45 protein-coding genes and 1 pseudogene (1 of these 46 running past the window's edge) are annotated in these 57,671 nt (G+C 70.4%); 26 read left to right on the top strand and 20 right to left on the bottom strand.

Annotated features, from left to right (window positions below):
- Positions 1–220: 220 nt before the first annotated feature.
- On the bottom strand, positions 221–367 hold the full coding sequence (locus WMF27_RS11475; protein ID WP_437768824.1) for a hypothetical protein: 147 nt from the start codon (positions 365–367) through the stop codon (positions 221–223).
- A gap of 153 nt (positions 368–520) precedes the next feature.
- Here WMF27_RS11475 and WMF27_RS11470 point away from each other — a divergent pair, with 153 nt between their 5' ends.
- Complete coding sequence (locus tag WMF27_RS11470; protein ID WP_437944145.1) at positions 521–1,693, top strand: amidohydrolase family protein; 1,173 nt, start codon at positions 521–523, stop codon at positions 1,691–1,693.
- Positions 1,694–1,786: 93 nt separating this feature from the next.
- On the opposite strand, the gene WMF27_RS11465 is transcribed toward WMF27_RS11470, so the two are convergent.
- Both WMF27_RS11465 and WMF27_RS11460 read right to left on the bottom strand, forming a co-directional pair.
- Positions 1,787–2,278 (bottom strand): DUF6691 family protein, encoded by a 492-nt coding sequence (locus tag WMF27_RS11465; RefSeq protein WP_437768826.1) that lies wholly within the window; start codon positions 2,276–2,278, stop codon positions 1,787–1,789.
- Positions 2,275–2,709 (bottom strand): YeeE/YedE family protein, encoded by a 435-nt coding sequence (locus tag WMF27_RS11460; protein ID WP_437768827.1) that lies wholly within the window; start codon positions 2,707–2,709, stop codon positions 2,275–2,277. The genes WMF27_RS11465 and WMF27_RS11460 overlap by 4 nt, the downstream gene beginning before the upstream one ends.
- Before the next feature lie 310 nt (positions 2,710–3,019).
- Between WMF27_RS11460 and WMF27_RS11455 the strand changes: the two genes are divergently transcribed.
- The gene (locus WMF27_RS11455) at positions 3,020–4,756 is read left to right on the top strand and encodes a protein kinase domain-containing protein (protein ID WP_437768828.1); all 1,737 of its coding nucleotides are present in this window, start codon (positions 3,020–3,022) and stop codon (positions 4,754–4,756) included.
- 55 nt (positions 4,757–4,811) lie between these two features.
- The gene (locus WMF27_RS11450; protein ID WP_437768829.1) at positions 4,812–7,670 is read left to right on the top strand and encodes a TonB-dependent receptor domain-containing protein; all 2,859 of its coding nucleotides are present in this window, start codon (positions 4,812–4,814) and stop codon (positions 7,668–7,670) included.
- A 114-nt stretch (positions 7,671–7,784) separates the two neighbouring features.
- On the opposite strand, the gene WMF27_RS11445 is transcribed toward WMF27_RS11450, so the two are convergent.
- The 8 genes from WMF27_RS11445 to WMF27_RS11410 all read right to left on the bottom strand — a co-directional run bounded on the left by WMF27_RS11445 (position 7,785) and on the right by WMF27_RS11410 (position 17,521).
- Positions 7,785–10,244: an SGNH/GDSL hydrolase family protein gene (locus WMF27_RS11445; protein WP_437768830.1), complete on the bottom strand. Its 2,460-nt coding sequence runs from the start codon at positions 10,242–10,244 to the stop codon at positions 7,785–7,787.
- Entirely contained in the window at positions 10,241–10,474 is a 234-nt protein-coding gene (locus WMF27_RS11440; RefSeq protein WP_437768831.1) for a hypothetical protein, read from the bottom strand. The genes WMF27_RS11445 and WMF27_RS11440 overlap by 4 nt, the downstream gene beginning before the upstream one ends.
- 521 nt (positions 10,475–10,995) lie before the next feature.
- Complete coding sequence (locus WMF27_RS11435) at positions 10,996–11,421, bottom strand: bleomycin resistance protein (protein WP_437768832.1); 426 nt, start codon at positions 11,419–11,421, stop codon at positions 10,996–10,998.
- 60 nt (positions 11,422–11,481) lie between these two features.
- A complete protein-coding gene (ribB, locus tag WMF27_RS11430; protein ID WP_437768833.1) occupies positions 11,482–12,648 on the bottom strand; it encodes a 3,4-dihydroxy-2-butanone-4-phosphate synthase in 1,167 nt (388 codons plus the stop codon).
- 195 nt (positions 12,649–12,843) lie between these two features.
- Positions 12,844–13,872: an ABC transporter substrate-binding protein gene (locus tag WMF27_RS11425; RefSeq protein WP_437768834.1), complete on the bottom strand. Its 1,029-nt coding sequence runs from the start codon at positions 13,870–13,872 to the stop codon at positions 12,844–12,846.
- Between the two features lie 169 nt (positions 13,873–14,041).
- Entirely contained in the window at positions 14,042–15,283 is a 1,242-nt protein-coding gene (locus WMF27_RS11420; protein ID WP_437768835.1) for a methyltransferase, read from the bottom strand.
- Between the two features lie 319 nt (positions 15,284–15,602).
- Positions 15,603–16,112, bottom strand: a complete 510-nt coding sequence (locus tag WMF27_RS11415) for a hypothetical protein (protein ID WP_437768836.1) — start codon at positions 16,110–16,112, stop codon at positions 15,603–15,605.
- Between the two features lie 23 nt (positions 16,113–16,135).
- Complete coding sequence (locus tag WMF27_RS11410) at positions 16,136–17,521, bottom strand: hypothetical protein (protein ID WP_437768837.1); 1,386 nt, start codon at positions 17,519–17,521, stop codon at positions 16,136–16,138.
- Positions 17,522–17,865: 344 nt separating this feature from the next.
- On the opposite strand from WMF27_RS11410, the gene WMF27_RS11405 reads away from it, so the two are divergent.
- The 7 genes from WMF27_RS11405 to WMF27_RS11375 all read left to right on the top strand — a co-directional run bounded on the left by WMF27_RS11405 (position 17,866) and on the right by WMF27_RS11375 (position 27,072).
- Entirely contained in the window at positions 17,866–18,117 is a 252-nt protein-coding gene (locus WMF27_RS11405) for a hypothetical protein (protein ID WP_437768838.1), read from the top strand.
- A 452-nt stretch (positions 18,118–18,569) separates the two neighbouring features.
- Positions 18,570–18,971 (top strand): hypothetical protein, encoded by a 402-nt coding sequence (locus WMF27_RS11400; protein WP_231864794.1) that lies wholly within the window; start codon positions 18,570–18,572, stop codon positions 18,969–18,971.
- Between the two features lie 1,045 nt (positions 18,972–20,016).
- Entirely contained in the window at positions 20,017–21,690 is a 1,674-nt protein-coding gene (locus WMF27_RS11395; RefSeq protein WP_437768839.1) for a DUF1592 domain-containing protein, read from the top strand.
- 9 nt (positions 21,691–21,699) lie between these two features.
- Complete coding sequence (locus tag WMF27_RS11390) at positions 21,700–23,004, top strand: DUF1552 domain-containing protein (RefSeq protein ID WP_437768840.1); 1,305 nt, start codon at positions 21,700–21,702, stop codon at positions 23,002–23,004.
- The gene (locus tag WMF27_RS11385; protein ID WP_437768841.1) at positions 22,980–23,474 is read left to right on the top strand and encodes a pyridoxamine 5'-phosphate oxidase family protein; all 495 of its coding nucleotides are present in this window, start codon (positions 22,980–22,982) and stop codon (positions 23,472–23,474) included. Before WMF27_RS11390 ends, WMF27_RS11385 begins: the two co-directional genes overlap by 25 nt.
- Positions 23,475–23,868: 394 nt before the next feature.
- Entirely contained in the window at positions 23,869–25,548 is a 1,680-nt protein-coding gene (locus tag WMF27_RS11380; protein WP_437768842.1) for a DUF2169 domain-containing protein, read from the top strand.
- Between the two features lie 78 nt (positions 25,549–25,626).
- Positions 25,627–27,072 (top strand): type VI secretion system Vgr family protein, encoded by a 1,446-nt coding sequence (locus tag WMF27_RS11375; RefSeq protein WP_437768843.1) that lies wholly within the window; start codon positions 25,627–25,629, stop codon positions 27,070–27,072.
- A 72-nt stretch (positions 27,073–27,144) separates the two neighbouring features.
- Here the strand turns inward: WMF27_RS11375 and WMF27_RS11370 are convergent, their stop codons facing one another.
- Positions 27,145–29,097: a choice-of-anchor D domain-containing protein gene (locus WMF27_RS11370; RefSeq protein WP_437768844.1), complete on the bottom strand. Its 1,953-nt coding sequence runs from the start codon at positions 29,095–29,097 to the stop codon at positions 27,145–27,147.
- A 74-nt stretch (positions 29,098–29,171) separates the two neighbouring features.
- On the opposite strand from WMF27_RS11370, the gene WMF27_RS11365 reads away from it, so the two are divergent.
- The 5 genes from WMF27_RS11365 to WMF27_RS11345 all read left to right on the top strand — a co-directional run bounded on the left by WMF27_RS11365 (position 29,172) and on the right by WMF27_RS11345 (position 34,049).
- Entirely contained in the window at positions 29,172–29,630 is a 459-nt protein-coding gene (locus WMF27_RS11365; protein WP_437768845.1) for a hypothetical protein, read from the top strand.
- Between the two features lie 84 nt (positions 29,631–29,714).
- Positions 29,715–30,791, top strand: a complete 1,077-nt coding sequence (locus WMF27_RS11360; protein ID WP_437768846.1) for a pentapeptide repeat-containing protein — start codon at positions 29,715–29,717, stop codon at positions 30,789–30,791.
- 40 nt (positions 30,792–30,831) lie between these two features.
- On the top strand, positions 30,832–31,530 hold the full coding sequence (locus WMF27_RS11355) for a DUF3540 domain-containing protein (protein ID WP_437768847.1): 699 nt from the start codon (positions 30,832–30,834) through the stop codon (positions 31,528–31,530).
- Between the two features lie 26 nt (positions 31,531–31,556).
- Positions 31,557–31,964, top strand: a complete 408-nt coding sequence (locus tag WMF27_RS11350) for a PAAR-like domain-containing protein (RefSeq protein ID WP_437768848.1) — start codon at positions 31,557–31,559, stop codon at positions 31,962–31,964.
- A gap of 3 nt (positions 31,965–31,967) precedes the next feature.
- The gene (locus WMF27_RS11345; RefSeq protein ID WP_437768849.1) at positions 31,968–34,049 is read left to right on the top strand and encodes a DUF2169 family type VI secretion system accessory protein; all 2,082 of its coding nucleotides are present in this window, start codon (positions 31,968–31,970) and stop codon (positions 34,047–34,049) included.
- 51 nt (positions 34,050–34,100) lie between these two features.
- On the opposite strand, the gene WMF27_RS11340 is transcribed toward WMF27_RS11345, so the two are convergent.
- The 3 genes from WMF27_RS11340 to WMF27_RS11330 form a co-directional block, all read right to left on the bottom strand.
- Positions 34,101–35,054 (bottom strand): MBL fold metallo-hydrolase, encoded by a 954-nt coding sequence (locus WMF27_RS11340; protein ID WP_437768850.1) that lies wholly within the window; start codon positions 35,052–35,054, stop codon positions 34,101–34,103.
- Positions 35,055–35,093: 39 nt separating this feature from the next.
- A complete protein-coding gene (locus WMF27_RS11335; protein ID WP_437768851.1) occupies positions 35,094–35,747 on the bottom strand; it encodes an MEDS domain-containing protein in 654 nt (217 codons plus the stop codon).
- A 239-nt stretch (positions 35,748–35,986) separates the two neighbouring features.
- Positions 35,987–36,625, bottom strand: coding sequence for a DUF4386 family protein (locus tag WMF27_RS11330; RefSeq protein ID WP_437768852.1), 639 nt, complete (start codon positions 36,623–36,625; stop codon positions 35,987–35,989).
- Positions 36,626–36,998: 373 nt separating this feature from the next.
- On the opposite strand from WMF27_RS11330, the gene WMF27_RS11325 reads away from it, so the two are divergent.
- From WMF27_RS11325 to WMF27_RS11310, 4 genes are all read left to right on the top strand, one after another.
- On the top strand, positions 36,999–37,349 hold the full coding sequence (locus tag WMF27_RS11325) for an amidase family protein (RefSeq protein ID WP_437768853.1): 351 nt from the start codon (positions 36,999–37,001) through the stop codon (positions 37,347–37,349).
- 156 nt (positions 37,350–37,505) lie between these two features.
- Positions 37,506–37,808, top strand: coding sequence for a hypothetical protein (locus WMF27_RS11320; RefSeq protein ID WP_437768854.1), 303 nt, complete (start codon positions 37,506–37,508; stop codon positions 37,806–37,808).
- A gap of 36 nt (positions 37,809–37,844) precedes the next feature.
- The gene (locus WMF27_RS11315; protein ID WP_437763081.1) at positions 37,845–39,233 is read left to right on the top strand and encodes an IS1380 family transposase; all 1,389 of its coding nucleotides are present in this window, start codon (positions 37,845–37,847) and stop codon (positions 39,231–39,233) included.
- 616 nt (positions 39,234–39,849) lie between these two features.
- Complete coding sequence (locus WMF27_RS11310; protein WP_437768855.1) at positions 39,850–41,058, top strand: pyridoxal phosphate-dependent aminotransferase; 1,209 nt, start codon at positions 39,850–39,852, stop codon at positions 41,056–41,058.
- Between the two features lie 37 nt (positions 41,059–41,095).
- On the opposite strand, the gene WMF27_RS11305 is transcribed toward WMF27_RS11310, so the two are convergent.
- A complete protein-coding gene (locus WMF27_RS11305; RefSeq protein ID WP_437768856.1) occupies positions 41,096–45,082 on the bottom strand; it encodes a serine/threonine-protein kinase in 3,987 nt (1,328 codons plus the stop codon).
- Between the two features lie 286 nt (positions 45,083–45,368).
- Here WMF27_RS11305 and WMF27_RS11300 point away from each other — a divergent pair, with 286 nt between their 5' ends.
- Positions 45,369–46,517 (top strand): ATP-binding protein, encoded by a 1,149-nt coding sequence (locus WMF27_RS11300; RefSeq protein ID WP_437768857.1) that lies wholly within the window; start codon positions 45,369–45,371, stop codon positions 46,515–46,517.
- Positions 46,518–46,558: 41 nt separating this feature from the next.
- Here WMF27_RS11300 and WMF27_RS11295 read toward each other — a convergent pair whose 3' ends face one another.
- Both WMF27_RS11295 and WMF27_RS11290 read right to left on the bottom strand, forming a co-directional pair.
- Positions 46,559–48,127 carry an FAD-dependent oxidoreductase gene (locus WMF27_RS11295; protein ID WP_437944528.1) on the bottom strand — a complete coding sequence of 523 codons (1,569 nt, stop codon included), beginning with the start codon at positions 48,125–48,127 and terminating at the stop codon, positions 46,559–46,561.
- 5 nt (positions 48,128–48,132) lie between these two features.
- Positions 48,133–49,281, bottom strand: coding sequence for a polysaccharide pyruvyl transferase family protein (locus WMF27_RS11290; protein WP_437768858.1), 1,149 nt, complete (start codon positions 49,279–49,281; stop codon positions 48,133–48,135).
- A 536-nt stretch (positions 49,282–49,817) separates the two neighbouring features.
- Here WMF27_RS11290 and WMF27_RS11285 point away from each other — a divergent pair.
- From WMF27_RS11285 to WMF27_RS11260, 6 genes and pseudogenes are all read left to right on the top strand, one after another.
- Positions 49,818–50,654: a hypothetical protein gene (locus WMF27_RS11285; protein ID WP_437768859.1), complete on the top strand. Its 837-nt coding sequence runs from the start codon at positions 49,818–49,820 to the stop codon at positions 50,652–50,654.
- Positions 50,644–50,784, top strand: a pseudogene (locus tag WMF27_RS11280) (LysR family transcriptional regulator); the annotation flags it as partial. The gene WMF27_RS11285 and the pseudogene WMF27_RS11280, both read left to right, overlap by 11 nt.
- Positions 50,785–50,836: 52 nt before the next feature.
- Positions 50,837–51,289 carry a hypothetical protein gene (locus tag WMF27_RS11275; RefSeq protein WP_437768860.1) on the top strand — a complete coding sequence of 151 codons (453 nt, stop codon included), beginning with the start codon at positions 50,837–50,839 and terminating at the stop codon, positions 51,287–51,289.
- Between the two features lie 309 nt (positions 51,290–51,598).
- On the top strand, positions 51,599–53,104 hold the full coding sequence (locus WMF27_RS11270) for a hypothetical protein (RefSeq protein ID WP_437768861.1): 1,506 nt from the start codon (positions 51,599–51,601) through the stop codon (positions 53,102–53,104).
- Positions 53,105–53,112: 8 nt separating this feature from the next.
- Positions 53,113–54,531, top strand: a complete 1,419-nt coding sequence (locus tag WMF27_RS11265; protein WP_437768862.1) for a hypothetical protein — start codon at positions 53,113–53,115, stop codon at positions 54,529–54,531.
- Positions 54,524–55,357 (top strand): class II glutamine amidotransferase, encoded by an 834-nt coding sequence (locus WMF27_RS11260; protein ID WP_437768863.1) that lies wholly within the window; start codon positions 54,524–54,526, stop codon positions 55,355–55,357. The genes WMF27_RS11265 and WMF27_RS11260 overlap by 8 nt, the downstream gene beginning before the upstream one ends.
- Before the next feature lie 97 nt (positions 55,358–55,454).
- Here WMF27_RS11260 and WMF27_RS11255 read toward each other — a convergent pair whose 3' ends face one another.
- Both WMF27_RS11255 and WMF27_RS11250 read right to left on the bottom strand, forming a co-directional pair.
- Positions 55,455–55,829, bottom strand: a complete 375-nt coding sequence (locus WMF27_RS11255; protein ID WP_080598842.1) for a zf-TFIIB domain-containing protein — start codon at positions 55,827–55,829, stop codon at positions 55,455–55,457.
- Positions 55,830–55,994: 165 nt separating this feature from the next.
- On the bottom strand, positions 55,995–57,671 hold the 3' portion of the coding sequence (locus tag WMF27_RS11250) for a hypothetical protein (RefSeq protein WP_437768864.1). 126 nt of this gene lie beyond the right edge of the window; the window shows 1,677 of its 1,803 coding nt (coding positions 127–1,803); the start codon falls outside the window, past its right edge; the stop codon is at positions 55,995–55,997.

Genomic DNA, 57,671 nt, shown 5'->3' with positions numbered 1-57,671 from the left:
CCCCTCGAATTCGCCGAGGATTTTTGATCACGGCATCGTAACCGTCATCGGCGGCCACCGCGCAGGCGTCCGTCCGCAGCGCCGTGTCAATTTTCAACAGCACGTCCCGCCGTCCCTATTGTGATGATGCCCCCCGATGTCCTAAATCAGAAGAGCTCGGTCGCTGTCAACCACTTCATTGTATCCGCCGTGCAGGACCGGCGCGATTGGAGCGGTCGAATCATCGACACGTGCAGTCGACCGACAGGGTGTAGCTGCCTTCGGCCCCGGCGTAGCCGTCCACCACCAGGTAGGATGTCTGGCCTGGCGCGCTCGTCCAGCTCACGGTCTCGACGGTCTGTAGATCCAGCGGGGTCGAGGAAGCCATCTCGTTCGACTGGATGGGGTCGCAAGAGCCAAGTGAAGTCGAAGCACGTTGCCTCCTTCCGTTCCGCCTGCGCCCCGCAGCATATCACACCGATTCGGTGATCTGCCGAGGCGCTCATCGCCGAGCGCGGCCTCCTGCGCGCTATGCTCGGTCATGCTCGCGTCCAGAGGTCGCCTCGTGTCCAGCGCGGACATCGCAGCGCTCATGCTCGTTCTCCTCCTCCCAGCCGCGTGCGCTCACGACCCGGCCGCGCCACGCGCGGCGCCGTCGCGGCCCGCCGACATCGCGGCGCTGCGGCTCGCGGACTGGCAGCCCATACCGCTTCTGGCGCTCGAGCGCACCACGATCACCCACCTGGCCGTGCCCGCCGTCGATGTCCACACGCACCTGCACCGGGTCGTCGACGTGGCGGCCGAGGTCGCGCGCATGGACGCGCTCCACGTCGAGACCCTGGTCAACCTCGACGGCTCCTCGGGCAAGCGCCTGGTGCGCGAGCTCGAGCGCTTCGACCGCGCCTATCCAGGGCGCTTCCTGACCTATGCCAACCTCGACCTCACGCTCGTGGGCGCGCCGGGCTGGGGCGAGCGCGTGGCCGCGCAGCTCGCGACCGACTTCGAGGCCGGGGCCCAGGGGCTCAAGATCTTCAAGGAGCTCGGGCTCACGGTGCGCACGCCCGAGGGCCGGCGCGTCGCGCTCGACAGCCCGGAGCTCGAGCCGGTCTGGCGCACGTGCGCGCGCTACCGCCGGCCCGTGCTCTGGCACGTGGCCGACCCGGCGGCGTTCTTCGCCCCGCTGGACGCGAAGAACGAGCGCTGGCACGAGCTGCACGAGTTCCCGAGCTGGTCATTCGCGGACAGGACGCGCTTTCCAACGCGCGCGCGGCTCTTCGAGGAGCGCAACCGCGTGCTCGAGCGCCACCCCGACATCACCTTCGTGGGCGCGCACATGGCCAGCTCGTCCGAAGACCTGAAGCAGCTCGCGGGCTGGCTCGATCGCTTCCCCAATCTGCAGGTCGACATGTCGGCAAGCGTCAGCGAGCTGGGCCGGCAGCCGCGCGCGGCGCTCCGCTTCTTCGTGCGCTACCAGGACCGCGTGCTCTTCGGCACCGACCTCAAGAGCGCCAGGACCGCGGGCTACGAGGTCTATGCGCGCTTCCTGGAGACCGAGGACGACTACTTCGACACCGAGGCCGCGAACGGACGCCAGGGGTTCTGGAGGATCTACGGTATACACCTGCCCGCACCCGTGCTGCAGAAGATCTACCGCGACAACGCGCGCCGCCTGCTCTGGCCTGCAGATCCCGATCGGCTCGCGGCGCCCCCGTGACGCTCGGCGCCCGGCGCGACACACGATGTTCCGTCCGGCGCGACACGCGTTATGCGCCGTTCCGCCGGTCACAAGCGTTGTTTCACTTGCCGTTCATTTCGTCGCCTGCTCGCTCGTCTCCGCCCTCCCCCTGGCCGAGGTGAAACGCTCGACCGCCATGCCGACGGCCATCGCCGCGACGAACGCGAGCACGGCGCTCGATCCGGTCGCCAGCGAGACGAGCGCCGGCCCCGGGCAGTACCCGGCGAGACCCCAGCCGACGCCGAACAGCGCGGCGCCAGCGACGAGGCGCGCGTCGATGTCGACGCGGGTCGGGACGTCCGCGCGATCGGCCAGGAGGGGAAACCGCGGCGCACGGGCGGAGCCGGCCGCATCGACGCCGCCCCCGCGCCGCCGCCAGCGAAGGGCGCGGTAGGCCAGGAAGTGCACGGATACCGCGCCGGCCATCACGAACGCGAGGCTCGGGTCCCAGCCGCCGGCCACGTCGAGGAAGCCGATGACCCTGGACGGCTGGGTCATGCCGGAGACGCCGAGCCCCACGGCGAACAGCAGGCCGGCGAGGAACGCGACCGCGCCCTGCCTCATCGCGCCCCCCCGAGCAGGTGCCGGCTGACGTACACCGTGATGGCCGCGGTCGCGATGAACGTCAGCGTGGCGACGAGCGACCGGACCGACAGACGGCTGAAGCCGCAGACTCCATGGCCGCTCGTGCACCCGTTGCCGAGCCGCGTGCCCCAGCCGACGAGCAACCCGGCGACGATCACGAGGCCGAGCGACCCGCCGCCCCCCGCGGAGGGAAAGGCGAGCGGGTGCGCGGCGACGAGCGCGAGGCCGCCGAGGAGGAGGCCCGCGACGAACGCCGCGCGCCAGGCGGTATCGCCAGGCTTCCGGAAGAGGAGCCCTCCGACGATGCCGCTGATGCCAGCGACCTTCCCGTTGAAGAGCAGGAGGAGAGACGCGCCCAGGCCGATGAGGGCGCCACCGAGGAGGGGGCCCATCACGGTGAATTCATTCACGATGTGACCTCGCTGAAAAACCGGTGGCCAGCATAGCAATGCGCGTCATCCACGGAAGACGAACCACCACGCGGTGCGCAATCCCGGAGCCCGCTCGGCGGTTGTCGGCCGGCCCGCCGGCTCGCGCGCCCCCTGCCCCGTCCGCCACCGCTCGCCGCGCAACCGCTGCTGCGAGCGCGCGGCGCCACACCCCGCCTGGATCGCCGCCCGACAGAGCGGGTGGGGCTGGGAGCGGGCGTATCGCACACGGCGCCGGCGGACAGCCGAGATTGTGCCGGGTCCCAGAGGTGCTGGTGTATACTGACGGCCGATGGCCCACGCAGGCTCGGACGCGGCGGAACCGGCTTCATGGCGCAGGATTCCGCGCGTCGGGGATGTCGTCGGCGGCAAGTACCGCATCGAGCGGGTGCTCGGCCGCGGCGGCATGGGGATCGTCGTCGCGGCGCACCACCTCTCGCTGCGCCACCGCGTCGCGCTGAAGTTCCTGCTGCCCGAGGGGCGCACCACGCCCGGCGCCACGGAGCGCTTCTTCCGGGAGGCGCAGGCCGCGGCGGCGATCGCCAGCGAGCACATCGCGCGCGTCATCGATGTGGGGCAGACCGACGACGATCTGCCCTATTTCGTGATGGAGTACCTGAATGGCATCGATCTGGAGGCGCTGCTCGAATCGCGGGGCCCGCTGCCCGTGGAGCAGGCGGTCAGCTACGTGATCGAGGCCTGCGAGGCGCTCGCCGAGGCGCACTCGCTCGGGATCGTCCATCGCGACCTCAAGCCGGGCAACCTCTTCCTCGCGAGCCGCAAGGACGGCTCGACCCTGATCAAGGTGCTCGACTTCGGCATCTCGAAGGCGTCCGAGGAGGGCGTGCTCGGCCTGAACGCGCAGCTGACCGCATCGGCCGTGGTGCTCGGCTCCCCCCGCTACATGTCGCCGGAGCACATCCGCAGCACGCGGACGGTGGACGCCCGCAGCGACATCTGGGCGCTCGGCATGACGCTCTATCAGCTCCTGACAGGGCGGCTGCCGTTCGAGACCGAGTCCGTCTCGGCGCTGTTCGTCAGCATCGTGACCGACGTGCCCGTGCCCCCGCGCAGCCACCGGCCAGAGATCCCGCTCCCGCTCGAGTGGGTCATCCTGATGTGCCTCGAGAAGGATCCGGCGCGCCGTCCCCAGACGATCGCCGAGCTGGCCACGCTGCTCGAGCCGCTCGGGTCGGAGTCCGCGCGCCAGACGGTGGCGCGCATCCTGCGCAGGGCGATGGGGAACGAGGTCGTCGACGCGCCGCCGGCGCCGGACCGCCCGCGGGCCATCGACGAGGAAGCCGAGACCCTGACCGGGCCGATCGGCCCCACGCGTGGGTCCCGGCACAGCTTGAGCGAGCAGGCGAAGGAGCGCGCCTCCTCGATGCCACCCACGCAGGCGTCCGTCGCTCCGCCCGCCCTCGCGACGGCGGCCTCGCCATCGATGCCGCCCGCGCGGGTGTCCGCCGTTCCTCTCACGCTCACCGCGGCGGCCTCGCCCTCGGTGCCGCCCGCGCAGACGTCGGCCGCCGGACCTCCCTCCGTGCACGCGTTGCCCCTGGACGAGTCGCTGGCGCCGACGGCGGCGCCGTCCGGACGGGGCGAGCGCGTCGCCGCAGCGGATCCACAGGGGCGGCGCCGGCGAAGCATGGTCGCGCCCCTCGCGGCGGCGGCGCTCGTCGCGCTCCTCGGGGGCATGGCGGCGACCGCGTGGCTCGGGCGCGGCGCGGCGCCGGCCCCGGGCGCGCCGCCTGACGGCGAGGCGGTCGCGCCGGCGCAGGGCGAGCTTTCCGCGCCCTCGCGCGAGGATCCCGGGCCTTCGTCCCTCCCGCCGTCGGAGGTCGCCTCGCCGCCCGCGGCCGCGGCGGCCGCCGCGGCGAGCGGGTTCGCCACGGCCGGCGCCGCGCTCGCGCCGCTCGGCTCGGCGAGGGCGGGCCGCCCGCGCGCGGTGCTCGCGCCGTCGTCGCCGTACCCGGCCAGCAGCGAGCCGGCGCCGACGAAGGCGACGCGCCTGCGCGAGCACCGCTAGCGGCATGCGTCGAGCGCCCTCGAGCACGCGCGCTCGCCTATGGAGGCTCGCCGCGGTGCCTCTCCTCGCAGGCGCCCTGCTCCAGGCCCCCGCCGCCCGCGCCGACGGCGAGGGCCAGGCCGACGAGGCCGACCTCCACTTCGAGCTGGGCCGCGACCTCTACAAGCAGGGGCAGTTCCAGACCGCCCTCGAGCACTTCCTCGCGTCGAACCGGCTCGTGCCGAACCGCAACGTCGTCTTCAACATCGCGCTCACCTACGAGGAGCTGGGCCGCTTCGCGGACGCGCACCGGTACTACGACGACGCGCTCGAGGGCGAGGCCGACCCGGAGGTCGTCGCCGAGGTCCAGGCCGCGCTCCAGCGGATCGCGCCGCGCGTGGCCGTGCTCCAGATCGTCACGTCGCCGCCGGGGGCCAGGATCTACGTCGATCGCAAGGACCTCGGCGCGCGCGGCACGGCGCCGCGCCGGCTCGCCATGGCCGAGGGGCGCTACCGGATCCTCGTCGAGCTCGCGGGCTACGAGCCCGTGGCCGTGGACGACGTCCCCGTGAAGCTGGGGCAGAGCAAGGAGGTCCTCATCGTGCTCCGCCGCATCGTGGGCACCGTGCGGGTGGACGTGCGCGGCGCGAGCGAGGCCACCGTGCACGTCGACCACGACGGCGCGCCGCCCGCGTGCACCGCCCCGTGCGATCTCGACCTGCCGCCGGGCCGCCACGTGCTCCATTTCTCGCGCCCGGGCTTCGAGGCGGCGCCGCAGCCGCTGACCGTCGCCGCGCACGAGACCGTGCCGATCACGGCGACGCTCAGCCCGCTCACCGGCTCGATCCTCGTGCGCGCCGACGAGCCCGACGCCCTCGTCGAGATCGACGGCCGCCCCATGGGCTTCACGCCGTCGGTGATCCAGGGCGTCCCCGTGGGCCGGCGCCGCGTCCGCGTCAGCCTGCGCGGCTTCGCGCCCGTCGAGCGGACGATCGAGGTGACGGCCGGCCAGCAGGCGGAGCTGCGCGACGTCACGCTGGCGCCGCTCCGGGAGGTGTCGTCGGCCTCGCGCGTCCTCGAGCGCCTGGAGGACGCGCCCGCGTCCATCAGCGTCATCGAGCAGCACGAGCTGCGCGCCTTCGGGTACCCGACCATCGCCGAGGCGCTGCGCGGCACGCGCGGCATCTACCTCTCGAACGATCACGTCGTCTACTCGGCCGGGATCCGCGGGCTCGGCGAGCCGCTCGACTACGGCAACCGGCTCCTCGTCCTCTCCGACGGCCACTCGACGAACGACAACGTGCTGAACGCCGCGTTCGTGGGCTCCGACGCGCGCGACGACCTCCACGACGTGGATCACATCGAGGTCGTCCGCGGCCCTGGCTCGCTGCTCTACGGCACGGGCGCGCTCTCGGGCATCGTCAACCTCGTCCCGCGCGGGCGCGACGAGCCCACGAGCGCGCACGTGGCGGCCGGCACCTACTACGACGGCGTGGGCCACGCGCGCGCCGGGTTCCACTACAACGCCCGCAGGGACGCGGGCGTGCAGGCGAGCGTCTCCGGGGCGCGCTCCGACGGGTTCGACGTCCCGGTGGCGCTGCGGGACCCGGGCGAGGGGCCGCGCGTGCAGATCGCCGAGCGCGCCGAGACCTTCCGGGCCGGCGGCACGTCCGGGCGCGCCTGGTACGGGCCGTTCACGGCGCAGTGGATGTACCATACGCGCGAGCAGCTCGTCCCGATCGGCTACGTGGGCACGCGGCTCAACGACCTCGGGACGAGCTACGAGGACGCGCACATGATGGCCGAGGTGCGCTTCGAGCCGCGGCTCACGCACGACCTTCAGCTCATGGCGCGCGCCCACGTGAACCGCTTCGTCTGGCGCGGCGCCTACGCGTTCGACGAGGGGACGGTCTTCGAGCAGCAGCACGGCACCTGGCTGGGCGGCGAGCTCAGGGCGGCGTGGACGCCGCTCCCCTGGCTGAGGGTCACCGGCGGCGGCGAGGTGCAGGAGCACGCCGAGGCGACGCTGAGCAGCGTGCTCGCGGACGGCCGCGCGCACACGAAGCCCGTGCCGTACCGCTTCGGCGCCGGCTACCTCATCTTCGACAGCTCGCCCGCCCCCTGGGTCCGCCTCTCGTGGGGCGCGCGCCTCGACGTCTACAGCACGTTCGCGCCGATCGTCGTGCCGCGCGCCGCGGTCATCCTCCGGCCTGCGCCGGGAGGGGTCCTGAAGATCATGGGCGGGCGCGCCTTCCGCGCCCCGAGCATCTCCGAGCAGTTCTACACCGACGGCAAGACGCAGGTGCCCGCCGTCGACCCCGCGCGGGGCCTCGTGCTCAAGCCGGAGTCCATCGCTTCCGCCGAGATCGAGTACTCGCAGCGCCTCGGCGACGACTGGACCGCGCTCGGCGCCGCCCACGCGAGCAAGCTGTCGGACCGGATCACCTCCGCCGAGGACCGCCCCGGCGTGCCCGGCGTGGTGCGCTACGTGAACAGCCGTCGAGACGCGTTCGTGGCGGGGTGTGACGTCGAGCTCCGCCGCGAGTGGCGCCAGGGCTGGATGCTCGCGGCGACGTACGGCTACCAGCGCGGCGAGCTCAGGCGCGGCGAGCGGCTGATCAACGCGCCGGAGCACCTCGCGTCGTTTCGCGGCGTCGTCCCGGTGGTGGAGCGGCTCGCCGCCGCGGGGCTCCGGATCAACCTGGAGGCGCCCCGGCGCATCGGCCGCAGCTCGGCCGACGAGACAGCGGGCGCGATCGTCGCGGATCTCACGGTGTCCGGGGAGCTCCAGCGCTTCCACAGCCGCTATGTGATCGGCATCTACAACGCGATGGACGCGCGGTACGACTACCCGGCCGCGGAGAGCTACCTCTCGGCCACGAGCCGGCAGAACGGCAGGACCTTCCTCGCCGAGATCACCGTCAGCTATCCCTAGTTCCGCGCGTCCAATGTGCTGCTGCGCGCGGGTCTGCAGCGGCCCGGAGATGCTGACCACGCGGACACGCACGAGCCACGCGGAAAAGAGCGAACGGCCTGCCAGGCGCCGCCGTTACGGGGTGCTGTACTCGTGCCGGAAGCGGCGGAACAGGTTCCTGACCGCGCTCGCCGAGGGGACGCCGGAGACCGCGAGCGCCTCCAGGATGGTGCCGTCATGCGGGAAGCTGCTCTGGCTGTCTCCGCCGAGCGTAAGCCCGGTCACCGTCACGTTGTTCAGCGAGACCGTGGTCGAAGTGCCGTCGATGATGATCGCTGAGCTGGCCCCATTCACGATCACGCCCACAGCGTGCGCCACGAGTGGGTTATACCCGGCGACCTGTCTGGTCACCGCGCCGTCGCTGAAGGCCAACGAGGTGGGCGTGTTGTTGTAGAACAGCGCCCCTGAGCCAACGCTTGTCCTTCCGATAATGGCACCGAAAGCCGTGGAATTCTTCTTGAATACGGCGAACAGGGCGTAAGGCGCGGCGAGAGAAATCCCGTTCAGGCGATACTGTTGCAGGATGTTAGAAAACGAGATCGCCGGTTTGTGGTTGAGGCTGTCGATCTCGAATGCTGCGGGGCTCGCTGCGTACTGGATCGTCCAGTGTCTCGAGTTCCCGCTCCGGTCAACGGCCTGGCCAATCCCGAGCGGCAACCTCCAATAATGCAGGTTGCTGTACGTGGCAGAAGGGAACGTGAGCGTGATCCCAGTCGTACCAAGCGCAACAACGCCGTTGGACGGCACCAGGACATTATTCTCTGCCCACACGCCACCGCCGTGAATGCTCCAGTCGAACCTCGCGGTGCCGCGCGGCCCCCCCAGGACCATCTCGACATGAAGCAAGCCAGTGACCGTCGACGTGCCGGCAGCGGTCAGGGCAGGCGGTGAGGAGCCGAAGCCGGTGGGCGTCCCGGTCACGGTTCCACCGGGGAGGTCAAACCCAGCTTTGACCCAGGTAAAGAGCCCCGGAAGATGGTTTGGGCTGAACGGGAAGGCGTCCCCGGCGCATACCGCCGTCATCTTCTCCTGCCCCTTTTCGTTGGGATGAATGGTGTCCACCGCGTTGTGCGCAGCCGCCGCCTCCGCCGTCCACGCGGAATCGGCATAGATCACCTCGCCCCACGGAGCGAGCGCGGCAACCGCCGCCGCCTCCGCATCGCGCTGCGCGTCCCAGGACGTGCCGTCGACGTCGTTCTCGGTCACCTCGCGCGTGTAGGTCATGGCGCGCACCACCACGCGCGGATCGGCCTCTTTGATCGCGTTCGCAAGGTCCACCTTGAACTGAACCACGTTCGCGGCCGTCGTCTTCCGGTTGGCGAAGTCGTTCCTTCCGATCTGGACAATCACCTCGTCGGGACGGTTCGCCAGAATCTTCCTGGCGAGCGCACGGCACGCAGCAACGGAAGGCGTCGCCGTCCCGGTAAGATGCACGAGGCCATCCCCACCGCTGCCATGGGTCATGAACTCGAGGCCCTTGCGTTGCATCTGGAGCTGCCACGACGTCATGCCAGAGAACGCGGTGTACGCGCCCGCGCCCTTCGAATCGACGATGGCGATGATCACGCGAGCCCGGGGAGGTGTGACATCGAACATCGATGCGCCTGGCACGTAGATCCCAGCAGGGAAAACGCCGATGTTCTCGCCACGGATGGCGACCAGCGACGCCGTGTACGGTGATGCCATCTGAGGACCAGAATAGACTCTGACCTTGCGCGGCACGGTGCTGCGCGCGGCCGGGACGCTCACCCTGCTGAACGTGGTCGAGTTCCACGCCACGGGGAGCACCGGATCGATGGGCTCGCCGTCGGCCCAGACGGACGGATAGGAGCGGTTTCCGTTTCGTCGGTTCACCGTGTCGTAATACTCGACGTCAAAGACGTCGGTGTCGGTGGACAACGCGTAATACGCCAGGTTGGACATCTCGAGATGTCGCGGGTTGCGCCAGGCAGTGAGCTTTTCATGCCCCGCCTCGCTGGAGCCGTGGAGCAGCGCCGGGTGCACGTCCAGACGGTAGAAGTCGGGGTAGAGGACCCCCGTGGCGCCCACCGGGCGAATGCGGAGCCTGCCGCACAGGAACGTGGCCTGCGTCGCGCCGCTGCGAACGACGACCCGCGCGCGGTACGACAGCCCCGCGGTGACCGCGAGCGATGGCGTGATGCAGTCCGTCGGGGTGCTCGTGGGCGTGAACGACGCCGACATCAGGACGGAGGAGCCCACCGCGTCCAGGATCTGGAGCTGGAACGCGCCGGAGCTCCCGACCCCCGACGGGAGCGACACCCTGTCGAGCTCGAGGCGCACCGCGGGGACTTCGGACGGGACAGCGAACCAGCGCTCCTTCATCGCGCCGTCCGGCGCAGCCTGGTCGTGGTTCACCCAGATCAGGCTGCGTTGCCCGTCGGCGTCGACCCCCGTCAGGGGCAGGCACCGCGGGGCCAGGTTCGGCCGCTCCACGTGCCAGGCCATCGACTCGATTCGCCCGGGGCCGAGCGAGTTCCGATCCACGTGCAGCCCGGCCGGGTACGCGAGGCTCACGTGTTGCTCCGCACGAGCTGACAGGCATGCTCCCAGCCCGGGCCGACGTGGGTCCACGTGCGCGTCGCTCCCGCGGACCCCTCGGTGATGACCGCCAGGACTCCGAGCTGCGGACCTTCGACGATCTCGATCGCGCGACATCGAGCATCGACACCCTCCGCCGGGATGGGATCGGGGAGCTCGAGCTCCTCCCCATCCGGCGGCACACCGATTGAGTCAAGATCTGCCATGGCACGTTGTCTACTATAGAGTGCCAATCCTGTCGAGGTCGCCCGTCAGGCGTCCGATGCCGGGGCGCCGGCGTGGTGGGGGTCGGCGGAGGCGGCGACGGAGGGGCCTCCCGAGCGCGCGGGGGCAGAGGGCCACCCTTGCTCAGGTTCGGCGCCACGCCCCCATGGCGCGTGGCCATGTCGTCCGCCTCCTCTGATACAGCCCCGCGAACCTGGGTACAATCACCGGCATCTACAACGCGATGGATGCGCGGGACGACTACCCGGCCGCGGAGAGCTACCTCTCGGCCACGAGCCAGCAGAACGGCAGGACGTTCCTCGCCGAGATCACCGTCAGCTATCCCTAGTTTCGCCCGCCTGAGGTCCAGCCAGGGATCCGGAGAGAGATTTCAACGCAAAGACGCAAAGACGCAAAGACGCAAAGACGCACAAAAGAGCAGATTATTTGTATTTTTGCGTCCAATCTCTCTTCGCTCGCGCGACAGATCCATGGCCGGATTTCTGACACGCGGAGAGAGCGATCAAGAGCGCAGAGGGCGCTGGCCCAGGTCGGTGAAGAACCGCAGGAGATAGCCGTCGGGGTCGGCGACGACGAACTGGCGGTTGCCGAGCTCCGTGTCGCCCTCGCGGTACCACCTCTCCTCGAAGGGGATCACGATCTGGAAGCCGCCTGCGCGCACGCGCTCGTACAGCGGCGTGACGTCGGCGACCTCGATCTGAAAATTGACGCCGCGTCCGTAAGGATGCTCCAGCGGCGCGGTGCGGAACCTGCGGCCCGGCCCCGCCGCCTCCTGCAGCATGAGCTGCGCGCCCTCGAGGTCGATGAAGGCAAATCGCTCCTCGGGCCTCTCGTACCGCAGCGTGCAGCCGATGACACCAACGTAAAAGCCGAGCGAGGCGCCGAGATCCGCCACGTCGAGCTCCGGTATGAGCTTCTGCCCGTTCATGGTCCTTCCCCTCGAGATCGACCGATGGCTCGCGCGGAGCCGCGGTTCATCAGGCAGAGCCTAGCTCACCACGGAGACATCCACGCCGGGCTGGATCACCGACGACGCGCCGGCATGCCCCGAAATCTCTGCCCGCCCGCGCCGCGGCGGCGCGCCGTGGACCCCCACCAGCGTCACAGGCTCGCCCGTCTCGAGGTCGATCTCCTTCTTCGGACCATCGGGCCAGGGCGCCCTCGAGTCGAGGAGCGTCACCCGGCGAACCCCGAGCGCCACGAGCTCGCGCGCAGCCACGGCGAGCTCGAGCCCCGTGGTGACGTCGGCTCGCGCGGCTGTCGGCTCGGCCGGCGGGGGCACATAGACGACCGCGCCAGCGCCGGCGGCCTCGATGTCTCGCAGGGCGTCGAACAGATGGGCGTCGCCGAGGAGGTCCGAGACGAGCGCGGCGCGGTGGGTGTACACGACGACAGTGTCACCGGCGCGCGCCGGCGCGCCGTGCGTCAGGAGGAGCAGCTGCCTCTCGCGACGTATCGTGTACGTGTGCGCCCGCCACTCGCCGCTGAGGCCTGCGGGCCGGAACGGGGCGCTCCGGACGCGCGCGGCGACGTCCTCGCTCCGCACCCGGTGGCGGAGGAGGTCGTCGATGGAGACCAGCGGCAGCCCCTGTCGCGCCGCGAAGCGCGCGAGGTCCCGGCGGCGCGCCATCGTCCCGTCGTCATTCAGGATCTCGCAGATGACGGCCGCCGGCAGCGCCCCGGCGAGCCGCGCCAGGTCGACCGCGCCCTCGGTGTGCCCCTCGCGCTCGAACACCCCGTCCCGGCGCGCCCGCAGCGGGAACACGTGCCCTGGCGACACCACGTCTCGCGGCGACGCGTCCCGCGCGATCGCGGCAGCGACCGTGCGCGCCCGGTCGCGGGCGCTGATGCCGGTCGTGACGCCCTCGCGCGCCTCGATGCTCACCGTGAACGCCGTCGACCGGCGCGCGCCGGGCCGGGTCGCCATGAGCGGCAGCCCGAGGCGGTCCACCTGGTCCTCGGTGAGGGCGAGGCAGATCAGCCCCCGGCCGTGGGTCGCCATGAAATTGATGGCGGCCGGCGTCGCGTGCTCCGCCAGGACGACGAGATCTCCCTCGTCCTCGCGCGCCTCGTCGTCGACGAGGATCACCATGCCACCGGACCGGAGCTGCTCGACGGCAGCCTGAACACGCAACGTGGATGTCGAAACAGCCATGGATTCCTCTTCGCTCAGCGGGCCGGGAGCGGCGCCAGTCGATCGATCTCTTCCAGATCGGCCCCGGTCAGCCGGAAGCCCAGGGCGGCGGCGTTCGCGCGCACCTGCTCCGGCGACGTCGCGCCGGCGATCACGGAGGCGAGTCGCTGGCGCCGGCGAGGCGGGCCGCATGACGCAGCCCGCGCCCCCAGGCCGTCAGCCCTTCGGCTTCCCGTTCGCGTCCCACTCGGCCCAGAAGCGCTCGAGTCCGGCGTCCTTCAGCGCCCGGTTGAGGAAGCGCCGATCGGTCCAGGGCTCGACCTCGAACGTGCTCCTGATCAGGCCGTACTTCTTCGAGTCGGCGACCGCCGACTTGTACCGGGCAATGGCGTAGGCGTCGAGCAGCGGGCTGGCGTTCTGCTTCATGTCCTCGCCCTGCTGCGCTTCCTTGTAGTTCGCGAAGGGCGTGCCCGACTTCGACCAGAGCTGGAAGGCCTGCGTGCGGTTCTTCTCGTCCGCGACCCACGCCGCTGATTTCACCGCGAGCGTGATGATCTTCTGCACGACGTCGGGGTATTCGTTGATGAAGTCCTCCCGCGCGATGATGCCTGAATTGCTCGGATAGGTCGGGGAATCCCCCTTCGTCGTGTAGACGATCTTCGCGATCCCCTGGTCGCGCAGCGAGAGATAGTCCGTCCCACCGAACACCGCGTCGATGTCCTTCGTGGCGATCGCCGCCTTCGCGGTGGAGGCATCCATGCTGATGGACCGGATGTCCCTCTCGCTCAGCCCGTGGCCCTCGAGGATCCGGTTCGCGGAGAGCTGCGAGGCCGTGCCCTTCTGGAAGGCCACCTTCTTGCCGCGCAGATCCCGGACGCCGGTGATCGGCGAGTCGGCGGGCACCACGAGGTAGGCGTGTCCGCGCCGGCTGGCGCTGGCCAGGAGCCGCGTCTTGAGGCCGCTCGCCCGGCCGACCACCGAAGGCAGGTGACCGTGGGTCCAGATGTCGAGCAGGTTGTTCGCGACCGCCTCGTTCACGGCGGGGCCGGCGCCGCGGAAGAAGCTCCACTTCACCTCGATGCCGTCCTTCTTGAACTCCTCGGCCAGGGTCCCCTTGAGGTGCAAGAGGGAGAAGAAGCTTCCTCCGGTGACGGGGCGATTGCCCACGCCGACGCCGGGCACCCCGACGCGGATCACGCTGGGCCCGGCGGCCCGGGCCCTGCCTGCCAGAAGCGCTGCCGACACCGCTGCTGCGGCGCCTCCCAAGAACTGACGTCTTTGCATGGCGCCGCGATGTGCACCGTGCGTGCCATTCCATGAGAACCGTGGAATCAAGGGTCTGCCGCGCGGCGCTGTTGCTGGAGAAGCACCCGATCCGCAGGGCTGCTGGCGAGCGGCCCGCCGCGGGGCCGCGTCAGCCGCCGAGCCCTCCCGGCCTGGCGCTCGCGAAGATCGCGACGTTCCTCGGCGTCACCTCGGGCTCGAACACGATCGCCGCCTCGACCTCGTGCCCTCGCTCGCCGAGGGCCGTCGCGCGATCCAGCGCGACCGCGACCTCCGTGAGCCGGGCCAGGAGCGCGCGCGGCAGCGTCAGCCGGCGCATCTGGCCGAACGCCGCGCGCGCCGCGACCTCGCGCTCGCGGAGCTCGGCCTCGGTCGCCGGGCCGAGGCCCCGCAGCGCGAGCGCCCTCGCCGCGAGCTCGCGCAGCCCGCCGTGCGCGCGCCGCCGGTTGATCCCGCGCATCTCCTCGCCCAGCGCGACGTCGAGCCCGCGGCCGCGGAGCAGCGACAGCAGCGCGTGCCGCCGCTCGCGGGCCAGAAGCTCCTCGTCCAGGCTGGCCTCGACCCCCGCCGGGCGCGCCGTCAGGTTGGTGAGCCCCAGCGCCTCGCGCTTCAGGACGAGCCCCGCCGCCCTGGCCGCGGCCGAGAGCGGGGCGCGGGCCGGCGCGCCGATCTTCTGAAGGCAGCACGAGACGAGCGCCAGGTCGCAGGGCGCCTCGGCCGCCGCCGTCACCGTGCGGTCCCCGAGCTCGCCGCAGGCGTGAAGGCCGACCGCCAGGTCGTCCGGAGCGAACGCCAGCGCCTGCTCGAAGGCGTCGAACGCCACGAAGCGCGCCCGCCCCCCGGCGGCCAGCGCGGAGGCCGTGGCCACCCGGTCGGGCTCGCGCTCGAGGCCGATCGCGTCCCGCTCGAAGCGCGCGGCGGCCAGGCGGGTGAAGTGGCCGTGCCCCGCCCCCACGTCGACGAGGCGGCGGGCGCGGGCGGCCATGGGCGCCACCGCGCCGAGCAGGGCCTCCAGCTGGAGCCGCTTGCGCGCCGGCACCGCCCGGAGCTCGTCCAGCGACGCCGGCGGGAGCGGCTGGACCGGTCGCCGCGGCAGCCTCGCGGCCTCGTCCGCGGCCCGCGCCAGGGCCACGAGGCTCGGGGGCGCGCCCTCGAGGCCGTCGATGCACGCCGCGAGCCCCTCGGCCTCGCAGCGGGCGAGCTCGGCGTCGGAGAGCGCCAGCAGGAAGCCCGTCCAGCCCCGCGCCTCGCACCAGGCCGGCGGCGCGCCCTCATCGACGCGGGCCTCGACGATGTCGAGCGCCGGCACGAGCACCTCGAGGGCGCGCGCGAGGCGCTGGGCGACGGAGGGCGGCGTGGTCGGTGGGGGCATGCGCGGACTGGAGGCGGGCGAGGAGTACCGGATCCGCGCCGCGCCAGGAAGGCGCCTCGGGCGCGGCGCCGGGGGAGCTCGCCCCATGCCCACCTACGATCTTGCGGCCGTAGACATCCACGATCAGATACAGGAAGTAGAACGCACCGCGCACCGCGCACCGCGCTCTTCAGGTAGGTGATGTCCCAGCACCACACCTGATTGGGCCTCTTGGCGACGAGCGTGGCGTCTGGCCGCGGGGGCGCCAACGAGGTGGGCTCATCGAGAAGACGACCGCACCGCCCGCGCCGCCGTGGCGGCCCGACGCTCGTTCACTTCCTCAGGGCGGGAGCGCGGCGATGAAGTCGCGGATGCACGCGATCTCGGTGTCGCTGAGCGCCGCGCCGCCGAACGGCATCCGGTCGTTGCACGGCGGGTCCGGCGTGACCTTCGTGTAGATCGCGCTGGCGTCCGGGTCGCCCGGGACGAGCACCGAGCTGCCGTTGCCGCACACGGACGCCTGGCCCCGGAGCGTGTTCTCCCACCCGGCGGCCAGCGAGAGGCCCGCCAGCTTGGTGTTCTCGTCATGGCAGCCGGCGGTGGCGCACTTCATCGCGACCAGGGCCGGCGCTTCGGCGCATCCGCTCGACCCCCCGCCCGTCGTGGCGCCGCCGCTGCCGGTCACCGCGGCGGTGCCGCCGCCGGCCCCCTGGTCGTCGGTGCCGCCGCTGCCCTGGTCGTCCAGGGGGAACTCGTCCTCGTCCAGGGTCCCAGCGCAGTTCAGGAGGAGCGCGCCGTTGGTCAGCAGGGCGGCCGCGGTGAGCGCGGCGCGCCCGTAAAGGGAAGTCATGAACGTCACGTGCTACCTCTCTCTCAATAGACGTAGGCTCCGGCGAGCCGCAGTCCCAGGTATTGGTCGATGGCCCCGCCTGCGATGTACGCGTCGCCCTGCTCGGGCTGGAACGACGAGAAGAACCGGGCGTACTCGACGAGCAGGCGCGCCTCGATGCCGGTCGCGACTGGGACCATCACCCCGGCCAGCGCGCCGATGCCCTGCACGCTCGCCCCGGTGAACCGCTCGTAGACCGGGCCTGACGAGAGCGGCAGGATGTACTCGGCGCCCAGCGCCAGCGCGATCGGGCCGACCGGGAAGCGCCCGTCGAGGCCCGCCCGGAACAGGGTGTACGAGACGTTCGGCACCGTCCTGGCGAGGTCCGCCGGTGCGTCGATCTCGAAGGTCAGGAACCGGAGCCCGGCGGAGATCCCGAGCACGGACGCCTCGCCGAGCGACAGCCGCTCCCGGAGCCCCAGGTTGATGCGCTCGTAGGTGGTGCTGACCGGGTCGCCGCTGCCCACCGCCGAGTTGAGGCCGAGCGCCCGCGCATACCCCGCGGTGACCCCGAGGCCCTTGAGCACCGCGATGTCCGTCGACGCGAGCGGGTACAGCTCGCCCGAGACCGACAGCGCGGGCTGTCCGAAGACGCTGTAGGGCGGGAGGTTCTGCGTGCGCGGATCGGAGTAGTCGAACCAGCGGCCGACGAACTCGACGCCGAGCTCGATCGAGAAGAGCGCCGAGCCGACCTCGTGCGGCTCGCGCTCGCCGCCCTTCCCGCCCTCGTCGGCGTCCCTCTCCTCGTCCCCCCCGTCGCCATCCGCGCCTTCGCCTTCCCGGTCGCCCTTCACCTCGTCCTCCTCGGCGGGCGGCGGTGCGGGCGGCGGCGCGATCTGCGCCAGCGTCGGGCCGAGCAGCTCTTCCAGCGCCCTCTTGCGGTCGTCCCGCGAGCCGCTCAGCGGCACCGCGCTGTCCACGGCGAGGTCGCCAGCGTTCTCGTCGACGTAGACGAGGTGGACCTCTTTCTTCTTCTTCTTGTTGGTCCGCGAGACGCCGTAGATCACCCCTTCTGCCTTCGCAGCCCTTCCTGCCTTGCGGATGCGGTCGATGGCCTTCTTCCGCTGAGCCTTCGACACGAGCGTGTCCCCGACGGGCTTGGTCTGGCCGGCGCCTTTCAGCGACGTCGAGAACGCGTCAGGGTCCACGACCCCCAGCGTCTCCGGCATGATGGCGAGGATGTCCTCGCGGATGTCATCCGCGTTGGGGCCTTCGATGCGCACCGCGATCGACTTCGACGCCTTGGGGGCGGCGAGCGTGGCGGGCGCGAGCGCGAACGTCGCGGCGGTCGCGGCGGAGAGCCCGAGCAGGATCCGCCCGCAGAGGCTCATGGAAAGGAACAGCGTTGTAGTTCTGGTGGGTTTGCGCACGGGCCTCTCGCTAGCGGCAGAGACGTCAACCGGGGCTTGCACGCGCGTCAGCCTACAGGGGACCTGGACGAGCTCCCGCAGGCTGTGGAGTGAAGGCGGCCCCTTCGATGCATGGATAAGTTGCTGGCCTAGCGTCGCTTTTCCAGGGGGTCGTATAGAAAAGTTGTCTGTCAACCCAGAGCAGGTCCCGCAGTGTGACGGAACCTGGAGCACCTGATCCCGGACGGGGCCGATGTGATGACACCGTGCACCCGAGGAGGGGCTGAGCAGAGCCCGCCGCAACATAGGTCACGCTGCACCCAAAGTTGCCGTCCGGCCGCCTCGCCGGATCTCGGAGAATTCCGGTGGAGACTACCCTGGATCTCACGACAGCCGAACCGAGGCTTGCCGTGGTCTCCAGTGCATTGAACCTGGCAAAACGCCAAGCACCATCGATCGGCGATCGCTTCCGTGATGACCGACCGAACGGAATCGGTGCCGAGACCGGTCAGATGACAAAAGTCTCGGTGCGCATGACGACCCACCCGAGGCGAAGCAAAAGGATACCTGTCGAGGGGAATGTGAACGATCACATGGCCGATGTCAACGCCAATTGATGCGCCCGCGGGGAGATCCCCGAGCCCGATGGAGGGCAAGGCTGGCGGGGCTCCTCCAGCGCGCCGCGTCAACATGGGCGGACGCCGGACAGCGTTGATCGCCGGCCCGCCCGACGCGCTCGAGGCCGAGCAGCGCATCGCCGGTTGGCGCTCGGCTCGACGCTGCGAGCCCGCCGGTGCCTGGGCGCCGCCTCTTGTGCGCGGCGCTCTTGTGCGCTGTGACTCGAACGCGCGGTCCAGCGCGAGCTCGCCCGCTGCTCCTGCGCTCGCCGGACCTCTCGGAGCTCGGGCGCCGCGGCCGGCCGCCGCTGCGCGCCCATCGGGATCGAGGAGAGCCGCGCGTCAGCCGATTCTGGTTGACGCCAGAAATGTGAACGTTCACAATCTGATTCTCCGAGCTGCGATGACTTGGCTGAGGTTGCTTCTTACATGACAGGAGACGTCGGATGTCGATGAGCATGAAGCTGATGAGTGCGGTGTTGATGAGCGTCGGCATTGGCTTTGCAGGCGCAGCATGGGCCGCGAACGGGACCGCGGACGTCCCCGGTTCTGTTGCCGAGGGGAAGGATTTTGGCTGCGGTGCAAAAGGACAGAAGGCTTGTCCGATGCAGGGCTGGATGAAGACGGTGATGCAGTCGGCGACCACGAGCGGCGACGGCGCGAAGATCGCGTCGGCGCTGGAATACGTGGCGTCGAAGCCGCCGCCCGGGATGCCCAAGTGGGTCGCGATCTCGAAGGATGGCGCGGAGAAGGCCAAGAAGGGCGACATCGACGGCGCCAAGGCGAGCTGCAAGGCCTGCCACGATCTGTACAAGGCGGAGTACAAGGCGAAGCTCCGCGACGCCGCCTTCTGAGGCGCCTCTCTCTGCTCCCTCTCCGCTCCTCGCGCCGTTCCATTTCCGGTTGACACCGAAATGTGACCGTTCACAATGCCTTCTCGGGGTATCCTTCTGCTTTGCCCTGGACAGGCTGTCGTGCGCGCCGGCCCTTCGTCCCCGGGATCGGGATCGATCTCGGCACCAGGTACGTTCGTTCGGTCGTCGAGCACGCGTGCAGCGGCGCGTTCGCGGGGGCATCGCTCGCGCCATGCGGCGCTCTGAGCGCGAGGCCTCACCTGCGATCCGCACACGCACCGGTTCACTCAGCTTTCAGCCGTACGCAACCAACATCGTCGAGGCTGCCGTGAGTTCATATGCAGCGATAAATCGTCGCTCTCGCTGGATTGAGCCTGGTGGGATGCGGCTCGTCGGATCCAGAGCCGGCCCCGGGAAGGTGGAGCACCCCGTCCCGGGCAAGAGCGGGGAGCGACGGCGCCCATGGAACGACCCGCGGTGGGGCGACCACGCTCACGCAGAGCGGCGCGGCGTTCGTGATGTGGAGCGCCTGGAAGTTCTTCATGGGAGTCCTCCTCGCCCCCCGGGGTTGGGGGAACGACATGGAGATGGCGCGGCCAAGCAGGAACTCGATGGCTCATCGGGTGACCTAACCGGTCGAGTCCGCCGCATCCACCCCCGGCGCAGAAATACTTCAATGGACGTTCTTCACGGCCTCTCGAGAAATCTCGAGCGAATCGTGATCGTTCTCGGACGCTCGGGTCCGGCTCAGGGCCAAATGCGACGCACGGCGGACGCCCGCCACGGCGACGGCGGCGTCATCGCGCAGACGCCGCCCGAGACGCTGCTCTGGCTGTGGCGCGGCGACTCGCGCTGAACCCGGGAGCGACATCGATTTTGATCACGAACACCGCCATTGTAACAATCAACGGAGACGCAACTACAAGGAGCTCGATGTTCGGGTCGCGTTTGGATTTCCTGGCCTCACCCAGCTTCCTCTAACATTTCAGCCTAGCAAGAGCGTTCCATGCCAATCGCAAAACGAATCGGTGTACTACGTTCACTCATGAGCCGCTCGTTTGGCCTTGCGGCGCCGCTCGCGGTCGTCGTGGCCAGCGGGTGCACGGGCGTCTTGGGAGTCGAGGGCGAGGCGGCGCCGGCGACCGAGACGCCGCCGGCGGCCGAGTGTGGCGCCACCCCTGCGCTGGCCAAACCGCGCATCTGGCGGTTGACCAACACCCAGCTTGCCAACACCTTGCGCGACGAGTTCGACGTCCAGCCGGCAGCGCTTGCGAACCTGCCGAGCGAGGCCAGGCTCGACGGCTTCGCCAACCAGGCCTCAGACCTGCGAATCGCGCCGCTCCTCGCGGACGTATATTTCGCCGTCGGTGAAGAGCTCGGAGCGCACGCGCTCCAGAACCCCGACAAGTTTGGGATCGCTTGCGACGTCGACAGCTTGGCGCCTGGCCCTTGCCTGGACGGTTTCGTCACCGAAACGGGGCAAAAGCTCTGGCGCCGCCCGCTCTCGACGACTGAAGTCACCTCCTTGAGCGCGCTCTTCGCCAAGACCGCCGCGCAGGGCGAAGGTGCTGCCGGAGGCGTCAAGAGCGTCGTGCAGGCGCTGTTCATGTCGCCGAACAGCCTGCACCGCACGGAGCTCGGCACGGTGAAGGATACCGGAGCGGTGACGGCGCTGACGGACCACGAGGTCGCTTCGGCGCTCTCGTACCTGCTCTGGGATAGCGCGCCGGATGCTGAGCTCACCGCGCTCGCGGATCAAGGGGAGCTGCGCGACCGTACAGTGCTCTTGGCGCAGGCCAAGCGCATGTTCGAGGCGCGCGACAAGGCGGCGCCGGCCATGAACCACTTCTTCGAGCAGTGGCTGGAGCTCGAGAATCTCTCGACTTCGGTGAAAGAGGCCAGCGTCTTTCCGATGGTAACGCCCGAGTTGGCGCCCGAGTTCACCGCCGATTTGAAGGAAGAGTTGCGCCTGCTCACGAACAGCGTACTCTTCGACGAGGGAGCGGATCGTCGCTTCGACTCGCTGTTCATGGGCACGTACGCGTTCGTGAACGAGCGCACCGCTCCGCTCTACGGTTTGAGCGGGGTGACCGGCGACGCCATGGTGCGTCGCGAGCTCAATCCGACGGAACGCCGAGGCATCTTCACCTCGCTGCCGTTTCTCTGGGGCCACGCGCACAGCCAAGATACGGGCCTCGTCGGGCGCGGCGCCTACGTCCGCGCAGAGGTCCTATGCCACCGCGTGCCGCTGCCGCCCGGCGGTGTTCCGAATCCCGGCCGGTTTGCCCCGGAGGACGCCACGGGCCGGCAAAGACTCGGCGTTCATGCGAGTCCGGGCTGCGCCGTCTGTCACGATCTGTTCGATGGAATCGGGTTTGCGCTCGAGAACTACGATGCTATCGGTCGCTACAGGACGACGGATCACGAGCAGCCGATCGATGCAAGCGGCAGTCTGCCGCTGCCGAGCGAGGAGAATGCGCTTCCCGGAATCGCGTTTTCCAACTTCGTGGAGCTTGTGGACGAGTTGGCGCAGAAGCCGGATGTCTACAGCTGCTTCGCACAGCAGTTCGCCGCTTACTCTTCAGGATACGACTTACCGGAGCTCGACGCCTGTGAGAAGGAGCGCCTCGTGGACGAATTTGCGCGCTCACAGCACGCGATTGATCAATTGGTGCTGGGCGTGATCGCGTCGCCCAGCTTCATCGACCGGAGGAACTAGGAGTTCGCCATGCGCAACGTAAAATTTTCCCGGCGTACGATGCTTCGTGGCCTCGGTTACGGAACGCTCTTCTGTTCTGGGCTGGCCGACAACCTCTACGCACAAACCGTTCCGCGAGTCACGCGCGTCGCCATGTTCGGCTACGCAAATGGCTCTCAGTATCAATCGGAGCCGACCGGCAGCGAAAGAAATTTCGTGCTCAAGCCGCACATGGCGCCGCTCGAAGCGGTGCGCGACGACATCCTGGTGTTCAAGAACCTGACGCTCAAACGCGACGGCGGTAACGCGCACCGCTCGGCGTCGTATTCGGTGTTCGGCCTCGGCGCGCGGACCAGCATCGACCAGGAGTTCGCCAGGTTCCTCAAGGACACGACCCCCCTGGCATCGCTGGAGATCGCGGTCGGTCAGACGTCCGGCGACGGCGGCGTCATCCCCGGACTGTCTCAGGTCGATGGGAACTTCATCCCCAGCGTGAAGAACCCGCTGGCTGCGTATCAGCGCATCGCCAACCGCATCAGCGGGGGCGGCACGCCCATGAACACGCCGAACGCCGCCGAGCAGGCGCTGCTCCGCCGTCAGAGCGTGCTCGACTTCATCAAGGACGATGTCCGGTCCTTCCGCGGGCGGCTCGGGCCGGAGGAAGGCGCCAAGATGGACTTCTACCTCGAGTCGCTGCGCACGCTCGAGCGCGATGTCGGCGGCAGCATCCCCACAGAGGGCTCGTGCAAGCAGATCGCGTCGACGCTGCTCAGCAAGGACACCATGATGAACGACATGCCGGAGCACAGCCGGCTGTATCTCGACATCATGGCGATGGCTTTCGCCTGCAACATCACTCGCGTGGCGACCATGATGTGGGGCGGCGGCGAAAACAACGAAGCCGTCAAGTTCGGTGACATCGATATCTCAGCCTGGCACTCCATCTCACACGGCGATCCGGACGGCGCTCCTGGACAACAAATCACTCGGCTCCAGGCCTATTTTGCGGGAGAGTTCCGCTATTTCATCGAAAAGCTGAAAGGCCTTTCCGACGGCGAGTTCTCGGTGCTCGACAACACCGCAGCGGTTCTTTGCACCCAGAACGGCAGCAGCCAGTTGGGCTCCGGCCAGAACTTCGCCGAGACCGACCACCCGCCCCAACACGCACCTTTCGTGGTCGCCGGCAGCTGTGGAGGTGCTTGGACGACCGGGCGCCTGCTCGACGCCGGTGGGCGCAATCACAACGACGTTTATGTCAGCATTGCCCGGGCGATCGGCATGAACGTGACGTCTGTCGGCCGCGCTGACTGGTGTCGAGGTCCGCTCATCACGTAAGCGGCGGGCACGTCAACCTGTCGCCGAAGGGGCACGACACCTTCCGCGTGCTCGACCCGGGGACCGTGGCCTACCTCGACCTGACCGGCAGCGGCGTCGAGACCATCGCGCACCTGCGCGACAACGGCCGCATCACGCTGATGTTCTGCGCGTTCGACGGCCCGCCCCGCATCCTGCGCCTCCAGGGCCGCGGCGAGCCCATCTTCCCCGGCGACCCGCGCTTCGGCGCGCTGGCGGACCTCTTCCCGGCGTTCCAGGGCGTCCGATCGGTGATCCGCGTCGAGCTCGATCGCATCGCCACGTCGTGCGGCTACGCCGTACCGCGCATGGCCTATGAGGGCGAGCGGGACACGCTGTCGAAGTGGGCGGAGCGCAAGGGGCCTGAGGGCCTCTCGCGCTATCGGCTGGAGAAGAACACGACAAGCATCGACGGCCTGCCGGGCCTGCCGCCGCCGTCGGGCGACGCGTGATCCTGCCGCTGACCCCTGGCAGCGCAACGGGCTGACGAAGCGCTGCGCTCGGTCACCAACGGCGAGGCCCGAGAAGCCCTGCGACGTACCTCCCGCAGGCCGTGGAGTGAAGCGGCCCCTTCCGCGCATGGATAAGTCGTAGATGCACCGTTGTTCATCCAGGAGGGCCGGATCGCGAAGAAGAATGTCCTCTCGACCCAGGGCAGGTCCCAAAGGTGGGGCTTGACGTCTCCGAAACGTTTGGACTTCCTTCTCCCCCAGGCCTCGTCCCCGCTGAGCTTGCCACGGGCGAAGGTTCACCATTTCCTTCTATGGAACGTGGTGTCAAGATGGATCCGGGTCACCCTGACGCCTCGCGGGTGAGGTGCCTGGAGAGACGACGAGAGGAGAGGAAATGAGCGGCGGGCTGTTCTCGAATGACGCGATCGCGACCGCACCGGGCTGCGCCGCCGCGGCCATCGCTTGGCGCTATCGGGGCCGTATCCATGCGACGATCGTGGTCAAGGCGACATTTTGCCTCGTGCCCGACGGCACCATGCGGCGGATCGAGCCCGAGCCCATCGTCGAGCACGACGTCCCGCATCACGACGACCCGAGCAGCAGCGCCCGAATCACCCGCGATCTGGCGCCTCATCTGACCAAGGTCGATGTCGTCCTGACGGGACACGCCTATTCACCCACCGAAGCGCCTGCGCAGTCGGTGCAGGTGGGCCTGGCCGTGGCCGACGAGGGGCGCACGCTCCTGCAAAAGTCGCTCCTGGTCCGCCACACCGCGGCATTCCAGCGGATTCCTCTCGTGTACGAGCGGGCGTTCGGCGGTGCGGGGTACTTCGACAACCCCGTCGGTCTGGGGGCGCTCCCCGGGGACGGGCAGCCCAACCTCGTCGCGCCGGCCGAGCCGCGCAGGCCCGCGTGTCTCGGCCCGATCGGCGGGACATGGCCCTCCCGGCGCAAGCTCCTCGGCGCGTGCCAGAGGACGAGCATCGAGGCTCCGTTCGCGGAGATCCCCGATGATTTTGCGTGGGAGTACTTCCAGGCAGCGCCGCCCGATCAGCGGCTCGACCGCCTGCGCGGCGGTGAGTGGATCGTGCTCCACGGGGTGCGCCCCGGCGTGCCGCGCCTCGCCACGAGGGTGCCGCGCGCGCGCGGCCTCGCGAGCGTCTCCGGATTGACCGAACACGGCATCTCGGATGGGACGCTCGTGCTCACCGCGGACACGCTCCGTATCGACGCCGACGAGGAGCGGTGCACGCTCGTGTGGCGCGGGCAACTCGCGTTGCCCAGCCGCCTGGCGCTCGCGTCCATGCGGGCGGCCGCGTCCGTGGAGGTCGAGGGAGAGCCGCGGTCATGGCCCGAGCGCTCGACGCCGGCTGCGAGGGCGCAGCCGGCGCCGATCCCCGCGGTCTCCGGCAAGCCGGAGGCCGGGGTCACCGCCGGCGCTGCGCGGCACGGCGGTGCGCCTTCGAAGGCGCGCCTGCTCCACACCGTGCCGCTGGAGGATGAGCCCGAGGGGGCGCCGCGCCCGAAGGCCGCCACGCTGCCGTTCCGTCCGGACCTGCCGCCGGCGCTTCCACCGGCGCCGGCGCCTCGACCTCGGGGCCGAGGACGCGACGACGTCCTCCTCACGCAACCTTTCCCGACCGCCACGGGAATGAGGTCGCAGGGGCTGGAGCGCGACCCGCTGCCGTTCGTGGTGAATCGTCCGTCAGACGACAGCGCGCCGCACCCCGTTCGCGGCGCATCTCCCGCCGAGATCGAAGAACCAGCGCACCGCGCGCCTGCCGCCGAGCGCGACGGCGCTGCTTCGCCAGCCGCGGAGCCTCCCCTGCCTGATAGTCCGCCGCGAGCGGCGCCGGGGCCCGAGGCGGCGCCGGCGGGCGCGGCGGTGCCCCCGAGGCCCGCGGAGCCGCGGGCCGCCGGGGCCGCGCCCTGGAGGGTTTACGCGGCGGAGCCGCAGGCCTTCTCCGAGGGTGAGCCTCCGTCGCCGGCGCCGCAGCCACCGCCGCGAGCGCCGGAGGCTCCGGGTCGTTCGGTGGACGTGAAGCGCGTGCTCTACGGCCGCTTCACCCGGTGACGGCCATCGCAGCGGGACATCGGGCGAGCATTGCCGTGTCGCTTGACGTGGTCGGCATTCCGCGGTCTCTTGATATCCATGTCGGCAAAGCACCCGCTCACCATCCGCCTGGAATCCGCGGCGTTCCGCGTCGATCACGTGCGGGTCCGCACGCTCCGCGGTCGTGAGGCCATCTCGCAGCTCTTCTCGTTCCAGATCTCGATCCTGTGCCTCGATCCCGAGGGGCTGCCGAGGGACGAGGTCGTGGGCGCCGAGGCGACGATCGTCATGGAGCGGGACGGCGTCGTGCTCAGGCGTGTTCACGGCATGATCGCCGAGCTCGTGGACCGCCTGGAGGTCGAGGCGGAACACCGGAGCTACGATCTGCTCCTCGTCCCGCGCGCGTGGCGCCTCACGCTGGTCGAGACGCAGGAGATCTTGATGGATCTCACCATCCCGCAGATGATCCAGCAGAAGATCGAGCTCGTGGGCATCGCGTCGGATGTCCAGCAGCGGCTCCTCGAGGCCTATCCGCCGCGCGAGTTCGTCGTGCAGTACAGGGAGAGCGACCTTGCGTTCATCTCGCGCCTCGCGGAGCACCTCGGGATCAGCTTCTTCTTCGAGCACGGCGAGGAGCGCGAGGTGCTGGTGTTCACCGATCACATGGCGGGGTTCGGCGCCGTGGGCGACGGCGGCGACGTGCCTTTCCGGCCCAGGGGCGAGCAGCGCGACGTCTTCTCGCTGGAAGTGAAGACACGCCTCATCCCGGCCGGGTACGTCGTACAGGACTACAACTATCGACATCCGCGCATCGACCTGACGGCGCATCACGAGCTCCCTGCGGCGTACGCAGGAGGCGTCGTGGAGTACGGCACGCACTTCAAGACGCCGGAAGAAGGGAAATTCTTCGCCCGGGTCCGCGCCGAAGAGCGCCAGTCCACGCGCGATGTCTATGTCGGGGAGAGCGAACTCCCCGCCTTCGGCGCCGGCCTCCGGTTCACGCTGGAGGGACACCGCCACGTGGAGGAGAGCGGCCTCCTGCTCGTCGAGGTCGAGCACGAGGCGAACCAGGTCGTGGGGGGGCACGGCGGCGTCGAGAGCGCGCCTTCCTACAGGAACTCGTTTCGCGCGATCCCCGCGAGCCGCGCGTACAGGCCGCCCAGGATCACGCCGAGGCCGCGGATCCACGGGCTGCTCAGCGGGGTCGTGGAGTCGAACGCCGTGGGGCGGCGCGCGCGGATCGATCCGAAGGGCAGGTACACCGTCCAGTTCCATTTCGACACGGCGGCGGGCGGCGGCGCCAAGGCGTCGCGGCCGGTGCGCATGGCGCAGCCGCACGCAGGACCGGGCTACGGCATGCATTTTCCTGTCAAGCCGGGGACGGAGGTGCTGCTCGGGTTCATCGACGGCGATCCTGACAGGCCGATCATCGTCGGGGCCATCCCCAACGAGTCTGCGCCATCCCCGGTCACGGCCTCGAACGCGCACGTCAATCAGATCAGGACCGTCTCGGGCATCGTCATCGAGCTGGACGATTACGTCTGATCGCGACGCGGAGCCCAGCGCTCGGCGCCCGGATCCTCGGCGAGAGCGATGCTCCCCGCTGGATGTCCGGGATCAAAGGCCAAGGTTTTGCTTTTTCCCATACAGGTACGCGCCCTTCGTGTCCAATTCAAGCTTGTGCGCTGTGTTGTATTTCACCACGGCATTCTCTTCCGCGAAGAACACCCCGTTGTTAGGGTCCTTGTATAGACTGGTAAGGTCCTGGTTGATGACCAGCTTGCCGCCCTTGCCGTGGTCCTCGAACGCGAGCTGCGTTTTGCGGTCGGAGAGCTCGAGCTTGGACGCGCCGCCGCTGGCAGTGACGCAATTGGCGTCGAGCTTGATGCCTTCGGGACCAATGGTGATCTTGTTGTCGCCCGTGCCGAGCTCGATGTGGCCCTGGGCGTTCATCGTGATGAAGCCAACGCCGATCCGGATCTCGAGCGACTGCGCCCCCATCTTGATCTGGCTCGTTTCCGGCGCCTTCGCTGAATCCACGTCGCTGCCGATCGAGATCGATTTCCCCATGAGCTTGATCTCGCCGCCGTCCTTGTGCTTGTTGGTCGACGCCTCGATCGACACCTCTTTCGCGGAGTGCACGTTCACCGACTCGCTACCGAACACCTTCACGGAGCCCGTCGCAGCCGTGATGCCGACGTCGTCCCCCGCCCAGATCGTCGCGTCGATCAGTCCGAACATCGTTGGGAAGAGGGAGACCAGGGCGAGCCCGCCCACGCCGTAGACAGCGGTGTACGCAGGGCTGAAGATCGAGATGCCGCCCGCCCCGAACATCGTGATGCCCGGGATCTTGCCGGCGGCGCCCAACACACCGACAAACGGGGCGGTCGAGGCGATGCCCGCGGCGACGAACTCGATGCACTGCTTGTAGGGCGGCGTCGATTTGCGATCGTCCAGGTAGCTTCTGATCGCGTCGTACGCGAGCTTGGTGGCGACGACCACGTCGACCGCGGCGAAGAACTTGGTCCAGTTGTCGATCTTGTCCGTGTCGGGCGCGCTCTCGTCGAACGAATCCCCGTTCTTCCGCCCGACCTTGACGCCGGCGCTGATGACGACACCGCGCTTTCCCGCGACGTACGTCGCGCCGTTCGAGCTGAGGATCGCCTTCCCGTCCGATCCTTGTTGGTGCAGCTGCGCGAAGCCGTCTCCGTCGATGCCGCCGTCGGCCTGGAGGAAGACGTCAGTGCCCGCTTGCGCGAAGATACGGCCGGTGCGCGCGCTGAGGTAGATGTTCGAGTCGGCGTCGAGGCCGCAGCCATCGACGTTCGAGAAGGTGCCCGCCGGGCTGCTCGTGACGCCGGCCCCGAGGAAGAGGCGCGCGTGGTCGAACGGCACCTCGACCTTGAAGCGTTGTGCGGCCACGAGGTTGACGTCGTCCGGCTCCTCCGGGACGATACCGTTTCCCGAGAGCGATGCGGTGAGCGCGTCGGAGAGACGGATCGTGGCCTGGGCGGCGCCAACGTCGTCCGGCACGTAGGTGACCGCGATCAGCGTCGGCACCGCCGTGCTCCGCACCGTCGAGGGCGAGAGCGTGAACGTGCCCCCGACCCCGGAGATCAGCTCGAGGTTCACATCGCTGCCGGTCGCGTTCGTGACGAAGAACGAGTCCACGCGGGTCTGCCCGACCGGCACGTCGCCAAAGGCGATCGCGCCGGGATCGATCGTCAGGCTCGGGATGGTCGTGCCGGACAGCGAGCAGCGCCCGAGCTCGCCCGACAGGCCCGTCGCCGTCAAGGTCCCCGCGTGCGTGCCTTCGGCCGCGGACCGATACTGCAGGAACAGCTCGGCCACCTGCCCGGCGTCGACCGTCGTCGGGCCGCTCGCGATGCTGAACTCGGCGGCGCTGGCATCGATCGCGAGGTTTGCCGCCTCGCTCGTGCCGTTTCGCACCACGACCACCTGCACGGCGGCCTCCCCCGCGGGCACGGGACCGAAGCCCAGCGGGTTCGGGGAGAAGGTCAGCGCGCTCGAGCTGCTGGTGGAGGGGACATCCGGCTGGGTCGACGTCATGGGTGCGACCATTATGCCGGAGAGACGACCGATCCCATACCCCCCAAGCTCAGCATTCTGCTATGCCGCCTGCCATGAGCAGCCCCGAGGAAGCCGAACGCGCGCTCAAGGCGATGCAGGAGGCCATGAAGATGCAGGAGGCCATGAAGGCGAGCGGCGCCGCGACCCCTGCCGAGCCGGGCGCGATGCCGATCGACTGGTCGACCGAGGCGACGCCCGCCGCGGCGAACGGCGTGCAGGTCTTGCACTCGCCGCGCCAGTTCGCCGTCGTGTTCACCGAGCACGCGCCGTTCCCGGGCCGCAACGCGCCCGATGGGCGCGCCGGAGCGGAGCGCGCGCGTGTGGTCTCCTCGCTGCGGCTCGACCCCGAGACGTATTTCCAGGCCATCTGCGTGATGGCGTCGAACTGGAACCGCTTCGTGGAGGCGCATATCCCGCCGCAGATGCGACAGCCGCGCTTCAAGCTGCTCGACGCCGGCGACGGGCAGCTCTACGGGATCAAGCGTCCCAAGGAAGAAGACGACGGCGCGTGACGCGGAGGAGTGCACTTTTCCCCCTGGGCGCCCGGCGTCTCCGGTAGGATGGCGCGTGCGCCGGGCCAGCGCCGAGGAGCTTCGATGACCGCAACCACCGTCGTCACGAACCGCGCTCATCTGATGGAGCTCTGCGCTCAGGGCAGGGCGCGGGGTGTGCGCGTCGAGGCGGTGGACCTCGCCGGCGTCGATCTGCGCGAGATGGACCTCCAGCGAACGCAGTGGGTGAGCGTGTCGCTCGCGGGGGCCAAGCTCGCCGGGTCGCGGCTCACCGGCGCGCAGTTCTCGGGGGTCGAGCTCGCCGGGGCCGACTTCACCGGCGCCGACCTGGCCGATGCCCGGCTCCTCGGCGCAAACCTCACGCAGGCGCTCCTCGTGGACGCCAACCTGGAGGGAGCCGATCTGACCGGCGCCGATCTGCGCGAGGCGCGCTTCCTCCGCACGAACCTCTCGGACGTCACGCTCGCGGGCGCGTCGCTCGCCGGGCTGGATCTCACGACGTGCCGTGTGGGGAGCTCCGCGCTCGGCGCGGCCGATCTTCGGGGAGCACGCTTCTTTCTGGCGGACTTCAGCGGCGCGGACCTCACGACGTGCAAGCTGGACGAGCGCACCGAGCTCCGCCAGTGCCTGCTGGAGCGGGTCGAGGGCTCGGGTGTGAGCTTCCGTGGCGCGAGCCTAGAGGATGCCAACCTGTCCGACGCCAGGCTCGAGGGCGCCGACCTGCGCGGGGTCAAGGCGGGCCAGAGCTGCTTCGCGCGGGCCGATCTGCGGCGCGCCAAGCTCATGGGCCTCCAGGGCAAGCGCGCGGACTTCACCGAGGCGAGGCTCGATGGGGCCGATCTCTCGCAGGCCCTCCTCGAGGACGCCGAGCTCGTCCGCGTCATGGCGCCGGGGGTGCAGCTCCGAGGCGCAAAGCTGGGTCAGGCCAGGCTCGGCAAGGCCGATCTGCGGGGCGCCTCGCTGGAGGGCGCGTCGCTTTCGTGGGCAGACCTGTCCCACGCGGACCTGAGCCACGCCACGCTGGCCGATGCCATCCTCGATTTCGCGAACATGCATCGCGCGAACATGAGCCAAGCGCGGCTATCGGGCGCGAGCAGAAATGGCGTTCGCGGGACCGATCCAGACCGAGCGGCGGCGGAAGATTTCTCTACGAGCGGGTGACGTCATGAAGACAGGACATGTTGCAGCGCAGCGAGGAGGAGTGTCCGTCCAGCCCGTGGTCGAGGCGCTCGTGCTGGGCGTGGAGGAGGGGCGCGTCCGACTGCGCGGCGTTTCGCGCTCGGAGACCGAGTGGACGGCCCGCATCGCGGTGCCGGGTTATCGCCCCACGACGGGCGATCGCGTGCTCGTTCAGGAGGCGGACTCGGGCACCGTCTACGTGACGGGCGTCGTGCACGCCGCGCAGCCATCCCAGCTCGTGGCGCCTTCCGGGGCCAGGGCGACCGTCGAGGGGCAGGTGCTCGCGCTCTTCGATCCCGGAGGCGCGCTGGTCGCGAGCCTGGATGGTGCCACGGGCGAGCTGAGGATCTCCGCGACGTCCGATCTCGAGCTCTCGGCGCCGGCCGGCCGCGTGATCCTCTCGGCAGGCGTGGGCGGGAGCAAGATCGAGCTGACGCAGGATTCGATCGCGCTGACGAGCGAGAAGGCGCGTGTCTCCGCGGGAGCGCTCGCTGTCGATGCCGTCAAGGCGGACTGGGCGGTGGGCCAGTGGGAGCTGCGCGCCGGCCGCGTCATCGAGCGCGCCATGGATGTGTTTCACGATGTGGAAGGGCTCCTCGAGACGCGCGCCGGACGCCTTCGAACGCTGGTGTCGAGCACCCTCGAGCTGCTCGGGCGCCGGACGACGATCACGTCGGAGAAAGATACGCGCATCGACGGCGAGCGCGTGCTGCTCGGCTAGCGGCAGGAAAAACAGGAGCGAGCGCGATGATGCCAGCGGGATCGAAGGGTGGCGGCACGTGCATGGGCATACCCGACGTGTGCAAGGTTCCGGCGCCGCCGGCCCCGCCCATTCCGATACCGTTTCCCAACATGGCGATGGTGAGCAACGCCACGGCGACCTCGACGAAGGTGATGATCGAGAACAAGTACGCTGTCGTCGAGATGTCCGAGATACCGACCAGCACCGGCGATCAGGCGGGGACCGCGGGGGGTGTCGTCTCCGGGACGGTGGCGCAGAAGGTGGTGTTCAAGCGCGGCAGCTCGAAGGTCAAGATCGAGGGGAAGGGCGCCGTGTACCTCACGGCGCAGACGGCGCATAACGGCGCCAACGCCAACATGCCGGCGGGGCTCCACAACTCTCCGAGCCAGGCCAAGGTCCTGGTCGCGCCCTGAGCCATGGTCGATCTGCCGGTTCGCCCCAGGGAGACGGTGCCCGTCGTCACCGATGGATCCATCGCCGCGGCCGTCCGCCCGTGGCAGCTCCTGCCGCCTCAGGACGCGCTCGTCGTGGTGGTGAAGAGCTCGATGACGATCGTCCCGGACGGGCTGGCCGAGCCGCTCCCGCCGGACGATCAGGAGCCCCCGACCGGAGACGTGTATTTCGACGAGGATCCACAAGGGACCCTCAGGTACGCGTCCGACCATGCGCCTTTCAAGCCGACCGCCGATGTATTGATGGTCGGGCACGCGTACGCGCAGCCGCAGCGATCCGGCGTCACGAACGTGCAGCTCGCCTTTGGCCAGGCGTTGCGGCTCTCGCTGGCGGCGATCGGCGATCGGAGGTGGCAGACGAGCGGGCCGTCGGCGCCGAGCCCGTTCGATCGCATCCCGCTCCGCTACGAGCGGGCCTTCGGCGGGCCGGGGTACGAGGAGAATCCCGTGGGCAGGGGTGTCATCCAGGGGGTCGCCGGACCCTGGCTGCCGAACCTGGAGCGAGGGGACAAGCTGCTCCGCGGCGAGCAGGATCGCCCGGCCCCCGTGTGCTTCGCGCCGGTCCCCGCCGCCTGGGCGCTCCGGGCTTCGCGGCTGGGCACGTACGACAGCACCTGGCTCAAGGAGCGATGGCCGTATTTCCCGCGGGACTTCGACTGGAGGTACTTCAACGCGGCGCCCCCCGAGCAGCAGATCGCCTATCCGCGCGGCGACGAGGACTTCTATCTGGCGGGCGTGCACCCCAGGCTCCCGGTCATCAACGGCAAGCTCCCTGGCCTCGCGCCCCGGGCCTTCGCGCAGCAGTCCCGCGAGGCAGGCGGCAAGCTCCGGGAGATCCCGCTGAACCTGGACACGGTGTGGTTCGACGCGGACGCGCTGAAGGTGTGTCTGGTGTGGCGTGGCATCCTCAATGTCACGCGTGAGGACGCGCCCGAGATAGCGCTGCTCTATGCGTGCATGGATGATGTTCATGCCAAGACGGACATCGAGACGATACAGCAGCGATTCCTTGCCCGGATCGAGGGCGAGACGGCTCCTCGGGTCTCGAACGCGCCTGGCCCCGAGGCCCCGCCGCCTGTCGGCAGCGCCGAGGACGGGTTCCTGGCGGGGCCGGTAAAGCTACCGCCCGCGATGCCGAGGGAGGAGGCAGCGGCGCTCGTGGCGTCCGGGGCCGTCCTGTCGGGCGTGAGCTTCTTTCATTGCGACCTCACCGACATGGACTTTCGCGGCAAGGACCTCACGGGCGCGCGTCTCAGCGGTGCCAGGCTCGAGGGGGCGCTCTTCGACAGCGCGGTCCTCGCGGGCGCTGCTCTCGACCGCGTCTCGGCGGCGCGCGCGAGCTTCAAGGGCGCAAACCTCACCGGTGCGAACCTCTCCGGCGCGAACCTGACGAAGGCGATCTTCTCCGGCGCGAGGCTCGCCGATGCGACGCTCGCCGATGCCAGCGCTTCCGGGGCAGCGTTCGACGGCGCGGAGCTCGCGCGAGCCAACCTGGCCGACGCGACGCTGATCGGCGGCGTCTTCGACGGGGCCAGCGCCGCCGGCGCGACGTTCTCGGGCGCGGCGCTGCGCCTCGCGACGTTTCGGCGCGCGGTCCTCGACGACGCGCAGATGTATGATTGTTCGGCCGAGGAGTCGATTTTCGACGACGCGTCCATGGTGCGGTTCAGGGCGGATGACGCGAAGCTGTCGAAGGGCTCATTTCAGCGCGTCAGGGCGTCCGGGTGCTCGTTTCAGGCCGCCGAGCTTCGGTCGGCGAACTTCACGGAGGCGGATCTGAGCGCAGGGATCTTCTCGTACAGCGAGCTCGATCATGCCGTGCTCCATCGGGTGACGGCCAAGGGCGCTCGTTTCCGGCACGCCAGGATGTTCCGGGCGCATGCGGTCAGGGCGAACTTCATGGAGGCCGATTTCGAGAGCGCCGATCTGAGCCATGCCGATCTTCGTGGCGCGAACCTCTACTCGGCTGAGACGTGGAAGGCCACCTTGGATCAGACGCGCCTGGATCAGGCGCTCTTGGCAGGCTCGAAGCTCGCCAGGGGCTAGGCGGAGGGTGGGCGCCTTCGCCTTCGGAGCATCATCAGAAGACGCGTGATCTCATAGCCTGCGGGTCTCGCCGACGTCGAGGATCCAGAGGCGATCCATGTCGCCGCGGCCCTTCAGGAAGGCCTCGCGCGCGCGGACCGGCGGCTCGCCGATCGGCTCGTCGGTGAGCTTGTACGTGCCCCAGTGCATCGCGACGAAGGTGCGCGCGCCGAGCAGCTCGGAGGCCTGCACGGCCTCTTCCGGGCCCATGTGCTGCGGCTCCATGAACCAGCGCGGGGCGTAGGCGCCGATGGGCAACATGGCCCAGTCGATGGAGCCGCCGCTGCGCTCGCCGATCTCGGCGAATCCGTCGAAGAAGCCGGTATCGCCCGAGTGGTACGCGGCGCCCTCGGGGCCGCGGATCACGAAGCCGCCCCAGAGCGCCTCGTTCCTGTCCCAGGGCATGCGCATCGACCAGTGCCGCGCGGGCACGAGCGTGATCTCGACCTGGCCGGCGCGGACGGACTGCCACCACGCGAGCTCGTCGATCGCGCCCGCGCCCAGCTTCGCGAGGAGCGCGCCGTTGCCCTGCGGCACCACGAAGCGGGGCCGGAGCGGCGCGCTCTTCTTGCCGAGCTTGCCCGGGTGCACGGCGTGCGCCGCGAGGATGCGCGACAGCGTGGGCGTGTCGAGGTGATCGCGGTGGTTGTGCGTGATCAGCACCAGATCGATCTCGGTGAGGTCCTCGAGCGGGATGCCCGCCGGGGCGAGCCGCTTCGTGGTGCCGAGGCCTGTCGCGAGGATGGGATCGATCAGGATGCGCAGGCCGCCCAGCACGAGCAGGAACGACGCGTGGCCGATCCACGTGAGCGAGGCGCGGCCGCTCTCGACGAGCGAGCGGTCGTACGCGCGGTGCGGCGTGACGAAGCCGTCGGCGACGGCCTCCTCGCGGGCGCCGAGCTTCCACTTGAGGACGTCGGCCGCGCCGCGCGCGGGCGTGGTGGCGAGATGATCGAAGCGTCCCACACCCGGCGGTATACCACGCGGAGCGGGCGGCGAAGAGGGTCAGCCCGCGCTCGCGAGAGCCACAGGCGCCCGCCGCAACGCCAGCTTCCTCAGGAACGTCACCGGGTCGAGGTAGTACGGATTCTCGTGCACGTGTCCGCCGATGATCACGTGCGAATGCGTGGCGAGCACATCGGCGATCACCCGGCCGCTGAAGCGATTGACGTCGTAGCAGCAAAGAAGCGTGCAGTCGTGCTTGGGCGCCAGCGTGTTCAACTTTGCTTCGTAGACCATCAGGTCCTCGGTGCCCGGCAGGTTCTTCAGCGCCCATTCCATGTCGCCGCAGGTGCGAACGGACTTGAACTCGCCTTCGGCAGCGCCCTCGAGCACGCCCTCGAGGATCGAGTACATGCGGTCGGCGACGAACACGTTGTCCTGGATGTACGTCTGCTCGGAAGGCACGACCTTGAGCTGGCCACGCCGGATCGCATCCTGCACGGGCACGCCGCCCTTTTGCATTCGATCCACATGGTCGTCATGGGCGCTCGACTCGAAGATGGTCACCACCTCGTCGCCGACATCGATCCCTTCCCGGAAGTACGGATTGAGGACGTCGTACATTTCCTTGCGCGAATCGAAGAACGCGCAGATGTGCTTCAGGCCGTGCAGCTCCTTGCCGCAGAGACTCACTTTTCGCGTACGTGTCGGCGCCATGTTGCACTCCTGAAGCTCGCACGTCTACCACCTCGTCGCGTTCGCGTCGACCCATCCTGGTACAGCTTCATTCCCGAAGTTCGTCCCTGGATCGGCGCTGTGTCAGCGTGGCGGCGATCCGGGCTGATCGGGCTCCTGAACGAAGCGAGCTCGTCGGGGGACAACGCCGCCGAGCGAGCACGTCGATGGGCGCGGTTTCCCCTCGGCCGCATGGCTCGGCCCCGTCGTGTTCGTCGCTCTCAGTCGTTCGCTGCGTGGCCCAGCTGCAGCAATCTCCGCGCGACCGTCAGGTTCCACGCGATCATGAGGAGCCCGCCAGGCATGGCGATCGCCATGAGCATGCGGCTCGACTCCGACGCGAATGTGGCGCCGGCGATGTAGACGAGCAAGAGCGAGATGCCGAGCATCCCCGTGTACGGCGCCACACGGCCGAACAGCCTCCCCTTGAACATCGCGACGGTCATGAACAGCGTGCCAACGCTCGAGAGGAAAAAGCCCACGAACGCGCCCATGCTCCCGTGTGCCCCCTTGGCGAGCAGGGCCTCGCCGGCCCCCCGGAGCGCAACCCGCTGTGCTTCCGTGGATGCGACCGCGTAGTCGCGGCTGAGCTCGAGCATGGGCAGCGCCGCGTTATTGGCGGTGAAGACGGCTGTCCCGAGGGTCACGACGACCAGCGCGAGGGCCGCGCAGCCCGGGCTCGCGCTTCGGTGGGCCCCGTACAGGGCAACGTACAAAGGGAGCCCGACAAGAGACACCGTGACGTTCAGGAGGTCGAGGTTGCGCAAACCCAGCCATGGTTCTTGATGGAGCTGGGTGAACCATTGCTCGACGGTGACCGGCACGGTCGAGGCTTCCCACCCCGGAATCATCGTGAGCACGACATCAGCGAGTGTCCCCGCCAGCGCGACGAGCGCAGCGACCGCACCGAGGACATAGAGGCTCCGCCAGGCGGACTCCGCAGCCGCCTCAGCCCGCCGTTCTCCTTGCGCATCAGACATGGGATCCTCTCTCCGGAGACGCCACCCGCGCCCGGCGTGGCAGTCGGCTGTGATGCACGACCTGTCTACACGACAAAGACCATGGCGGGAACACGAAGGCGAACGCGCGCATCCGTTACATAGGACGCGTAATCCGTTATAATGGACGCATGCCGCCCGCCTCGCTCGTGCAGGCCACCGCCGTCGAGCTCCTCGCGCTCTATCGATCCCGGAGCGCTTCCCCGTCGAGGCGCTCCGCGCCGTCCTCGCCCATGTGGAGCGCCACGGAGCCGCGCTGAACGCGTTCGCGCTCCTCGACGAGGAGCGGGCCCTGGTGGCCGCGCGGGCATCCGAGGCGCGCTGGGCTCGAGGCGAGCCGGTGGGGCGCCTGGATGGGGTGCCTGTCTCGGTGAAGGACCTCCTGCTCACGCGCGGCTGGCCGACCCGGCGGCGCTCGCGTGCGGCACGAGGCGAGCACGCTCGTGCTGGCCCCCCGAAGCTCGCGGTCCTTCAAGCAACGCCGCGCGCCGCGGGGCCCGAGCTCGCGACCGCAGCCCGGGACCGGCGGAGCGCCGGCGGCATCCTCAGGATGCCACCCGCGATGCGCAACTACGCGCGCAAGTGAGCGAGGTTTCGCTCAACCACGCGCGCAAGTGAGCGAGGTTTCACGCAACATGCCCACGCACGCCTCCGAGGAATAGCCCGAAGAAGCGGGGGGTTTGATGCGCGGGCACCTGCCTTGCTCTGAGGGAAAAGCGAACCCTCACAAGGAGCTGCTCAGATGAAGAACACCATTCGCGCCGCGCTCGCCATCCTGTCGCTTGCCTCCGGCCTCCTGGCCGGCTGCGTCGTGGCCCCCGACGAAACGACCGCTCCGGAGGAGACGAGCGCCGTGACAGAGGCGCTCGTGAACAACGGCGGGGGCACCGGTTCGCTGAGTTGGTGGTGCAGCGAAGACGGAAGCTGCACGTGCGAGGGTGGAACGCTGTCGTCAGACTGCTGGGGGCTCTCTCAGCGTGGATTTCGCGCCTACGAAGCCGATCTGAGGCGTGAGAAATCCGTCGTCGTAAACGGAAGTCCTTGAAAGAAAGGCTCGGCGTGGCGACCCGTCCGGGTTGCTATGACCAAACGAAGGCACACGCCGAGCACCTCCAAGGTGCGTCGACGCGAGTTCGGGTTCAAGAGGAAAGGCGACGGGTGGCACCCGGGGCGAATCCGGCGGCCAGATCCTGCCGGGATTCACGTCGAGCCCACGGAGAAGAACCTGACGGGCGTCGCAGGGCTTGGCCCCTTCGGCGCCTTCATCCGCGAGCTCGGCATCGACGCGGCCCTGAGCCGCAGGTTCTCCCGGCTGAAGACCGGCCGCACGGTCATCTACCCGATGGCTGCGCAGATGCGCCTGCTGATGGACAGCGCGCTCGCCGGCGAGGAGCGCGTCTTCGGCCTCGAGGCGCTCGCCGTCGATCCGCTCTTCGTGCGTCTCGCAGGCGGCGTCGTCCCGAGCATCGACACCGTCTACCGGGACCTGTGCCGGTTCGATGAGGAGGCGCTCGACGCGCTGCACAGCATGGTCGTCGACCACGGGCTCGCCCTCGTTGCTCGCCGAAAGCACCGGTTCGTGCACATCGACGTCGACACGACCGTGGAGCCGCTCTTCGGGATGCAAGAGGGGGCACTGCCGGGCCCGAACCCACGCTATCGCGGAAGGCCGAGCTATCATCCGATCCTGGCGCGCATCGCCGAGGTCGAGGCCATCGTCGGGGCCAAGCTGCGACCGGGCGACACGAGCTTCGGCGAAGTCGATGTGCCCTTCGTCGAGGAGTGCATTGACCGGGCGCGCGCCGCAGCGCCGAGCGCGGCCATCTACGTGCGGATCGACGGCGCGGGGGATTGCAGCGCCTTGATGCACGCCGTCGCCGCGAAGGGATGCTTCTTCCTGACCAAGGCGCGGATGAGCCCCGATCTGGTGGGCAGGGTCGCGTACGCCACCGGATGGCGTACCGTCGACCGGGATGCCGACGGTCGTCCTCGACGGCAGGTGACCGAGGTCCCCTTCCGGCGCAGCGGTTGGCCGAATGGAGTCCGCGTGATCGCCGTACGCACACGCGATCGGGACAACGGCAAGCAGATCTACCTCTGGGAAGGCCTCGACTACACGGTGCAGGTCTTCTTGACCAACGAGCCGGTCGAAGCGCCCGAAGACGTCGCGGCGCGGTATGACCTGCGCGCGGGCATCGAGCCGCTCATCGGCGATCTCAAGCACGGCTGGGGATGCGGTCGCGTGCCGAGCCAGAGCTTCAACGCCAATCATGCCGCGCTGCTGCTGAAGCTGCTGACCGCCAACCTGATGCGCCGGTATGTGCTCGACCATGTTCCGCACCTCGCGAGCTGGCGAACGCCGTGGCTGCGGCGCGCGCTGATCCTCGTCCCTGGAAGGTTGGCCCGCTCGAGTCGGGGCACGAAGCTGCACGTGCCGGAGCGCTCGCAGCTCGCTCGCCGGCTCAATTGAGCCCGGAACCAGCCGAATTCATGGTGGGGGTAAGGGGGACGTGTGCCTTCGCGGCGCGCTGAGCGCGCCCGATTGTAATCGACGTCGCATTCGTCGGTGGAACGCCGCTCGCGCGTCGCCGTCGGCCCACTCGTGCCCCGTGGGCGCGAAATCCACGCTCAGTACTGCATTGACAGGTTCGAGTGTCGCGTCAGCTCGCCGTACCTGTGCTATTGCCACTGGAAGGTCGTGCGGCAAAGCCCGGGCGTCAAGGCGACGACCGGGACAGTCGGGAACGCGACAGTCGGGGCGGCGATCAGTCCGTGAGCGCCCGCGCGGCGGCAGGGCTCGCCCAGTCGGGTTGTCCGCCGGCACGCTGTGGATTTGTGCGGGCGCCACACGGGACGAAGGCGCGAACAGGGTGCCCCACGAGCGCCTGCGGGGGGACAACGACTGCTCCGTAAGCCGAGCTCGCACCGCGGCCCATCCTCACCCTGGTCGCACGCCTCCGCACACAAGTCCTGGGGCCGCGCCTCTCGCTCTTCCTTCTTGCAACTGGCCAGCGAAGGTGGCCTCCTGAATCACGGGGACGAATCGCCTGGTTGATGCTGGTTGAACACCACGAGAGGAGCGCTCCATGCAGCCTCGAACGACAGCGAGCAACGCGCCCGACGCCCCGAATCGCCGGGCCGGCGCGCCGCCCATCGACATGGCGCTGAACCACGGCACCTACTGCTCCGAGCGGTGCGCCGACGTCCTGCGGCGCCACGCCGGCAACATCTCCCTGCGGAGCTACCCGGCCGGGGACAACGGAGATCTCCGGCGCGCGCTCGCCGCCGACGCGGGCGTCAGGCCGGAGAACGTGCTGGTCGCCAACGGGAGCGGCCCGCTGCTCAAGACCTGCATCCCGTTCCTGATCGAGCGCGAGATCAAGCGTTCGGCGATGCGGACGCTGCGCCATTTGCTGAAGCGCACGGCATATCCCATCATCACCCCCCGGCTCACCTACTCCAAGGTGCCTGCGTCCGCGGTCCGCGTGGGGCTGCGATGCGAGCTGCTCCCGCTCCATCCGGCGAACGGCTTCGCGCTCGACGTGGGAATGCTCGAGTCGCGCCTCTCGCGGCAGGACGGCCTGGTTTACCTCTGCAACCCCAACAACCCCACGGGCAACGTCCTCATCACGAGGCAGGAGCTCGGTCCGCTGCTCACCCGGTTCCCGGACTCCCTCTTCTTCATCGACGAAGCGTACGTGCACTACCTCGAGGAGAGCCCGAACACCCGGATGGCAGACCTGGTGCTGCGCCACCCCAACCTGATGGTGCTGCGCAGCTTCTCCTTCGCCTACGGGCTCGCGTCGGTGCGCGTGGGGTACGCCATGGGAGACGCGACGGTGGTGGCGCAGATGGAGGCCAAGATGACGCCGCACCGCGTCGGGCAGCTGGCCGCAGAGCTCGCGATGGCGTCGCTCCAGGACGGCGGACATCTCGGATTCGTCCGGCACCAGACAGCGAGGGAGCGGGCCAGGCTCATGGCGGCCATCGGAGCGCATCGCGCGCTGGAGGCCTATCCGTCACAGACCAATTTCATCCTGTGCCGCGCGCGCGGGGCCTGGTCCGGGGCGAAGATCCACGACGCGCTGCTCGCCCGAGGCGTGAAGGTGAAGGCCTTCGAGCCGTTCGGCGACGAGCGATACGACGACTACTTCCGCGTGACCGTCGGCCTTCCGGCGGAGAACACCTGCTTCATCGAGCAGCTCGACGCCCTGATGCGCCCGCGCCGCAGGGAGGAGCCCTCCAGGACGGCGGCGCCGGCGGTGCGCCAGGTCGAGCTCTCGGAGCTTGCTTAGCCGAGAATCGGCTCAAGGTCCCTGGGGAACGCGGCGCTCAGGCGACAGCCCCACGGCGCTCCAGAGCCCACGCGTCGGCGAGCGCGAGCGCCCGGGCGTTCTCGGGGATGCTCTCCAGGAAGCTCTGCCGCAACGCCGGCCTGCCGATCTTCGCGGCGCGATCGAGGAGCCGCGCGCGCGCCGCCTCGATGATCTGCGCGGCGCGCTCGCGCTCGCCGGCGGCGCGCAGGGCCTCGGCGTAGGTCAGGCGGATCAGCGACTCTCCCTCCTCGGCCATCCCCGCGTCCTCGATGAGACGGAACGCCTCCTGCGCGTGGATGAGCGCCTCGGCCGCGCCCTCGGGCCCCCCTCCCATCCGGGCGCGCGCGAGGAGGGCCAGCGCCACCGCGCGCAGGAGCGGCGCCACGTCGAGCAGCGCCGCCGCCGCGCCCGCCTCGCGCGCGGCGGCCTCGCCGTCGCCCGACAGCAGCGCCGCCCGGGCGAGGTACGCGCGCGAGAGCCCCTCCATGCGCCGGTTGCCCTGCCGGCGCGACGCGTCGATGGCCTGCTCGAGCAGCGCGCGGGCCTCGTCGATCTGGCCCGCCTGGAGGAGGGCGTGCGCCAGGTTCTGGCGCGCGGTCGCGAGCACCTCGTGCAGATCCATCCGTGTCGCCTGGGCGACGGCCGCGCGCAGCAGCTGCTCCGCGCGCTCGATCGCGCCGAGCTCGGTGAGGATGAAGCCCATGTTCAGCTGGACAGAGCAGGCCTGTCGGCGGTCGCCGGCGCGCCCGAACGCCCCGGCCGCCACCTCCAGGGCGTCCACCGCGGCGGCGTGATCACCCGCGAGCGCGGCGCGGAACGCGACGGTCTGGTGCAGCCCCCCGACCGCCTCGTCGTCGACGGCCGGAGGCTCCCCCGCGAGGCGCAGGCTCTGCTCGAGCAGCGCGTCGGCGGTCGCGTGCTGGTTGGCGAGCATGAGCTCCGCCGCGCACCCGGAGAGGCAGAGCACCACCGCGCTCAGCGCCCCCTCGGCGGGCGCCGTCGCCGCGAGCCGCGCGGCCCACGCCCCGGCGCGCTCGACGCCGCCCTGCTTGCTGGCGCTGATCAGCGCCGCGGTGAGCGCGCGGTACCATGCGCCCGAGCCCGGCTCGAGCAGCGCGACCGCCTCCGTCGCGCGCGCCTCGGTGGCCGACAGCTCGCCGCGCCACAGGTGCGCCTCGGCCTGGACCAGGCGCAGCGCGCCGAGATCCCGCCCGCTGGCCCCGGAGGCCACGCCCCGCTCCGCGCGCGCGAGCGCGGCCGCGAGGTCGTTGCCGCGGAGCGCCTCCTCCGCCGCGGCGCAGAGCCACCGCACGGCCCGCTCGGGTTCGCCGCCGCGCTCGCAGTGCCCGGCCAGGACCAGCGCGTCCCGCTCCCCCGCGCGCTCCAGCCACTCGGAGGTGAGCCTGTGCCCGAGCCGCTGATCCGCCTCGGTGAGCATCCTGTACGCCGCGTCGCGCACGAGCCCGTGCCGGAACGCGTACTCCACCTCGCCCGGGAACCGGGACGCGGGCCGCCGCGCGATCCACTCCTGCCGCTCCAGCGCGAGCAGGCAGCCCGCGAGCGCGGCGTCGTCCCGGTCCACCCCGAGCAGCCGGGCGACCGCGCCCCACCAGAACACCTCGCCCAGCAAGCTCCCGGCGCGCAGCGCCCGGCGCGCCTCCAGATCGAGCCCCTCGAGGCGCGCCTGCACCATGGCGAGCGCGGCCTCGGGCGCCTCGCCCGCGTCGCGGCCCACGGCGCCCTCGGCGCCCTCGGCCGCCACGCGCAGCATCTCCTCCAGCAGGAACGGGTGCCCCGCCGCGCGCCGCACGAGCCCCTCCACCTGCTCCGCGGGCGCCTGCTCCCCGAGCGCCGCGCGCACCAGCCGCTCGCACGCGAGGGCCGGCAGCGCCCCGAGCCGCATCGCGGTCGCTCCCCGCTCGGCCCACAGCCCCGGGAACACCTCGTCCACGTCGGGCCGCCCGAGCCCCAGCACCAGGAGCGGGCTCGACCGGAGCTGCCCGAGCGCCGCGTCCACGAGCTGCACGGTCGGCAGGTCGCCCCAGTGCAGGTCCTCGAGCACCAGGAGCACCGGCCCGGCGCGGCACTCCGCCTCCAGGAAGGTGAGCCAGGCGCGCCGCACCTGGTCGGCCATGAGCATCGGGCTCTGCCGGGCGGCGCGCAGCTCGCGCCGATCCGCGTCCGGGAACGGCGCGCCGATCACCTCGCCCAGAAACTCCGTCACCCGCGCCTGCTCCGCGGCGTCCACGGATCGCGCGACGCGCGCGGCGAGCTTCTCCCGGCCGCGCTCCTGCGGCTCGCCCTCCGCGATCTGGGCCGCGCGCCGCACCACCTGGGCGAGCAGCCCGAGCGGCGCCCCGGCCCGCACCGCGTCGCCCTGCGCCGTCCAGATCTGGGGCGGCGCCTCGCGGCCGAGCACCCTGCGCGCGAGCTCGATGCGGAGCCGCGACTTGCCCACGCCGGCCGCGCCGATCACGAGCGCCGCCTGGGCGCACGGCTCCGAGGCGCACTGGTCGAAGAGGAGCTCGAGCCAGCGCAGCTCGCTGCTCCGCCCCACGAACGGCGTCGGCTTGCCGAGCAGCGCGCGCGCCTCCTCCAGCGGCTCCTGCTCGCCGAGCAGCGCCGCCCCGCGCTCGCCGTGCGCCACCTCGAAGCGCGGGCCGAGGAGGGACGCGGTCATCGCGTCGATCGCGATCGGCCGGAGCGCCTCCCCTGCGCCCCGCTCCGCGGCCGTGAGGCTCGCGACGGCGCGGTCGATCACGGGCCCGAGCGGCTGGGTCCCGTCCACGACCTCCCAGCCCGTCGCGAGCGCCACGTCGGAGGCCTGGAGCAGCGCCTTGAGCGAGAGGGCGCACCGGGCCGCGCTCGCCGCGAGATCCGTGGGCGCCTCGGCCCCCGTGAGCAGGGCCGCGATCGATCCGTCCCGGAGCAGCTCCACGCGCGCGCCGTGCAGGTCGACGGTCCTCCGGATCGCCTGGAGGAGGGCGAGCGGCCAGCGCCGCTGATGGGTCAGGCCGCGCGCCGGCGCCGTGCTCGCCTCGCTGGACACGGCCTGCGCCGGCTGCGGCGGGTGCGCCGGCTCGGCCCGGCGCGCCGCCAGCACCACGCTGACCAGCCGCCGCTCGGCCGTCGTGAGGCCGACCGACGGCGCAAGGGGCGCCGCGCTCGCCTCGCGGATCTCCGGTGCGCGCAGCTCCGCCGCGACCGCGAGCGCGTCCCCGGGCCGCAGCCGCCGATCCTTGCCCAGGAGGCGCGAGAGCAGCGCGTCGAGCGCCGGGGGCGCGCCGGGCCACAGCTCGCGGAGGCGGGGCGCCTGCTCGAAGAGCACCTTGGTGAGCAGCGCGACGACGTGCACCCCCCCGAACGGCGGCCGCCCGGCGAGGCACTCGAACAGCACGCACCCGAGCGCGTACAGGTCGGCGCGCGCGTCGATGTCGGGCTCGCCGCGGACCTGCTCCGGCGCCATGTAGGCGGGCGTCCCCACGGGGGCGTCGGGGTTGGTCAGGGTGTACGTGACGTCGGGGGCCCGCGCGATCCCGAAGTCGAGGATCTTCACCGCCGCGACGTCGCCGCCCGGCAGGAAGAGGTTCGCCGGCTTGACGTCCCGGTGGACCACCCCGCGCAGGTGCACGGCGCCGAGCGCCTCGGCGGCGCGCGCGGCGAGCGCGAGGCTCTCGTCGAGGCCCAGCGGCCCCCGCCGGAGCCGCGCCGCGAGATCCTCGCCGTCGAGCCACTCCATGGCCAGGTACTGCCGGCCCTCGGCGGTGACGCCGTGGGCGACGTGCCGCGCGATGGCGGGGTGGTGAAGCCCCGCGAGGACCCGCGCCTCCCGGCGGAACCGCTCGGCCTGCTCGGTCTGCGCGGCTTCCGTGTGCAGCCCCACCTTGAGGGCGACGGGCTCCCCGGTCTCGCGGTCGATGGCCCGATAGACCGCGCCCATTCCCCCGGATCCTGCGACGCGATCGAGCTCGAAGCGACCTGCGAACAGGTCCCCGGGGCGCATGCGCGGAGTATCGGGCACGCACGCCGCGCGTGCCAGGGCGGAGCGCGCGGCCAGGACCGACGCAGCGTCCTCTGCCTCCTTGCCTGGAATCTTCCTGCCTCAGAGCACGTCGACACGGGCAGCCTCAGCGCCGCGGAGGCCGTCTTTCGCCGACGACTCCCACCTCGGCTACCTGGCTCCGTCCGGCTCGTGTTTCTCCTGGGGGGCTTTGCGGGATCCATGACAATGGCCGACTGCGCCGCGCCGAATGACGAAGCGCATCGACGTCGATGGGGGGAGAGCGCACGTGAGCCACACGTTGTCGCGCATCACGGTCCTGCTCCGTGAGCGAAGCGAGGAGATCATACGCCTGTGGATAGCTCGCCTGCGGAGTGAACCGAAGATTTCACGGACCTGTGAGCTCACCGATGACGAGCTGAGAGATTACACGCCGAAGCTCCTCGACGACCTCATCGACTCGCTCGCGCAGAGCGCGCAGCCGGGCGCGCCGGAGAGAGCCAGCGGCACGGAGATCGGCAGCTCGGAGTCCGCCAAGGTGCACGTCTCGCATCGCATCGCCGAGGGCTACACCCTCGCGGAGGAGCTGCGCGAGCTCGGCGTCCTTCGCGCCGTGATCGTGGACCTGTGCGCGCGGGAAGGGGTGGTGCTCGGCGGCGAGGAGGCCCAGCTCGTGCACTCGGCGCTCGACGAGGTGATGATCACCGCGGCCGTCGAGTACGAGCGCGCGAGCTCGGCCGATCTCCGCCGTGACGTCACGCTCCACGAGCTGTTCATCGCGGTCCTCGGGCATGACCTGCGCAACCCGCTCTCGGCCATCCGGTTCGCCACCGCCGCCCTGCTCAAGCGCGAGGACGTCACGACCGCCGTGGCGAGGCTCGCCCAGCGCATCGCTGCGAGCAACGAGAGGGCGGTGCGGATGGTCGGGGAGCTGCTCGACCTGACGCGCATCCGCTCCCACCGGGGTCTTCCGGTCGAACCGGAGCTCGTCGACCTCCGCGCGATTTGCCAGCGCGTGGCCGAGGAGATCGAGCTCGCCCACCCGGAGCACACCATCCGCTTCACGGCCCACGGCGACGGGCGGGGCAAGTGGGATCCGGGCCGGATAGAGCAGCTCCTGTCGAACCTGATCGGCAACGCCGTCGACTACAGCCCGCCGGAGGAGCCGGTGCAGGTGGAGCTGCGCGGGCACAAGAATGTCGTCGTGATCGAGGTGACGAACCGCGGACCCCCGATCCCGCCGGAGATGCTGCCCGTCCTCTTCGATCCGTTTCGCCGGGGCGAGCAGAGCCAGCGGGTCGTACAGCGCTCGAAAGGGCTCGGGCTCGGGCTCTTCATCGTCAAATCGATCGTCGACGCGCACGGAGGCTCCATCCAGGCCACGAGCACGCAGGAGGAGGGCACCACGTTCCGCGTCAAGCTCCCCCGTTCGTCGTAGCGCGGTCGTCTCGCCGACACACGCCGTGGCCCGGCGCTGGCTCAGACCGGCCTCAGCGCCGGCCAGGCCAGCTCGATGCCCTCGCGGACCAGGAGCGCCTGGAGCTCTTCGCGGAGCGAGCTCCGGGCGCGCACCTGCCGCGGCAGCACGCGGCGCTCCAGGCAGAACGTCGCGAGCAGCCCCGCCGCCTCGCCGACGCTCCACTCCACAGGGTGGACCCGGTAGGCGCCGTTCGTGATGTGCGTGACGCCAAGGTTCTTCCCGCCCGGCAACAGGTTCTCCACCCGCACCGGAATGAGCGCACCCAGCGGTATCTGGAACGGCCAGCAGCCGAGATCGAGGTACCCGGGGCCCCCGACGCGCGGGTGCAGATCGATGCGATAACACCCGATCCCGACGCTCTCCTCGAACATCGCGGGGCCGTCGGGCCGGAGCGGATACGCGATGTGCTGCTCGAGCACCGTGAGCTCGGCCCGGATCCGGCGGGACTCGCGGATGTAGGGCGCTGGCGCGAGGCCGTCGACCGTGCCGCCGACCACGTCCCCGCGGAGGCGCAAGCCTGGATATCCGACCCCGCCGTCCGGGCGAGGCGCCTCGGTCTGCATCCAGTACAGAAGGCTCAGGCTGAGGTCCCGCGCTTCCTCCCGGTGCCGCGCGGCCTCCGCCTCGTCGACGCCGCAGACGGGCCCGAACCAATAGTCGTTCTGAGGCCAGTTCACGATGGTGATGTCGCTCGGCGCGAACCCCGCTTCGAAGACCGTCCTGTCGAGGATCCGCCGGAAGGTCCACCAGGGATGCCGGTCTTCCGCGGCGAACAGACCTCGGGTCAGGGGCTCGAGCGTATCGGGTCGAACCGCCGTCCAGTCCAGCAGCCGACCCGGCCAGCCGGGCGGCTCGAGGGAGCGCCAGCGCTCGTACTGAGAGGGCCTGTCGATGACATGGTCCTCTCCAGGGTGGTGCTCGATCGCGAAGCAGACGGTGATCGCCTGCTGGACCCTCGGATCCGCGCGCTCGGGGGCGTGCGGCTCGCAGGTCTCCGCGCGAGACTCCGCCCCGAGCGCGTGCTCCACGCCCGCGAGCGAGAGGAGCTCGCCATGAGGCGTGGCGTCGATGAAGAGGTCCGCCACGAGGAGGACGTCGCGCCCCGATTCCAGCCCTCGGACCACGACGCCGGTCACCCGGTCGCCGTGGGTCCACGCCGAGATGGGCCGGTGAGCATGGAGCGCGAGGAGGCGCCCGTTGAGCCGATACGGCGCGATCATCTCGTGCAGGACCGCCACCGCGACCCGCGGATCGTGGCACAGGCGGCTGACCCAGCCGTTGCCGGGGTTGAGCTGCGGGAGCGCCCTGGCCGACGCGGTGAGCGGTAGATGCCTGCGGTAATACTCGCGGATCCCCTGGCGCAGCGCGCGGTAGCTCCGGGTCGCCCCGATGTCCTCGATCCACGGGTGCTCGTCCGGAGGGACCGCCTGGTTCGTCAGCTGGCCCCCGAGCCAGCGGGTCTCCTCCGTCACGACGACGCGGCGGCCCGTCCGTGCCGCCGCGAGCGCAGCCGCGCAGCCGCCGAGCTCTCCGCCGATGACGGCGACGTCGGTCCGGATCACGTCCATCGCGCTCACGCGCTCTTCCGCTCGGGCTGCGCCGCCGGAGCGCGCCGCGCGAGGAGCTCGAGGACGAGCTGGTTGGTCTCCCTCGCCCTGGCCTTCAGGCCAGGGAGCAGCCGCCGGATCTTCGCGCGGATCTCGTGACGCGTGTCCCACGAGCGATCGAGCCTGGCGATGAGCTGCCCGGAGCTGATGCTCCCGAGGGGCGGGGTCTCCATCTCGAGGTCCTCGATGAACCCCGCGACCTTGGACGCGTAGGGCAGCGCGACGAACGGGGTCTCGCGGAGCGCCGAGAAGATCAGGAAGTGGAGGCGCATGCCCACCACGAACTCGAGGTGCCCGACGAGGCTGAGGATCTGCTGCGGCGTGTACCGGCGCCTCAGGACCTCTGCCCGCTCGGCGTTCTTCATGTGGGCCACGACCGCGTGGCTGTGCTGCACGTCCGTCCGTTCCATGGACACGAACACGACGTCCGCGTCGAGGCGCTCGACGACGAAGTCGGCGGCGTTGGCGAGCAGGCTATAGTACTCGTCGGGGTCGATGTGGGGCGCCGCCGGGCCCGGCTCCCTGACGGAGAAGCCGACGAGGTGCCGCTCGAACTCGACCCCCTCGGCCCGGATGGCCTCGATGGGCAGCGCCTCCTCGCGCAGCAGCAGGGCCGGATCGGCCGTGAGGCGGATCTCGCGATTCACCCCCACCTCCTCGAGGAGGCGACGTCCCTGCTTGTCTCGTACGGTGACGATGTCCGCGGCGTTCAGCGCCGCCCGTACGGCTTGCTTCGCGCTCGGGTCCGACAGCGGCCCGGCGCTCACGGCGTAGATCACGACGGGGACGCCGCGCTCCTCCGCGATGAGCACCTCTCTCAGATAGACCGGCGCGTCCCGATCGTACAGGATGCCTCCCCCGCCGAGGACGAAGAGATCCAGGCGCTCGATCTCGGCGGTCGATTCCATTCGTGTGAGGTCACGAACGGGGACGACGCGCTCCACCTGGTGGCGCATCATCGTGTCCTCCGGGCACAGCGAGAACACGGTGATCTCCGCTGGCATCGACCCCCGGAGCTGCGTGACGATGCCATCGAGGATGGCCTCGTCGCCGAGGTTCATGCCGCCGTAGGACCCTGAAATCCCGATTCGGAACAGCTGGTTCGCCTTGTCCATCGTGGGCTCCTCCCGCGAGCGCCTCCGCTCGATCGCCGCGCCGTCACGTCGCGTCGAGCGCGGCCCTCCGCCAGCAGCGGCCTGCTCGGTCGTCCGAGATCGCCAGTGCGGTGCGGGAGCTTGCCATCGCGACTGCAAGGCGCAATGTCTGTCGCCGGAGGACACACGATGGGACACGCCCAGGCGCGGACGATCCGGAGTGGCTCGAGAGAGCCAGGCGACGAGGCGCGCCCGGCCAAGGAGCCGCGCGCGGGGCGAGCCGCGGCGCGGGTCGCGCCGGCCGTGCCCGCGGGTGATGTCGTGGACGAGGCCTGTCAGCAATCCTTTCCTGCCAGCGACCCGCCCGCCTGGACGCCTGTGATAGCCGGCCTGCCGCGCGACGACCGGTCAGAATGCCCCGACCTGGGATGACCGTCCCCGTCCGTACCACCGCGCGGATCTCGTCGTCATCGTACAGATAGAGGCCGGTGTCCGGGACCGGCGCGCCCTCGTCGACGCGCGCCTCGAGAGAACGGTCATGATAGCGTGATCGGCCGATGCTTCCTCGCACCCTCGCCTTGGTCGCGCTGTGGACCTGCGGCTGCGCCCCGGCGCTCTCCACGTTCCAGCCAGCCCATGTGGCCAAGAAAGGCCATGTCCAGGCCGAGCTCGGGCTCGACGTCTCGATCCCGACCGGCACCCTCGCATCGCTCGTCGACGCCGGCGTCGCGCTGGCGGACGTCGCGGAGTCACGGGAGCTGTCCGAGGCCGAGCGGCAGGCGCTCTTCGTGGCGGGCGGCGCGCTCGCGTTGAACCCGCCCTCGGTCACGCCGCACTTCGGCATCGGCTACACCGCGCTCGACCGCTGGGAGCTCAACCTCCGCACGACCGGCAGCGCGTTCCGCCTGGGCACCCGCTACCAGCTCCTGAAGAGCGACGAGCACGGCGTCGATCTGACGGTCGGCGCCGGCGTCGGGCGCTACGTGATGGAGTTCCCCGTCGGGAGCATCCTGGGCATCGTCGAGCTGGAGGACTTCACGCGATGGCAGGTCGATCTGCCCATCCAGATCGGGAAGGCCGGCACGTGGTACCGGGTCTGGGGCGGCCCTCGCCTGATGTTCACGACCTTCGACACGTCGCTCGTCCTGGACCTGCCCGCCTTCACTGGCTACGCGGGAGAGCGCGAGCTCGCGTCGTTCTCCGGCACCGGGTTCTATCTGGGCGGCCAGGCCGGCGTGGCGTTCGGCTACAAGCACGTGTTCTTCGGCTTCGAGCTGACGATGGCGGAGATCTTCTCGAGCGGTGAGCTCACTGTGCTCGGTCAGCGGGCGGTCGCGCTCGATCTCGACAGCTTCATCGTCTACCCGTCGATAGGGCTGATGGCTGAATTCTAGATCCAGAGATGGGTTCACCGCGGCTGCCCGCGCGATGCGGGCGCGCAAGGCGACGCTCAGCGCGCGGGTGCAGGAGCTCGAGCAGCGGCTCGGCGTCTCGCTCCTCGTCCGGACGACGCGCTCCCTGCGCCTGACCGATGAACGGAGCCGCCGCGGGCTCGCCCCGTGCCATCATGGCCGGCATGAAGACATCGCTGCTGCCCTCTCGCTCGCTCGTGCTCGCTGGCCTCGCCTGCCTCGCCGCCTGTACCAAGGAACCCGCGCCGCAGGCCCCGCCAGGGGTCGAGGCTCCGCCCGCGTCGCAGGCCCCGCCGGGGGCGGAGACCTCGCCCGCGGCGCAGCCCCCGCCGGCGGCCGGCGAACCGCGCGCTGCAGCGTCGGAGCCTCGGTGCGAGGCCGACGCCGACTGCGTGGCGTCCTGCGCGCGGGCCGGGCAGTGCTGCGACCAGCTGTGCCCACCGTGCGACCAGGCGTTCCACCGCGACGCGCTCGCGGAGCTCCAGAAGTGGCGCGCCGCGAGCTGCGCCGCCGAGAGCTGCCCGGTCGCCAAGTGCATGGCGCCGAAGGAGGACTCGGTCGCTCGCTGCAAGGCGGGCGCGTGTGTGGTCGAGCGCGTCCCGCACGTCGACCGATGAGCCCGCGCCCGGGATGAAACCTGCCCGATACCTGCGCGAAACTCAGAGGACCCCTTCCCACGGCGCCCACGGCGCCCACGGCGCGTTTTGCCACAGGCTGCATCCGCGCCACACCGATCGAGCTCGACGCCTGCGGGCTGCGGTCTCCGGCCTTCTTCATGTCGAGACCGCCGTCCGTGGCCCTGCGCTTGCATTGCGCGGCGCGTAGGGCGCGGGAACATCGCGATCCCGGCGGTGAGCTCTCCTGGGGCCCACGGCGCTCGCCGTGCTGGAGGACGGGCCCTCGCCGGGATCGCAGCGGGAGGTCCCTTGGGCATCGAGATCCAGCAAGACCACTTCAAGACGGTCGATTATCGGCTCTTCAAGACGCGGCTCCAGCAGAACCTCGCGGCGCTGGAGACGGTGCTCGCCCGGCCGGGGTTCGGCCACGGGGAAGCGACGATCGGCGCCGAGCTCGAGATGTTCCTCGTCGATCGCGAGGCGCGCCCCGTGCCGCTCGGGGCGGAGATCGCGCGCGCCGCGGCGAGCCCGATGATCACGCCGGAGATGGGCGCGTTCGACATCGAGCTCAGCACCCAGCCGGTGCCGCTCGCCGGCAGGCCGCTCTCGGCGCTGCGCGAGCAGATGCGCGCGACCGTCGAGGCGATCCGCGAGCGCGCGGCGGCGCGGGGCGCGCGCGTGGTACCGGTCAGCATCCTGCCGACGTTCCAGCGGCGCGACTTCAGCCCTGCGACGATCACGAACCTGCCCCGGTATCGGGCGCTCGCCGCGGGGCTCTGCAGGCTGCGCAGGGCGCCCTTCCATATCCGGATCGACGGCGCCGAGCCGCTGGAGCTCACGTCGGACGACCCCGCGATGGAGGCGGCGAACACCGCCTTTCAGATCCACCTCCGGGCCACGCCCGACGCCTTCGCGCGGCTGTTCAACGCCGCCATGATGATGACCGCGCCCGCGCTCGCGGCCGCGTGCAACTCGCCCACCTTCCTCGGCCACAGGCTGTGGCACGAGACGCGGGTGGCGGTGTTCAAGCAGGCCGGCGACGATCGCCCGCCGGCGCCCGGCGCGGACTGGAAGATGCCGGCCCGCATCGGCTTCGGGACCGGCTGGGTGCGCGACGGCGCGGCGGAGCTCTTCATGGAGAGCGTCGCGCTGCACGAGCCCATCCTCCCCGTGTGCGGCGACGAGGACGTCGTCGGCTGCGCGCGGGCCGGCGGGATACCGCAGCTCCACGAGCTCCGCCTGCACCACGGCACCGTCTGGAACTGGAATCGACCGGTGTACGATCCGGCCGGCGACGGCCACTTGCGGATCGAGCTTCGCGCCTTGCCGTCCGGGCCCACGCTCGATGACATGCTCGCGAACGGGAGCTTCCTGCTCGGAGGCGTCCTCGCGCTCGCGCCCTCCATCGGAGAGCTCCTGCCGTCGTTCCCCTTCGAGCTCGCCGTGAGGAACTTCTACCATGCGGCGCACTACGGCCTCGACGCCGAGCTCGTCTGGCCGGCCGTACCGGGGGCCGCGCCGAGGTGCGTCCGGGCGCGCGATCTCCTCCTCTCGCTCTTGCCGCGGGTCGAGGAGGGGCTCGTGACCGCGGGGGTCGACGGGGACGAGGCCCGCCGTTATCTCCGGATCTTCGAGGCGCGGGTCGCCAGAGGCATCACCGGCGCCACATGGCAGCTCCGCGCGCTCTCGGCGCTGGAGATGGGCTCCGCGTCGCGCGAGGAGGCGCTGAGAAAGATGCTGGAGCGCTACATGGCCGAGGTCGACTCCGGCGAGCCCGTGCACGCCTGGGGGACCCCGCGCGCGGGCGCGACATGAGGTCGTCAATGAGCCAGGACGCCACGAGCTCCCTCGCGGAGCAGCTCGACGCCCGGCTCACCGCGCCGGGGGCGATGGATGCGGCGCGGTTCGAGGCGTTCCTCGAGGCCCAGCGGCGGCTCGGGCTGGTCCACGGCGCGCGCCCGCTGTGCCGCCACCTGCGGCCGTACCTCATCGCCGAGCACGACCTCGCCGCGATCGCCCCCGCAGCCGAGCAGATCGCCTCCGCGCTGGAGAGGGTCGCGCAGCGCGCGATCCGGGACGACTTCCTGGCCGAGGAGGTCGGGCTCTCCGCGGACGAGCGCGCCCTCGCGGCCATCGTGCCGGGCCCGGGGCCGCTCCACACGGTCGGGCGCCTCGACATGCTGATCACCGACGGCGGCTTCTCCTTCATCGAGTACAACGCCGACTCCCCCGCCGGCCTCACCGACCAGATCCTCGTCGAGCGGACGCTGATGGCGCTCCCCCACCTCGCGCCGCTCCGGGACGGGCATGGCCTCCGCACGCCGGCGCCGCACCGGGCGCTCCTCGGCGCCCTGCGCGAGGGCTACGCCGCGTGGGGCGGGCGCGACGCGCGGCCCGCGATAACCATCGTCGACTGGGCCACGGTGGACACCTCGGCCGAGCTCAGGGTGCTCGCCGACCTGTTCTCGGCCGAGGGGCACCGGACAAGGATCGTCGATCCGGACGAGCTCACGTACGACGGCCGCCGCCTCGGAGCGGGCGGGGAGCGGATCGATCTCGTCTACCGGCGCGTGATCACGCAGGAGCTCGTCGCGCGGCGCGGCCTGAATCACCCCTTGATCCGCGCCTACTGCGATCGCGCGGCGTACGTGGCGAACTCGTTCCGGATCAGGCCCCTCAACAAGAAGGCGGCGTTCGCCGTGCTGAGCAACCCCATGTTCTCGGGCCTGTTCACGCCCGAGCAGCGCGCGGCCATCGCGGAGCACGTCCCCTGGACGCGCCGGGTGACCGCCGGCCGCGCCGCGTGGCGGGGCCGGGAGGTGGATCTCGTCGAGCTCCTCCTCGGAGAGCAGGAGAGCTTCGCGCTGAAGCCGAACGACGAGTACGGCGGCAAAGGCGTGCTGCTCGGGTGGACGGCGACGCCGGCGGCCTGGAGAGAGGCCGTCCGGGCCGCCGCGGATCGGCCCTGCATCGTGCAGGAGCGGCGCCGCCCGCGCACCGCGCGCATGCCGACGTTCCGCGGCGGCGCCGTGGAGGAAGAGCAGGTCTATTTCGACCTTTGCCCCTTCGTCTTCGCCCGCGGCGTGGAGGGTCCGCTCCCCACCTTCACCATGCGCATGGAGGGCGCCATGGTGCGGCTCTCCGCCTCGGAGATCAGCAACGTCTCCGCGGGAGGCGGGGTCACGGGGCTCGTGATCGTCGATGGCGCGCGCGCGTCGCGGGAGGGTGCCCGTCATGTGTGAGCTGCTTGGCATGGTGTCGAACGTGCAGACGGACATCGTGTTCTCGTTCACGGGGCTCGCGCTCCGCGGCGGGCAGACGGGGCCTCACGCGGACGGCTGGGGCGTCTCGCTGTACGATGGGCTGTTCGCGCGGACGTTCCTCGAGCCTCACCCGGCCTTCTCGAGCCCGCTCGCGCGGTTCATCCGCGAGAACCCGATCCACACGGCCCTCGCCATCGCGCACGTGCGCAAGATGACGCGCGGGGTAGCAGCCCTGAAGAACACGCACCCTTTCATGCGGGTCCTCCACCGCCGGCACATCGTGTTCGCCCACAACGGCACCTTGCCCACGGTCAGGGATCGGAAGCTCCACCTCGAGACGCCGGTCGGCGACACCGACAGCGAGCACGCGTTCTGCGTCCTCCTCGAGGCGATCCGGAGCGCGTACGGCGCGAGCTACCCGGCCGACGGACGGGAGCTGGGGCGCACGCTGTACGAGCTCGGGAACGAGCTCGGCGCCGATGGCGTCTTCAACTTCCTGTTCGCGGACGGCGAGCACCTCTTCGCCCGCTGCGGCGACCACCTGTCCTGCATCCTGCGCCAGGCCCCGTTCGGCGAGGCCACGCTCGTGGACGCGGATCTCAAGGTGAATTTCAACGACCTCCACGGCGTCGGCCCCGACGCGCGCATGGCGGTCGTGGCCACCGAGCCGCTCACGCGCGACGAGCTCTGGCGCAAGGCGACGCCCGGCACCCTGTGGGTCTTCCGCGCCGGCGAGCTCCTGGCGACGTTCCCCGAGGCCCGCGAGGGCTCAGCCGCCGAGGAGCCCGGGCCCGGGGTCCCCTGATCGAGCGCGCCCACGAAGGCAGCCGGGCGGGCTCCTCGAGGCTGAGCTGCACGGCGGAGGAGAGCCCGTGTCCGCGGCTCCGGGCGCGGGCACGCCGTCAGCTGCGCGGGCGCGCGAACAGGTCCCGGAAGAAGTCGCTCAGCGTGTGCTCCTTGTAATCGCGGAACTCGCCGGCATCGAAGTAGACGCCGCCGCAGACGCTGCAGTTCTCGTACCAGATGTGCGACTGCTCCGGGTCGACCATGCGCACCATCGGCGTCGAGCAGCGGGGGCACGGCACCCGCCGGATCTGGTTGTTCTTCCGCCCTACCGAGGGGTCGCCGGTGTCGATCTGCTGGGAGCCCGCCATGGCCTTGAGGGACTCCTTCTCGCGGCTGTCGAACCAGATCCCGCCGCACGCCGTGCACCGGTCGACGTCGATCCCGCCGAAGGTGACGACATCCATCGAGGCGGTGCATTTCGGACAGTTCACGTCACGCTCCAGTGCGGCAGGCGCCGCGGTCGGGAGCGATGGTATCAGACGACCCGGATCGCGGGAAGAGCGTCGATCGCCTCGCCGGAGACGGTCGGCGGCATGCACGGTCGCCAGCCGGCGGGCGGGCTGTCCCCCACCGCGCGCACCGCGCGGCGGGCGACGTCATTTCGAGCCCATCTTCTCTTTCACGATCTGCTGCAACCGATCGAAGTAGGGGCTGTCGCGCCGGACGGCGATGCCGAACTCGAATGTCTTGAGCTTCGCCTTCGAGTAGACGACATAACGGGACATCTCGCGGTGGGCCGTCAGATCCTCGGTCATCTGCACGTAATGAGGGTGTGGCATGTAGATGAGATCGGGCTTGTAGGCCTCGAAGAACCTGTCCGCGGAGAACGGCTCGAGCGCGAAGCGCAGGTCGTTGAGGCCGGCCATGTCGATGATCGTCTTCTTGAGGTTCATCGCGCCGAGCATCCCGACCTCGGTCGTGGCGATGACGAGGTCGTCGGGGAGCTTCGAGACGCGATCGATCGCGAACCAGTATTTCTGCGGTCCCGAGGTGCTGCCGTGCTTGACGATGTTGAAATGCCCGAGCCGCTTCGCCGCGACGGCGCCGGCGAGGTCCCTGCCTGCCGCGGCGAGGGGAGTCGACAGCTGGAGCCAGAGGATCGCCAGCGCGCCCACGCCGGCCAGGGGCAGGGCGGCCGGCGCGGGCTGGCCGACCGAGTCGGAGAGCGTCCGCGCGAGCCGGGTGGCGCTCCGGCAAGCGAGGTAGATGAGGCCTGGCAGCGGCGCGTAATAGAACCGCTGCGAGAACCCCATGATCGGCACGACGAACAGCCACGAGTACGCGAGGCACAGGAGCGTCGCGGCGAGGACCCCTTTGTCGAACGCAGAGGACTCCGCCCAGAAGGCCCTGGGGCCGCTCCTCCGCCCCTCGCCTGCCGGCGCGCCGGGGCTCGCCTGCCGCGCGCCGAGGCCCACGAGGACGTCGAGCGCGATGACGGTGACGAGCGGCCAGAAGAACTCGAGCCAGTCGACGAGATCGATGGTCGGCCGGCCGCGGTAGGCGCGGAGGATCCCTGATCCGTAGAGGTTCGTCGACTTGGCATAGAACGGGAGCGGGAGGGGCGAGCCGAAGTACAGCTTGGCGGCCACGAGGTGGAGGGCGAGGACGCCCGCCGTCGCGGCGAGGGCGGCGAGCCCGAAGCGCCGGCGGTCGCGGTCGCGCTCGAGCGCGACGAGCGCGAGCGGGACGAGGACGGCGTAGGCCGTGAGCTCTGGCCGCACCGAGAAGGCGAGCCCGCCGAACGCGCCGAGCGCCACGCCGCCGGCGACCCGGGCCGCGCCGAGCAGCCGCAGCGTGAGGAGCAGGTACGCGGTGAGGAAGCAGAGGCCGAACGACGTGTCCATGCCGCTCACGAAGTGGTCGGTCAGCGTGGACCGGGCGACGCAGAACGCGACGAGGGTGAAGCAGGACAGGCGCGCGACCTTGCCGTCGCCGGCCGCCCGCAGGACGAGCAGGGCGAGCAGGACGAGCAGCACGGGACCCCAGACGAGGCTCTGAAGCATCGCCGCGAGGCTCGTGTTGCCGCCGGCGATGAGGTGGAACGGCACGGCGGCGACGATGAAGGCGAGCGAGGTGAGCCCGTAGGACGGCGGCCCCTTGGGGTTCCACGAGACGCTGTGGTCGGCGATGATGTTGTGCGCGTACCGCTGGAACATGTACGCGTCGTCCCAGAGCGTCGTCAGGTCGAAGCGCACCACCGTCTTGCACGCCAGCAGCGCGAGGCAGAGCGCCATCGTGATCCAGAAGCAGACCGAGGCGAGCCTGCGCACCGC

The sequence above is a fragment of the Sorangium sp. So ce281 genome (assembly GCF_051527395.1).
Lineage (GTDB): Bacteria > Myxococcota_A > Polyangia > Polyangiales > Polyangiaceae > Sorangium > Sorangium cellulosum_B.
Note: the sequence above shows the minus strand (reverse complement) of the source record. Positions and strands in the feature narration are given on the sequence as shown.

What these genes read in the sequence shown, in the direction of transcription:
- WMF27_RS11475 (WP_437768824.1), bottom strand. Translation starts at nt 367, where the DNA reads ATGGCTTCCTCGACCCCGCTGGATCTACAGACCGTCGAGACCGTGAGC.
- WMF27_RS11470 (WP_437944145.1), top strand. Translation starts at nt 521, where the DNA reads ATGCTCGCGTCCAGAGGTCGCCTCGTGTCCAGCGCGGACATCGCAGCG.
- WMF27_RS11465 (WP_437768826.1), bottom strand. Translation starts at nt 2,278, where the DNA reads ATGAGGCAGGGCGCGGTCGCGTTCCTCGCCGGCCTGCTGTTCGCCGTG.
- WMF27_RS11455 (WP_437768828.1), top strand. Translation starts at nt 3,020, where the DNA reads ATGGCCCACGCAGGCTCGGACGCGGCGGAACCGGCTTCATGGCGCAGG.
- WMF27_RS11440 (WP_437768831.1), bottom strand. Translation starts at nt 10,474, where the DNA reads ATGGCAGATCTTGACTCAATCGGTGTGCCGCCGGATGGGGAGGAGCTC.
- WMF27_RS11435 (WP_437768832.1), bottom strand. Translation starts at nt 11,421, where the DNA reads ATGAACGGGCAGAAGCTCATACCGGAGCTCGACGTGGCGGATCTCGGC.
- ribB (WP_437768833.1), bottom strand. Translation starts at nt 12,648, where the DNA reads ATGGCTGTTTCGACATCCACGTTGCGTGTTCAGGCTGCCGTCGAGCAG.
- WMF27_RS11420 (WP_437768835.1), bottom strand. Translation starts at nt 15,283, where the DNA reads ATGCCCCCACCGACCACGCCGCCCTCCGTCGCCCAGCGCCTCGCGCGC.
- WMF27_RS11415 (WP_437768836.1), bottom strand. Translation starts at nt 16,112, where the DNA reads ATGACTTCCCTTTACGGGCGCGCCGCGCTCACCGCGGCCGCCCTGCTG.
- WMF27_RS11400 (WP_231864794.1), top strand. Translation starts at nt 18,570, where the DNA reads ATGAGCATGAAGCTGATGAGTGCGGTGTTGATGAGCGTCGGCATTGGC.
- WMF27_RS11395 (WP_437768839.1), top strand. Translation starts at nt 20,017, where the DNA reads ATGAGCCGCTCGTTTGGCCTTGCGGCGCCGCTCGCGGTCGTCGTGGCC.
- WMF27_RS11390 (WP_437768840.1), top strand. Translation starts at nt 21,700, where the DNA reads ATGCGCAACGTAAAATTTTCCCGGCGTACGATGCTTCGTGGCCTCGGT.
- WMF27_RS11380 (WP_437768842.1), top strand. Translation starts at nt 23,869, where the DNA reads ATGAGCGGCGGGCTGTTCTCGAATGACGCGATCGCGACCGCACCGGGC.
- WMF27_RS11375 (WP_437768843.1), top strand. Translation starts at nt 25,627, where the DNA reads ATGTCGGCAAAGCACCCGCTCACCATCCGCCTGGAATCCGCGGCGTTC.
- WMF27_RS11370 (WP_437768844.1), bottom strand. Translation starts at nt 29,097, where the DNA reads ATGACGTCGACCCAGCCGGATGTCCCCTCCACCAGCAGCTCGAGCGCG.
- WMF27_RS11365 (WP_437768845.1), top strand. Translation starts at nt 29,172, where the DNA reads ATGAGCAGCCCCGAGGAAGCCGAACGCGCGCTCAAGGCGATGCAGGAG.
- WMF27_RS11360 (WP_437768846.1), top strand. Translation starts at nt 29,715, where the DNA reads ATGACCGCAACCACCGTCGTCACGAACCGCGCTCATCTGATGGAGCTC.
- WMF27_RS11350 (WP_437768848.1), top strand. Translation starts at nt 31,557, where the DNA reads ATGATGCCAGCGGGATCGAAGGGTGGCGGCACGTGCATGGGCATACCC.
- WMF27_RS11345 (WP_437768849.1), top strand. Translation starts at nt 31,968, where the DNA reads ATGGTCGATCTGCCGGTTCGCCCCAGGGAGACGGTGCCCGTCGTCACC.
- WMF27_RS11335 (WP_437768851.1), bottom strand. Translation starts at nt 35,747, where the DNA reads ATGGCGCCGACACGTACGCGAAAAGTGAGTCTCTGCGGCAAGGAGCTG.
- WMF27_RS11320 (WP_437768854.1), top strand. Translation starts at nt 37,506, where the DNA reads ATGAAGAACACCATTCGCGCCGCGCTCGCCATCCTGTCGCTTGCCTCC.
- WMF27_RS11315 (WP_437763081.1), top strand. Translation starts at nt 37,845, where the DNA reads ATGACCAAACGAAGGCACACGCCGAGCACCTCCAAGGTGCGTCGACGC.
- WMF27_RS11310 (WP_437768855.1), top strand. Translation starts at nt 39,850, where the DNA reads ATGCAGCCTCGAACGACAGCGAGCAACGCGCCCGACGCCCCGAATCGC.
- WMF27_RS11305 (WP_437768856.1), bottom strand. Translation starts at nt 45,082, where the DNA reads ATGCGCCCCGGGGACCTGTTCGCAGGTCGCTTCGAGCTCGATCGCGTC.
- WMF27_RS11295 (WP_437944528.1), bottom strand. Translation starts at nt 48,127, where the DNA reads ATGGACGTGATCCGGACCGACGTCGCCGTCATCGGCGGAGAGCTCGGC.
- WMF27_RS11290 (WP_437768858.1), bottom strand. Translation starts at nt 49,281, where the DNA reads ATGGACAAGGCGAACCAGCTGTTCCGAATCGGGATTTCAGGGTCCTAC.
- WMF27_RS11285 (WP_437768859.1), top strand. Translation starts at nt 49,818, where the DNA reads ATGCTTCCTCGCACCCTCGCCTTGGTCGCGCTGTGGACCTGCGGCTGC.
- WMF27_RS11275 (WP_437768860.1), top strand. Translation starts at nt 50,837, where the DNA reads ATGAAGACATCGCTGCTGCCCTCTCGCTCGCTCGTGCTCGCTGGCCTC.
- WMF27_RS11265 (WP_437768862.1), top strand. Translation starts at nt 53,113, where the DNA reads ATGAGCCAGGACGCCACGAGCTCCCTCGCGGAGCAGCTCGACGCCCGG.
- WMF27_RS11260 (WP_437768863.1), top strand. Translation starts at nt 54,524, where the DNA reads ATGTGTGAGCTGCTTGGCATGGTGTCGAACGTGCAGACGGACATCGTG.